The organism is Pseudomonas maioricensis, from assembly GCF_022790535.1.
GTDB classification, from domain to species: Bacteria; Pseudomonadota; Gammaproteobacteria; order Pseudomonadales; family Pseudomonadaceae; genus Aquipseudomonas; species Aquipseudomonas maioricensis.
Genome location: NZ_LOHG01000001.1, coordinates 437,067 through 494,737, shown reverse-complemented (window position 1 = coordinate 494,737; position 57,671 = coordinate 437,067). Strand labels below are relative to the sequence as shown.

The 57,671-nt window shown below is 57.6% G+C and carries 45 protein-coding genes and 3 pseudogenes (1 of these 48 only partly in view); 25 read left to right on the top strand and 23 right to left on the bottom strand.

The features are described 5' to 3' along the window. The 3 genes and pseudogenes from AUC61_RS26840 to AUC61_RS02250 form a co-directional block, all read right to left on the bottom strand. Nucleotides 1-179, bottom strand: partial view of a methyl-accepting chemotaxis protein gene (locus AUC61_RS26840; protein WP_479692264.1) — the 5' end (the start) only. The gene continues 610 nt to the left of window position 1, outside the view; only the first 179 of its 789 coding nucleotides appear in the window; the start codon lies at nucleotides 177-179; its stop codon lies beyond the left edge, outside the window. 72 nt (nucleotides 180-251) lie between these two features. After that, a pseudogene (locus tag AUC61_RS26835) lies at nucleotides 252-1,013 on the bottom strand (MCP four helix bundle domain-containing protein); the annotation flags it as partial. 82 nt (nucleotides 1,014-1,095) lie between these two features. Beyond that, complete coding sequence (locus AUC61_RS02250; RefSeq protein ID WP_243244260.1) at nucleotides 1,096-1,992, bottom strand: LysR family transcriptional regulator; 897 nt, start codon at nucleotides 1,990-1,992, stop codon at nucleotides 1,096-1,098. 117 nt (nucleotides 1,993-2,109) lie between these two features. On the opposite strand from AUC61_RS02250, the gene AUC61_RS02245 reads away from it, so the two are divergent. Beyond that, complete coding sequence (locus AUC61_RS02245; protein WP_422764871.1) at nucleotides 2,110-3,384, top strand: MFS transporter; 1,275 nt, start codon at nucleotides 2,110-2,112, stop codon at nucleotides 3,382-3,384. A gap of 91 nt (nucleotides 3,385-3,475) precedes the next feature. On the opposite strand, the gene hemE is transcribed toward AUC61_RS02245, so the two are convergent. From hemE to AUC61_RS02185, 12 genes are all read right to left on the bottom strand, one after another. Continuing rightward, a complete protein-coding gene (gene hemE / locus AUC61_RS02240) occupies nucleotides 3,476-4,543 on the bottom strand; it encodes a uroporphyrinogen decarboxylase (RefSeq protein WP_243244258.1) in 1,068 nt (355 codons plus the stop codon). Between the two features lie 199 nt (nucleotides 4,544-4,742). Then, complete coding sequence (locus AUC61_RS02235) at nucleotides 4,743-7,979, bottom strand: dermonecrotic toxin domain-containing protein (protein ID WP_243244257.1); 3,237 nt, start codon at nucleotides 7,977-7,979, stop codon at nucleotides 4,743-4,745. A 581-nt stretch (nucleotides 7,980-8,560) separates the two neighbouring features. Then, complete coding sequence (locus tag AUC61_RS02230) at nucleotides 8,561-9,979, bottom strand: FAD-dependent oxidoreductase (RefSeq protein ID WP_243244256.1); 1,419 nt, start codon at nucleotides 9,977-9,979, stop codon at nucleotides 8,561-8,563. 121 nt (nucleotides 9,980-10,100) lie between these two features. Beyond that, nucleotides 10,101-14,549 carry a glutamate synthase large subunit gene (gene gltB, locus AUC61_RS02225; RefSeq protein ID WP_243244255.1) on the bottom strand — a complete coding sequence of 1,483 codons (4,449 nt, stop codon included), beginning with the start codon at nucleotides 14,547-14,549 and terminating at the stop codon, nucleotides 10,101-10,103. A 356-nt stretch (nucleotides 14,550-14,905) separates the two neighbouring features. Continuing rightward, nucleotides 14,906-16,525: an AAA family ATPase gene (locus tag AUC61_RS02220; protein ID WP_243244254.1), complete on the bottom strand. Its 1,620-nt coding sequence runs from the start codon at nucleotides 16,523-16,525 to the stop codon at nucleotides 14,906-14,908. A 9-nt stretch (nucleotides 16,526-16,534) separates the two neighbouring features. After that, nucleotides 16,535-17,638 carry a 3-dehydroquinate synthase gene (aroB, locus tag AUC61_RS02215; protein WP_243244253.1) on the bottom strand — a complete coding sequence of 368 codons (1,104 nt, stop codon included), beginning with the start codon at nucleotides 17,636-17,638 and terminating at the stop codon, nucleotides 16,535-16,537. A 128-nt stretch (nucleotides 17,639-17,766) separates the two neighbouring features. After that, nucleotides 17,767-18,285 (bottom strand): shikimate kinase AroK, encoded by a 519-nt coding sequence (gene aroK / locus AUC61_RS02210; RefSeq protein ID WP_087271137.1) that lies wholly within the window; start codon nucleotides 18,283-18,285, stop codon nucleotides 17,767-17,769. Nucleotides 18,286-18,289: 4 nt separating this feature from the next. Continuing rightward, entirely contained in the window at nucleotides 18,290-20,392 is a 2,103-nt protein-coding gene (locus AUC61_RS02205) for a type IV pilus secretin PilQ (protein ID WP_243244252.1), read from the bottom strand. A 56-nt stretch (nucleotides 20,393-20,448) separates the two neighbouring features. Further along, nucleotides 20,449-20,976, bottom strand: a complete 528-nt coding sequence (pilP, locus tag AUC61_RS02200) for a type 4a pilus biogenesis lipoprotein PilP (RefSeq protein ID WP_243244251.1) — start codon at nucleotides 20,974-20,976, stop codon at nucleotides 20,449-20,451. Next, the gene (gene pilO, locus AUC61_RS02195; protein WP_122664152.1) at nucleotides 20,973-21,596 is read right to left on the bottom strand and encodes a type 4a pilus biogenesis protein PilO; all 624 of its coding nucleotides are present in this window, start codon (nucleotides 21,594-21,596) and stop codon (nucleotides 20,973-20,975) included. Before pilO ends, pilP begins: the two co-directional genes overlap by 4 nt. Continuing rightward, a complete protein-coding gene (locus tag AUC61_RS02190) occupies nucleotides 21,593-22,159 on the bottom strand; it encodes a PilN domain-containing protein (protein WP_243244250.1) in 567 nt (188 codons plus the stop codon). The genes pilO and AUC61_RS02190 overlap by 4 nt, the downstream gene beginning before the upstream one ends. Beyond that, nucleotides 22,159-23,223, bottom strand: coding sequence for a pilus assembly protein PilM (locus AUC61_RS02185; protein ID WP_243244249.1), 1,065 nt, complete (start codon nucleotides 23,221-23,223; stop codon nucleotides 22,159-22,161). Before AUC61_RS02185 ends, AUC61_RS02190 begins: the two co-directional genes overlap by 1 nt. Nucleotides 23,224-23,444: 221 nt before the next feature. Here AUC61_RS02185 and AUC61_RS02180 point away from each other — a divergent pair, with 221 nt between their 5' ends. Next, entirely contained in the window at nucleotides 23,445-25,901 is a 2,457-nt protein-coding gene (locus AUC61_RS02180) for a penicillin-binding protein 1A (RefSeq protein ID WP_422764891.1), read from the top strand. 175 nt (nucleotides 25,902-26,076) lie between these two features. Here AUC61_RS02180 and AUC61_RS02175 read toward each other — a convergent pair whose 3' ends face one another. From AUC61_RS02175 to rpmE, 3 genes are all read right to left on the bottom strand, one after another. After that, complete coding sequence (locus AUC61_RS02175) at nucleotides 26,077-27,345, bottom strand: malic enzyme-like NAD(P)-binding protein (protein WP_122664148.1); 1,269 nt, start codon at nucleotides 27,343-27,345, stop codon at nucleotides 26,077-26,079. A 266-nt stretch (nucleotides 27,346-27,611) separates the two neighbouring features. Then, complete coding sequence (locus tag AUC61_RS02170; protein ID WP_243244247.1) at nucleotides 27,612-28,415, bottom strand: thermonuclease family protein; 804 nt, start codon at nucleotides 28,413-28,415, stop codon at nucleotides 27,612-27,614. 23 nt (nucleotides 28,416-28,438) lie between these two features. Next, complete coding sequence (gene rpmE / locus AUC61_RS02165) at nucleotides 28,439-28,672, bottom strand: 50S ribosomal protein L31 (protein WP_020293533.1); 234 nt, start codon at nucleotides 28,670-28,672, stop codon at nucleotides 28,439-28,441. Nucleotides 28,673-28,848: 176 nt separating this feature from the next. Here rpmE and AUC61_RS02160 point away from each other — a divergent pair, with 176 nt between their 5' ends. From AUC61_RS02160 to AUC61_RS02115, 10 genes are all read left to right on the top strand, one after another. Further along, entirely contained in the window at nucleotides 28,849-31,068 is a 2,220-nt protein-coding gene (locus tag AUC61_RS02160) for a primosomal protein N' (RefSeq protein WP_243244246.1), read from the top strand. 146 nt (nucleotides 31,069-31,214) lie between these two features. Further along, nucleotides 31,215-32,951 carry an arginine--tRNA ligase gene (argS, locus tag AUC61_RS02155; RefSeq protein ID WP_243244245.1) on the top strand — a complete coding sequence of 579 codons (1,737 nt, stop codon included), beginning with the start codon at nucleotides 31,215-31,217 and terminating at the stop codon, nucleotides 32,949-32,951. A 1-nt stretch (nucleotide 32,952) separates the two neighbouring features. Beyond that, nucleotides 32,953-33,633, top strand: coding sequence for an SPOR domain-containing protein (locus AUC61_RS02150; RefSeq protein WP_122664142.1), 681 nt, complete (start codon nucleotides 32,953-32,955; stop codon nucleotides 33,631-33,633). A gap of 388 nt (nucleotides 33,634-34,021) precedes the next feature. After that, nucleotides 34,022-34,552 carry an ATP-dependent protease subunit HslV gene (gene hslV, locus AUC61_RS02145; RefSeq protein ID WP_027901992.1) on the top strand — a complete coding sequence of 177 codons (531 nt, stop codon included), beginning with the start codon at nucleotides 34,022-34,024 and terminating at the stop codon, nucleotides 34,550-34,552. Between the two features lie 68 nt (nucleotides 34,553-34,620). Next, the gene (gene hslU / locus AUC61_RS02140; protein ID WP_122664141.1) at nucleotides 34,621-35,958 is read left to right on the top strand and encodes an HslU--HslV peptidase ATPase subunit; all 1,338 of its coding nucleotides are present in this window, start codon (nucleotides 34,621-34,623) and stop codon (nucleotides 35,956-35,958) included. 153 nt (nucleotides 35,959-36,111) lie between these two features. Continuing rightward, entirely contained in the window at nucleotides 36,112-36,489 is a 378-nt protein-coding gene (locus AUC61_RS02135) for a gamma-butyrobetaine hydroxylase family protein (RefSeq protein WP_122398295.1), read from the top strand. A gap of 340 nt (nucleotides 36,490-36,829) precedes the next feature. Continuing rightward, entirely contained in the window at nucleotides 36,830-38,509 is a 1,680-nt protein-coding gene (phaC, locus tag AUC61_RS02130; RefSeq protein WP_243244244.1) for a class II poly(R)-hydroxyalkanoic acid synthase, read from the top strand. 243 nt (nucleotides 38,510-38,752) lie between these two features. Continuing rightward, a complete protein-coding gene (gene phaZ / locus AUC61_RS02125; protein WP_243244243.1) occupies nucleotides 38,753-39,607 on the top strand; it encodes a poly(3-hydroxyalkanoate) depolymerase in 855 nt (284 codons plus the stop codon). A gap of 156 nt (nucleotides 39,608-39,763) precedes the next feature. Then, nucleotides 39,764-41,449: a class II poly(R)-hydroxyalkanoic acid synthase gene (gene phaC, locus AUC61_RS02120; protein ID WP_243244242.1), complete on the top strand. Its 1,686-nt coding sequence runs from the start codon at nucleotides 39,764-39,766 to the stop codon at nucleotides 41,447-41,449. A gap of 139 nt (nucleotides 41,450-41,588) precedes the next feature. Further along, entirely contained in the window at nucleotides 41,589-42,203 is a 615-nt protein-coding gene (locus AUC61_RS02115) for a TetR/AcrR family transcriptional regulator (RefSeq protein ID WP_243244241.1), read from the top strand. Between the two features lie 244 nt (nucleotides 42,204-42,447). On the opposite strand, the gene AUC61_RS02110 is transcribed toward AUC61_RS02115, so the two are convergent. The 3 genes from AUC61_RS02110 to AUC61_RS02100 all read right to left on the bottom strand — a co-directional run bounded on the left by AUC61_RS02110 (nucleotide 42,448) and on the right by AUC61_RS02100 (nucleotide 44,277). Beyond that, entirely contained in the window at nucleotides 42,448-43,290 is an 843-nt protein-coding gene (locus AUC61_RS02110; RefSeq protein WP_243244240.1) for a phasin family protein, read from the bottom strand. A gap of 10 nt (nucleotides 43,291-43,300) precedes the next feature. Beyond that, nucleotides 43,301-43,726, bottom strand: coding sequence for a phasin family protein (locus tag AUC61_RS02105; protein ID WP_243244239.1), 426 nt, complete (start codon nucleotides 43,724-43,726; stop codon nucleotides 43,301-43,303). A 272-nt stretch (nucleotides 43,727-43,998) separates the two neighbouring features. Next, on the bottom strand, nucleotides 43,999-44,277 hold the full coding sequence (locus tag AUC61_RS02100; protein ID WP_243244238.1) for a polyhydroxyalkanoic acid system family protein: 279 nt from the start codon (nucleotides 44,275-44,277) through the stop codon (nucleotides 43,999-44,001). A gap of 143 nt (nucleotides 44,278-44,420) precedes the next feature. Between AUC61_RS02100 and ubiE the strand changes: the two genes are divergently transcribed. The 13 genes and pseudogenes from ubiE to AUC61_RS26545 all read left to right on the top strand — a co-directional run bounded on the left by ubiE (nucleotide 44,421) and on the right by AUC61_RS26545 (nucleotide 54,966). Further along, a complete protein-coding gene (ubiE, locus tag AUC61_RS02095) occupies nucleotides 44,421-45,191 on the top strand; it encodes a bifunctional demethylmenaquinone methyltransferase/2-methoxy-6-polyprenyl-1,4-benzoquinol methylase UbiE (RefSeq protein WP_243244346.1) in 771 nt (256 codons plus the stop codon). Next, nucleotides 45,191-45,814 (top strand): ubiquinone biosynthesis accessory factor UbiJ, encoded by a 624-nt coding sequence (locus AUC61_RS02090; protein ID WP_243244237.1) that lies wholly within the window; start codon nucleotides 45,191-45,193, stop codon nucleotides 45,812-45,814. Before ubiE ends, AUC61_RS02090 begins: the two co-directional genes overlap by 1 nt. Continuing rightward, a complete protein-coding gene (ubiB, locus tag AUC61_RS02085; RefSeq protein ID WP_243244236.1) occupies nucleotides 45,811-47,430 on the top strand; it encodes a ubiquinone biosynthesis regulatory protein kinase UbiB in 1,620 nt (539 codons plus the stop codon). Before AUC61_RS02090 ends, ubiB begins: the two co-directional genes overlap by 4 nt. A 68-nt stretch (nucleotides 47,431-47,498) precedes the next feature. Beyond that, the gene (gene hisI / locus AUC61_RS02080; RefSeq protein ID WP_243244235.1) at nucleotides 47,499-47,891 is read left to right on the top strand and encodes a phosphoribosyl-AMP cyclohydrolase; all 393 of its coding nucleotides are present in this window, start codon (nucleotides 47,499-47,501) and stop codon (nucleotides 47,889-47,891) included. Between the two features lie 3 nt (nucleotides 47,892-47,894). Then, nucleotides 47,895-48,227, top strand: coding sequence for a phosphoribosyl-ATP diphosphatase (locus AUC61_RS02075; RefSeq protein ID WP_122664128.1), 333 nt, complete (start codon nucleotides 47,895-47,897; stop codon nucleotides 48,225-48,227). A 41-nt stretch (nucleotides 48,228-48,268) separates the two neighbouring features. Beyond that, nucleotides 48,269-48,541 (top strand): twin-arginine translocase TatA/TatE family subunit, encoded by a 273-nt coding sequence (locus tag AUC61_RS02070; protein ID WP_243244234.1) that lies wholly within the window; start codon nucleotides 48,269-48,271, stop codon nucleotides 48,539-48,541. Nucleotides 48,542-48,551: 10 nt separating this feature from the next. Continuing rightward, nucleotides 48,552-49,043, top strand: coding sequence for a Sec-independent protein translocase protein TatB (tatB, locus tag AUC61_RS02065; RefSeq protein ID WP_243244233.1), 492 nt, complete (start codon nucleotides 48,552-48,554; stop codon nucleotides 49,041-49,043). Further along, nucleotides 49,040-49,834 (top strand): twin-arginine translocase subunit TatC, encoded by a 795-nt coding sequence (tatC, locus tag AUC61_RS02060; RefSeq protein WP_243244232.1) that lies wholly within the window; start codon nucleotides 49,040-49,042, stop codon nucleotides 49,832-49,834. The genes tatB and tatC overlap by 4 nt, the downstream gene beginning before the upstream one ends. After that, the gene (locus AUC61_RS02055; protein ID WP_243244231.1) at nucleotides 49,831-50,538 is read left to right on the top strand and encodes a 16S rRNA (uracil(1498)-N(3))-methyltransferase; all 708 of its coding nucleotides are present in this window, start codon (nucleotides 49,831-49,833) and stop codon (nucleotides 50,536-50,538) included. Before tatC ends, AUC61_RS02055 begins: the two co-directional genes overlap by 4 nt. Before the next feature lie 285 nt (nucleotides 50,539-50,823). Further along, nucleotides 50,824-51,882: pseudogene (locus tag AUC61_RS26830) on the top strand (methyl-accepting chemotaxis protein); the annotation flags it as partial. Further along, complete coding sequence (locus tag AUC61_RS26825) at nucleotides 51,874-52,737, top strand: methyl-accepting chemotaxis protein (protein WP_479692263.1); 864 nt, start codon at nucleotides 51,874-51,876, stop codon at nucleotides 52,735-52,737. The pseudogene AUC61_RS26830 and the gene AUC61_RS26825, both read left to right, overlap by 9 nt. Before the next feature lie 285 nt (nucleotides 52,738-53,022). After that, nucleotides 53,023-54,216, top strand: a pseudogene (locus AUC61_RS26550) (methyl-accepting chemotaxis protein); the annotation flags it as partial. A 33-nt stretch (nucleotides 54,217-54,249) separates the two neighbouring features. After that, complete coding sequence (locus AUC61_RS26545; protein WP_422764888.1) at nucleotides 54,250-54,966, top strand: methyl-accepting chemotaxis protein; 717 nt, start codon at nucleotides 54,250-54,252, stop codon at nucleotides 54,964-54,966. 111 nt (nucleotides 54,967-55,077) lie between these two features. Here the strand turns inward: AUC61_RS26545 and AUC61_RS02040 are convergent, their stop codons facing one another. Both AUC61_RS02040 and AUC61_RS02035 read right to left on the bottom strand, forming a co-directional pair. After that, nucleotides 55,078-55,239, bottom strand: a complete 162-nt coding sequence (locus AUC61_RS02040) for a YqaE/Pmp3 family membrane protein (protein WP_049826708.1) — start codon at nucleotides 55,237-55,239, stop codon at nucleotides 55,078-55,080. A 378-nt stretch (nucleotides 55,240-55,617) separates the two neighbouring features. Next, nucleotides 55,618-57,396: an acyl-CoA dehydrogenase C-terminal domain-containing protein gene (locus AUC61_RS02035; RefSeq protein WP_243244228.1), complete on the bottom strand. Its 1,779-nt coding sequence runs from the start codon at nucleotides 57,394-57,396 to the stop codon at nucleotides 55,618-55,620. Nucleotides 57,397-57,671: the final 275 nt, after the last annotated feature.

Sequence of the window (57,671 nt, the reverse complement as noted above, 5' to 3'; positions counted from 1 at the left end):
CGCTGGCGACCCATTTGTGCGGTGGTCGTCGACGCACTGGAAGCATCCGCCGTGGAGACCGCATTGCGGGCCACTTCCTCAACAGCCACGGTCATCTCGTTGACCGCTGTGGCAGCCTGCTGGATTTCGTCGTTCTGGTTATGCAGATCACCCGATGTCTGGGTAGTGATCGCAGTCATTTCTTCAGCGGCGGTAGCCAGTTGATCGGAGGAGTTACCGATCAAACGCAGCGTATCCATCAACGCTTGCTGCATGCCACCCAGGGATTTCTGCAGATCGGCGGCCTCGTCCTTGCCGTCGACCTCGATAGTTCCGGTCAGGTCACCCCGGGCAATACGCTGAGCAGCACCGATGGCCCCGTTGAGTGGCTGCACAATGCTGCGCGTCAGCAACCAGGCCAGCCCGACGGTCAGCGCAAATACCAGCACGAGAACGCCCACGGTGGTCTGCATGGCGGTGTCATAGCGTTGCTCGGCCTGCTGAGTGTAAAGACCGCCTTGCTCCAAGTTGATCTTGACCAGCTCATTGAACAGATCACCGGTCTGGTTCGACAGATCCTGAATGGTGCCGTTGAGCAGCGCGGTCATCCCCGGAATGTCACCTTTCTCGGAAAGCCCCTGATAACGATCCAGTGCCTGTTGATACTGGGCCACGACGCTTTGCATCTTTGAAAAGGACGTGCGAGCAACCTCGGGAACGATTGGGGTATATCCGTCCAGCGCTTTGCTCAATTCGCCGCGCAGAAATACCAGCCGTTGGGTGGATGGCACTAATACAGCGAGATCACGGTTAATCATCAACCGGAACGTAAGCACCCGAATACCCAGCGAGTTATCACGAATGCTGCCCAGCCATCGGGTGCCGGCGTGGGACACTTGCTCGGTGTGCACAACGGCCTCGCGCATCTGCGTGATCTGGTGCATGGAGAAAATACCGAACCCAAGCATCAATACACTGATGACGCCAAAACTCAGAAATGCACGTGTCGATATACGTATCTGCCGAAGAGCCATGGATCACCAAAAAAGGGAAAGGTCTTTAAACTGTCTCGACCTCTAGCAACAGAACTTGACCCTAAAGCCCTTAGTTAACGAGTTATTCATCCTCCGTCCGGCGCGTCACCAACTCCACAAACGCTTTAGCCATCGGCGATTGCTGATCCTTGCGCTGCACCAGCCACACCGCGCTGGTCGCGTCCGGGTCGAGTAGCGTGCGATAGACCACGCCCTCGATTCGCATACGTCGATAGGAAGCAGGCAACACGGTTACGCCAAGCCCGGCAGCGACCAGACCGATGATGGTCATGACCTCGCCCGCCTCTTGGGTAATCAGTGGGCTGAAACCCGCGGCTCTGGCCAGATCGACAAGCTGTGCATACAAACCGCTGCCATAGGTGCGCGGGAAGAACACAAAGGGCTCATTGGCCAGCTCTGATAAATGGATGCCTTGGTCGCTGCTCTGCGCCAAGGGGTGGTCGGCGTTGATGATTGCCACAAGCGATTCGCGGAGCAGTTCATGAACGACCAGTGAATCCGGTAAAGCCAAGGGGCGCATGATGCCCACCTGAATCGACTCGTCCTCCAGTCCGGCAGCCACTTCCTTGCTGTTCATTTCTTGTAACGACAGGTGCACCGCTGGAAAAGCCTGGCGAAACGCGAGGATTGCCTGCGGGATACTCGACGTGAACGGTGCCGAGGTCGTAAAGCCGATCTTCAGCTCCCCCAGCTCCCCCAATTGCGCTCGCCGGGCGACATCCGCAGCTTTATCGACCTGAGCCAACACCAGTCGGGCTTCATCCAGAAACAGCCGCCCGGCCTCACTCAGTTCCACACGCCGGTTGGTGCGTTCAAAAAGACGCGCGCCCAGTTCCTGTTCCAGCGCCTGGATCTGCTGACTCAACGGGGGTTGAGAGATCCCCAGAACCAGCGCGGCGCGACCGAAATGCAACTCCTCGGCGACCGCAATGAAGTAGCGCAGATGACGTAATTCCATGGCCTTCCCAATGAGTCGTTTTACCTATCAAACAGGTCGAACAATATATTGGAAAGAATGATTAGCCAGCTATATTCTTTTTTCTCATTGCCCGCCAGACGCTCTTTGAGGCCCACCGTGAACACTGCCGTCAGCCCTTCTACTCCGCAAACCCAATCGACAACGATTGAAGCGGCCATCCCCCTGGGTGACGTTTACATCGAGAAAGACACACCGCTATTCATGCGCACGGTGCTCGCACTTTTCGCCGGCGGGTTCGCGACGTTTGCGCTGTTGTACTGCGTGCAGCCGATGATGCCGGTGCTGTCCAGGGAGTTTTCGATCAATGCGGCACAGAGCAGCCTGATTCTGTCGGTCTCAACGGGCATGCTGGCAATCGGCTTGTTGATCACCGGGCCAATTTCCGACCGGCTCGGGCGCAAGCCTGTGATGGTGCTGGCGCTGTTCTGCGCCGCGATCTTCACCCTTGCCAGCGCGTTTATGCCCAGTTGGGAAGGCGTGCTGATTACCCGAGCGTTCGTGGGCCTGTCTCTCAGCGGGCTGGCGGCGGTGGCGATGACTTACCTGAGTGAAGAAATTCACCCCAACCACATTGGCCTGGCCATGGGTCTGTATATCGGTGGCAACGCGATTGGCGGCATGAGCGGCCGGGTGATCACGGGCGTATTGATCGACTACGTCAGTTGGCACATAGCGTTGATGGTGGTGGGTATTTTGGCGCTGATCGCCGCAGCGGTGTTCTGGAAAATCCTCCCTGAATCGCGCAACTTCCGCGCACGCTCGTTGCAGCCGCGCAGCCTGATTGATGGTTTCGTCATGCAGTTTCGTGATGCGGGCCTGCCATTGCTGTTTCTCGAAGCGTTCCTGCTGATGGGCAGCTTCGTGACCCTGTTCAACTACATTGGCTATCGCTTGCTGGCCGAGCCCTATCACCTGAGCCAGGCAGTGGTCGGACTGTTTTCGGTGGTTTACCTGTCGGGCATCTACAGCTCGGCGAAGATCGGCTCCCTGGCTGACAAACTGGGCCGCCGCCAAGTGCTGTGGGCGGTGATCGTGTTGATGCTGGCCGGCATGGCGCTGACCATGTTCGAGCCATTGGCCTTGGTGATCATTGGCGTGTTGATGTTCACCTTTGGCTTCTTCGGTGCACATTCGGTCGCCAGCAGCTGGATTGGCAGACGGGCAATCAAAGCCAAAGGTCAGGCGTCGTCGCTTTATCTGTTCAGTTACTACGCAGGTTCAAGCGTGGCCGGAACGGCGGGCGGAGTGTGCTGGCATTACGGCGGGTGGTACGGCATCGGTTTGTTTATTGGTGTGCTGCTGTTGATTGCGCTGGGTGTGGCACTGAGGTTGGCGAAGTTGCCGCCGTTGCAGGTAAAGACACAAATATAAGCGCTATCTGTAGGAGCTGCCGAAGGCTGCGAACGCGGTGTGTCAGGCATCCACTTTCGCAGCCTTCGGCAGCTCCTACAGGCTCAGTGCATCAACCGTGATACTTCGCCGACAGCTCGCGCACAGCGTCGATGAAAGCACCCGCATGAGCCGGATCGACTTCAGGGGTGATGCCGTGGCCGAGGTTGAAGACGTGGCCGTTGCCACTGCCGTAGCTGGCGAGGATTCGCGAGACTTCGGCGCGGATGGCTTGCGGGCTTGCGTACAGCACGGATGGGTCCATGTTGCCTTGCAGAGCGACTTTGTCACCTACGCGGCGACGGGCGTCACCGATGTTGGTGGTCCAGTCCAGGCCCAGTGCGTCAGCGCCGGTTTCAGCCATGCTTTCCAGCCACAGACCGCCGCCTTTGGTAAACAGAATCACCGGAACCTTGCGACCGTCGTGCTCGCGGATCAGGCCGTTGACGATTTTCTGCATGTAGGCCAGCGAGAACTCCTGATACGCCGCATCGGAAAGGCTACCGCCCCAGCTGTCGAATACCTGCACCGCTTGTGCGCCCGCCAGAATCTGGCCGTTCAGATAGGCGATAACCGAGTCAGCCAGCTTGTCCAGCAGCAGGTGCATGGCTTGCGGGTTTTCGTAGAGCATCGCTTTGGACTTGCGATGGTCTTTGGACGAACCGCCTTCCACCATGTAAGTCGCGAGGGTCCAAGGGCTCCCGGAGAAACCGATCAGCGGCACACGACCGTTCAGCTCGCGGCGGATGGTACTTACTGCATCCATCACATAACCGAGGTCCTTTTGCGGATCAGGGATCGGCAGGGCTTCGATATCGGCCAGGGTGTTGACGGTTTTCTTGAAGCGCGGACCTTCGCCCGTTTCAAAGTACAAGCCCAGCCCCATGGCATCGGGAATGGTCAGGATGTCGGAGAACAGGATCGCAGCGTCCAGATGTGGATAACGATCAAGCGGCTGCAGGGTGACTTCGCAAGCGAACTCCGGGTTCATGCACAGGCTCATGAAGTCCCCGGCTTTGGCGCGGCTGGCACGGTACTCCGGCAGGTAGCGGCCGGCCTGACGCATCATCCAGACGGGGGTGACGTCCACGGGTTGCTTGAGCAGGGCACGAAGGAAACGGTCGTTCTTCAAGGCAGTCATGTCGGCATCCGCAAAAAAAGTGCGGGCATTTTCTCAGACGTGGACGCAAAAGGCACGGCTGGAGCCGTGCCTTTTATCTATCGGGTCGATTTGTCGCAGTCGTGGAACCGGCTTCAGCCGGGAATACTTCACTCCTGAAGCAACACCTGTCTCGGCTGAGCCCGGTCCTGAAGCAGATAGCCTTCGGACCTCCAGCGAATCAATGACTGGGCAGGAGCTTATCGAATTCAAGTACCCCCGGTTGCCCCGGGACCTTTACCACCTGACCGTTTTCATCAAGTACCACGCGCTCGATCACTTGCAAGCGCCACGGCCCTCTGCCCTTGCCACCCGGAATACCGGTTAAATCGAACGTGGAAATATACCTGCCCGTTCCCTTCTCCTCGTAACCATGAAATTTGCCGCCGCCTCTCTCAATGTATTTTTCGGTGACTCTTTCCACCGACTGCCGCAAAGCGTCCTGAATATGCGGATCCGCTTTTTTAAACGGCTTGGAGTTTTCGAATCCGGCTACGTCCAGGGTATAGCGCTTGGGTGCGCCACTCGCACCAGAGGGCCCAGGCGTCGGTGCTTTTACAGCCTTGCGCCCGCCGCCCAACAGTCCGACTTTTGCGTGCGTCCAGACACCGCCTTCGAAGCTGATCGGCGCCTGGTAATAAGCATCCGGACGGCGGGGATCAATCAACCGCCACGTCGCGTAATCACGGTCGTAGCGAACCGGGTAGGTTTTACCGGCGTCTTTCACATAGAAACTCGTAGGTACGCCTGATTTTTTGACTTCATACACACCGCTGTAAACACCGTCAGTGCGCAATTTCAGGCCCTCGGGGGAATGGGCGAGGGCTTTTGAAGAACGCAAGCTGGAAAAGCCCGAACTTCTAACTTTCGACGGTTTTATCTTTGGGTTAGGGCCTAGCGCATCCAGCAAAAACAATGCGGCTTCAACAAAATAAAGGGAGCCCTCTTGCTCGCCGTTCTGGGTGCTCTGCACACCTTGCGTTATGGCATACAGACTGCGAAGCGCAGCAATGGGGAAGGCGACTTTAAAGGGTGTGAATGCCAAGACAGTCTCGCCAACAAACCTGATGATTTCCCAAGCGCTTTCCCAGTTTTTTTCGCTGGTCGTGGAGGTTTGTTGGTTAACCGCTGCAACGACCCTGTTGACTTGGGTTTTATAGCTTGCTTCCAGGAAGCTCCGGCTGAAAGGTGTGGTTTCAATACCGAGCATGTGCCAGTGATTGACTAACATGTCTCTGATTTTGTCCCGATATTCGGGCGCAGCCAGATCTATCACATGCTCGAGATTGACAGGGTCCTGCAGTATCGATCGAAGGTCGATAAGGCGGTTGAGCGCCCAGAAGCACCTTCCATCAGGCATCTGCGGAATGTAGACAACAATAGGCGAGCCGAAATAACTGGAGGCCTGCCTGATAATTAACAGCCCATCCAGTGGCACCCTATTGATCTGTATTTTTTCAACCGCTACACGATGGCCGTCCACTAACGCACGGGCGTCATCATCCACAGGATGATCCAGAACAGCCTGTACCCATTTGTACCCGCGATCGTCATGGCCTGCGGGCCAATCGACGCCTTCGCGAAAATCTCCAGCCATCTTCGCTTCAAGAGCATCAATACGCATTTGAGCCTGCATAACAAGCGCATAGTGCTCCTTGCACCACTGGCCTTCTGGTGATGTGAGCAGTCGGGTGCTCAGAAACTCTAAATAGCTTTCGCCTACGTTCAGGTCACGAACCAGGTTGAATAGATAAGTGGGAGTAAGTTGACTGATAGGTCTGCGCGCGCTGTCGAAGGCCTGACCTGTGAGTAGAAAATTCAGGTCCGTAATGGAGAGATTTTCCAGGCACAACTCAATCAGATCACGAGCTTGCGCTGTAGGGATCACGTCAACAGGCTCTGAGGAATCCGCAAAGCCGTATTCTGTATCCACTGCAAAACTGAATTCCGTCGATACATGGCGAGTCACGATAAATATCTCGTCAGGGCTCAACGCCAACCCGTGATCGAAGCTGAGCCGGGCACTCAGCTTCTCCCTCACATAGTTACGCAGCTCTCGAGGTTCACCGTAGGCAGACACGTCAATAAACCCCGGTGCTTGTGCTTCAAGCACCGCCTGACTGTAGGCCTGCATGGCAGCCTTCCACGCAAGCATATCCTCTGAGGACGCCTGCTGAATCCAGTCTGGTAGCAACTGTTCACTCGTATTTGACACACCTTCAAGGTAAAGCATGCCCCTGTCACCTTCAGAGGCGAGACCAGCAATGACCGCTCGCAAGTCATTGACGTCCTGATCGGACTCAAGCCCCAGCGCATGCAGCTCGTAAGCCCGCAACTGAGCAAGGATTGCCAGGTAAAAACTGTCGGTGCCCCTTTCGACAGGCCTTATCACTCCACCCTCTTCGTCTTCCCGACCGTAAACACCTTTACCGGCTTGCACCAGTATCACGGGATTATCGTTCGGGCCGAGAGGTTGATACCGACTTTCTTCATACTCGGTAATCACTAGGTCCCGAGCAAGTCGATCTTTCAAAAGCCCCCCTGCCAGCGTGCGAGCCAGATCATCGGTTTGCGCGTCATAGACGCGGGTATGCCTTAATCCATCAATCGCTCGGTAGTGCGACCATTCGTGCAGCGACTCTTGCAAAGCCTCGAAAAACGTTTCGGGCAATGTGGCGTTATTCAGCAAATCAGCTTGTTGATCATCGGTGAGTGGCAGGCTGAGCAGCAAGTCTTCGAGACGTGCGACCGGCAACTGCGGATTCACTTCGTGCAATGACCACAACGCCAGAGGCCAGTCTTGTGGGGAAGATGTCCAAAATGGCAGGTAGGGATTGAGCTTGATGTCCGTCGATCCGGACTTCGAGATATGTGCATCCGCCATCAATGCCTCGAACAGTAGCGCACGCTCCATTCGTGACGCTCTTGAGATTTGCCCACGTAACGTCGCGATTCGGCTCTCGACACTAATATCATCGCCATAGCGACCGATCTCGGATGTTGAAGGAATCTGGCTGCACAACACCCAGAACAGCGACTCAGTGAGGTAAGTCAAGGCACTGCCCGGTGCAGAGTAAGAACCATCATCACGCTGCACGAAGGTGATCGTTTGCTCAACAACCGTCCAATCGTTGCCTTTGAGGTAGGAGACCAACGTGCCACCTTCGCTATCCACAACGACGATGCCCATGTTCACCGACCACTGAGGCAGCAAGGTCAGCATGGCGAACAGCAAACCGTCGCCACCTTCCGGGAAATAGTTATCTTCAGTAAATCGCTCGGCAAACTGATCAAGGATTCGATCAGCATCCTGGCGGGCGACGTGTTCACGGATTGCGCTAATGCTTGGCCTGAAGACCCTCGGTTCTTCGGTGCCTGAAGAGGTGGCAGAGGCAGGTAAGGCTATATCTCGAAACATGGCTATTTCCTTATAGCGACATGTATGAAATGGGAGTCTGTACGACAGTGTTCCCGTTAAGTCAGGCAAAGATCCTAGCCTGCCCGTAGAGCAGAAATACTTCGGGGAAATAAACCGCAACGCAGTTGGCCAGCCAGCATCTGATGGCGCCGATGGGGTAAAAGAGGAGGATGAAGCTGGAGGGCTATTAGCGCAGGGGTTTGGTTGGGAGTGGCTTCTGCCCGGGGGAACGATCCCGATTTGTTGCCGGGTTTGAAGCGGGAGCGAGGATTATGCAAGAGCGGAGCTTGCCCGCGATCTGGATCCCGCAGTTCTTCAGACCCATTGCGTTATCGTTTATCGCGAGCAAGCTCACTCCTACAGACGATCAAGAACCTGTGGGAGTCGCCCCGGCGTTCCTGACACCACGTTGTCGCGGAGCAAGCAATGGACTGTAGGAGCTCACCGAGGTTACGAGGCCAGCGATGGCGGTGTGTCAGATAAACCGCTATCGCTGGCCTCGTAAACTCGGTGAGCTCCTACAGGATTTGAGTCAACTCTGAAAAAATTGCATCTTATTTGATAGGAGGCGAGCTGCTACATCAAACGCCCAGGTAATCCAGAATCCCTTCAGCCGCATTACGGCCTTCGAAGATTGCGGTCACCACCAGGTCAGAACCGCGCACCATGTCGCCACCGGCGAAGATTTTCGGGTTGCTGGTCTGGTGTTTGTACTGCGCCTGTTCCGGGGCGATAACGCGGCCCTGGCTGTCGGTCTGAATAGTGAACTGCTCAAACCACGGGGCCGGGCTTGGGCGGAAACCGAATGCGATGACTACGGCATCAGCGGGGATGATCTCTTCGGAACCCGGAATCGGCTCAGGGCTGCGACGGCCACGGGCATCAGGCTCGCCAAGACGGGTCTCGACCACCTTCACACCTTCAACCTTGTCTTCGCCAACAATAGCGATCGGCTGACGGTTGTAGAGGAACTTCACGCCTTCTTCCTTGGCGTTCTTCACTTCCTTGCGCGAACCCGGCATGTTTTCTTCGTCGCGACGATAAGCGCAGGTCACCGACTTGGCACCCTGGCGGATCGAAGTCCGATTGCAGTCCATCGCAGTATCACCGCCGCCAAGCACGACAATTTTCTTGCCTTTCATGTCGACGAAATCTTCCGGCGACTTTTCGAAGCCCAGATTGCGATTGACGTTGGCGATCAGGAAATCCAGTGCATCGTGAACGCCTGGCAGGTCCTCACCGGCAAAGCCACCCTTCATGTAGGTGTAGGTGCCCATGCCCATGAACACGGCATCGTATTCTTCGAGCAGTTGCTCCATGGTCACGTCCTTGCCGACTTCGGTATTGAGACGGAACTCGATACCCATGCCGGTGAAGACTTCGCGACGATGGCTCAGGACGGTTTTTTCCAGCTTGAACTCGGGGATACCGAACGTCAGCAAGCCGCCGATTTCCGGGTTCTTGTCGAACACCACCGGAGTCACGCCGCCACGCACCAGCACGTCAGCACAGCCTAGCCCCGCAGGACCAGCACCGATGATCGCGACGCGTTTGCCGGTCGGCACGACTTTGGACATGTCCGGACGCCAGCCCATGGCAAACGCTGTATCGGTGATGTACTTCTCCACCGAACCAATGGTCACCGCACCGAAGCCGTCGTTCAGGGTGCAGGCACCTTCGCAAAGGCGATCCTGCGGACACACACGACCGCAGACTTCCGGCAGGGTGTTGGTCTGATGCGACAGCTCGGCAGCCGCCAGGATGTTGCCTTCGGCGACCAGCTTCAGCCAGTTAGGGATGAAGTTGTGAACCGGGCATTTCCATTCGCAATACGGGTTACCACAACCCAGGCAACGGTGAGCCTGATCGGCTGACTGTTGCGGTTTGAAAGGCTCGTAGATTTCCACGAACTCTTTCTTGCGCTGACGCAGCAGCTTCTTCTTCGGATCTTTACGCCCGACATCGATGAACTGGAAGTCGTTACTTAGACGTTCGGCCATTCTCTTGAACCTCTACATGGCAGCTTCAGGCGACAAACCTGAAGCTGCCAGAATCATATTCGCAGGCAAATCACGCACTGCTGTTAACTTGCGGCTTGAAGCTTGCCGCTTAAAGCTGCAGTTACTGCGGATTCGCGCGGGTGCTGGAGAGCAAGGACTTCAACGAAGCTGCCTTCGGCTTGACCATCCAGAAGCGGCGCAGGTAGTCGTCCAGGTTTTCCCAGACGTTACGGCCCCACTCACTGTCTGTTTCCTCGACATACTCGGCCAGTACACGCTCCAGATGGCTGCGATAAGCTTCCATCGCTTCGCCGCTGATCCGCTGGATTTCAACCAGTTCGTGGTTAACCCGGTCAACGAAAGTGTTGTCCAGGTCCAGCACGTAGGCGAAACCACCGGTCATGCCGGAACCGAAGTTATAACCGGTCTTGCCCAATACGCAGACAAACCCGCCGGTCATGTATTCGCAGCAGTGGTCGCCCGTGCCTTCCACGATGGTGTGAGCACCGGAGTTACGCACCGCGAAACGCTCGCCTGCGGTACCGGCTGCGAACAGCTTGCCGCCGGTTGCGCCGTACAGACAGGTGTTGCCGATGATGGCGCTTTCCTGGGTCTTGAACGGACTGCCTTTAGGAGGAACGATCACCAGCTTGCCCGCAGTCATGCCTTTACCGACGTAGTCGTTGGCATCACCTTCCAGATACATGTTCAAACCACCGGCGTTCCAAACACCGAAGCTCTGACCCGCCGTCCCTTTGAAGCGGAAGGTGATCGGTGCCTTGTTCATGCCCTGGTTGCCGTGCAACTTGGCGATCTCGCCGGAAATCCTTGCGCCAATGGAACGGTCGCAGTTGCAGATTTCCAGCTCGAACTCACCGCCGCTCAGGCTTTCAATGGCCGGTTTGGCCATTTCAACCATACGTTCAGCCAGCAGGCCTTTGTCGAACGGCGGGTTACGATCTACCAGGCTGAACTGAGGTTTGTCAGCCGGAATGTGATCGCTGCCCAACAATGGCGTCAGGTCCAGATGCTGCTGCTTGGCAGTTTCGCCCGGCAGGATGTCGAGCAGATCAGTACGACCGATCAGCTCTTCCAGCGAACGAACGCCCAGCTTGGCCAGCCACTCGCGGGTTTCTTCAGCCACGTAGGTGAAGAAGTTGATCACCATGTCGACGGTGCCGATGTAGTGATCCTTGCGCAGCTTGTCGTTCTGAGTCGCAACGCCGGTAGCGCAGTTGTTCAGGTGGCAGATACGCAGGTATTTGCAGCCCAGCGCGATCATTGGCGCGGTACCGAAACCGAAGCTTTCGGCGCCGAGGATTGCAGCCTTGATCACGTCCAGACCGGTTTTCAGACCACCATCGGTCTGTACCCGAACCTTGCCGCGCAAATCGTTGCCGCGCAGGGTCTGGTGAGTTTCGGCCAGGCCGAGTTCCCAAGGAGCGCCCGCGTATTTGATCGACGACAGTGGCGATGCACCGGTGCCGCCGTCGTACCCGGAAATAGTGATCAGGTCGGCATACGCCTTGGCCACACCGGCAGCAATCGTACCCACGCCCGCTTCAGCTACCAGTTTCACCGAAACCAGCGCATCCGGATTGACTTGTTTAAGGTCGAAAATCAGCTGCGACAAGTCTTCGATGGAATAGATGTCGTGGTGCGGCGGTGGCGAAATCAGGGTCACGCCCGGCACTGCATAACGCAGCTTGGCGATCAGGCCATTCACTTTACCACCAGGCAGTTGCCCGCCCTCGCCCGGCTTGGCGCCTTGAGCGACCTTGATCTGCAACACGTCAGCGTTGACCAGATACTCAGGGGTCACACCAAAACGGCCGGTGGCGATCTGTTTGATTTTCGAGCTGCGGATGGTGCCGTAGCGCGCAGGGTCTTCACCGCCCTCACCGGAGTTGGAGCGTGCGCCCAGACGGTTCATGGCCTCGGCCAGTGCTTCGTGAGCTTCCGGCGACAGTGCGCCCAGGGAGATCCCGGCTGAGTCGAAACGCTTGAGGATTTCCGCCAGCGGCTCGACTTCGTCGATGGACATCGGAGTGTCGAGGGTCTTGACCTGAAACAGGTCGCGAATCATCGATACCGGACGCTTGTCCACCAGCGAGGTGTATTCCTTGAACTTGCTGTAGTCGCCCTGCTGCACAGCGGCTTGCAGCATGCTGACCACGTCCGGGTTGTAGGCGTGGTATTCGCCGCCGAACACGAACTTGAGCAGGCCACCTTGCTGGATCGGCTTGCGCGGGCTCCAGGCTTCGTTGGACAGCAATTTCTGCTCAGCTTCGATATCAACGAAGCGCGCACCTTTGATGCGGCTTGGCACACCACGGAAGCTCAGGTCGCAGACCGCTTCGGACAAACCGATGGCTTCGAACAACTGCGCGCCACGGTACGACGCGATGGTCGAGATCCCCATCTTCGACAGGATCTTGAGCAGGCCCTTGGTGATGCCTTTGCGGTAGTTCTTGAACACCTCGTAGAGGTCGCCCAGTACTTCGCCCGTGCGGATCAGGTCGCCCAGCACTTCGTAAGCCAGGAACGGATAAACCGCCGACGCACCGAAGCCGATCAATACCGCGAAGTGATGCGGATCACGGGCTGTCGCGGTTTCAACCAGAATGTTGCTGTCGCAGCGCAGGCCTTTTTCGGTCAGGCGGTGGTGCACAGCGCCTACAGCCAAAGAGGCGTGAGCAGGCAATTTGCCTGGAGCGATATGACGGTCGGTCAGGACGATCTGGGTACGACCGGCACGCACGGCTTCTTCAGCCTGATCAGCGATGTTACGCACAGCCGCTTCAAGGCCCATGCTCTCATCGTAGTTCAGGTCGATGATCTGCCGCTCGAAGCCCGGACGCTCCAGAGTCATCAGCGAGCGCCACTTGGCCGGAGAAATAACCGGCGAGCTGAGGATCACGCGGGAAGCGTGCTCAGGCGACTCCTGGAAAATGTTGCGCTCGGCACCGAGGCAGATTTCCAGCGACATGACGATGGCTTCACGCAGCGGGTCGATCGGCGGGTTGGTCACCTGCGCGAACTGCTGGCGGAAGTAGTCGTAAGGCGAACGCACGCGCTGCGACAGAATCGCCATCGGCGTGTCGTCACCCATGGAGCCGACCGCTTCCTGGCCCTGCTCACCGAGCGGACGCAATACCTGATCACGCTCTTCGAAGGTGACCTGATACATCTTCATGTATTGCTTGAGCTGGTCGGCATTGTAGAAAGCCGAACCGTGGTCATTGTCTTCGATGGTCGCCTGGATGCGCAGGGCGTTCTTGCGCAGCCATTGCTTGTACGGGTGACGCGACTTCAAGCGGTTGTCGATGGCGTCGGTGTCGAGGATCTGGCCGGTTTCAGTGTCCACGGCAAAGATCTGACCCGGGCCGACACGGCCCTTGGCGATCACGTCTTCCGGCTTGTAGTCCCACACGCCGATTTCCGACGCCAGGGTGATGTAGCCATTCTTGGTGGTGACCCAGCGCGCCGGACGCAGACCGTTACGGTCAAGCAGGCACACCGCATGACGGCCTTCGGTCATCACGACACCGGCCGGACCATCCCAAGGCTCCATGTGCATGGAGTTGTACTCATAGAACGCCCGCAGATCGGGGTCCATGGTCTCAACGTTCTGCCACGCAGGCGGAATAATCATGCGCACGCCACGGAACAGGTCGATACCGCCGGTGACCATCAGTTCCAGCATGTTGTCCATGCTTGAGGAGTCGGAACCCACGCGGTTGACCAGCGGGCCCAACTCATCCAGATCCGGAATCAGTTCGTTGGCGAACTTGGTGCGACGGGCCTGCGCCCAGTTGCGGTTGCCAGTAATGGTGTTGATCTCGCCATTGTGAGCGAGAAAGCGGAATGGCTGCGCAAGCGGCCATTTCGGCAGGGTGTTGGTCGAGAAGCGCTGGTGAAATACGCAAATCGCGGTCTGCAGACGCTCGTCGCTCAGGTCCGGGAAGAATGCCGTCAGGTCGCGCGGCATCATCAGACCTTTGTAGATGATGGTCTTGTGAGAAAAGCTGCAGATGTAGTGATCAGTGTCTTCAGCGTTGGCGACCGACGAACGGCGGCGTGCGCTGAACAGCTTGATCGCGAACTCCTGATCGCTCAGGCCTTCACCGCCGATGAACACCTGCTCGATTTTCGGCAGACGCTCCAGCGCCAGACGACCCAGCACGCTGGTGTCGATAGGCACTTGGCGCCAGCCGACGAGGGTCAGGCCAGCGGCAAGGATTTCGCGATTCATGTTCTCGCGGGCGACATCGGCTTTAGCGTCGTCCTGATTGAGGAACACCATGCCCACGGCGTATTGACGCGGCAGCTCGTTGCCAAAGGTTTCCTTGGCAACGGCGCGCAGGAACGCGTCCGGTTTTTGAATCAACAGCCCGCAACCGTCACCGGTCTTGCCGTCGGCGTTGATCCCACCACGGTGGGTCATGCAGGTCAGGGCTTGGATAGCCGTCTGCAACAGGTGATGACTGGGCTCGCCCTGCATGTGGGCAATCAGGCCGAAACCACAGTTATCCTTGAATTCATCTGGATGGTACAGACCTGCTTTCATAGACACTTTCTCACCAGGCTGCCTCTAAAAGAGACAAATTTCTTTTCAATTCAACCAGTTACCTCTCGCGCTGAACGTACGCCAGCTTAGCGGGAGCAAAAGGGAGGTCATTGTACACAGCGACACAAAGCCTCACAAATTTAACGACGAACAGTCGTAAATTCGTGTCGCATTTATGAACGTTTATAGCTGGATGCTGTGCTAGCCGAAAGACTTTTTTATCGTTCTGACCAGAAGCGTTCTGAATACCTAAGGTGCCTGTGATACAGACACCACAAGGCGCGCTGCCAGTGGCAGCACGCTCAAGAGGTCAAACAGGTTGCTGGGTGAGCGGCCAGGGTAAGGCCGCTGCGACTTCAGCGAGCTGCGCCGAGTTCCTGTTGGATACTGGCGACAGTACGAGGCCAAGGTTTACCAGCCTGAACCTTCGCTGGCAATCCCTTGATAGCTGCAAGGGCAGCTGCGCGATCAGAGAAGTTGCCGTAAGTGATCACATACAGCGGCTTGCCCTGAAGCGTTTTCTTGAAATAACGGTACTCGCCACCTTGCTCTGCAACGAAAGCCTGAGCAGTGGTCTCTGAGCTGGTGCCCAGAATCTGCACAACGTAACGACCCGGTTGCTGACTGCCGTACCAACTGCTACCGGCCGCAGGTTTCGCAGCGGCGGCAGGTGCTGACTTGGCGGTTGCGACCTGCGCAGGAGCCTGAGCTGGCGCTGCTGGCTTCGGAGCGGTCGCCGCAGGTGCGGCAGGCTTCGGAGCAGTAGCAGCCGCTGGCGGCGCGATAGACGAGCGAGGCGTGGAAGGTGCAGCGCCGGCCGGCACACCGGCAGGCGGCGCGGTGGTGGTCACGGTCGGCGGCTGCTCAACCGAACCGACCGGCACGCCATCATCGTCGCCATCACTTGCGCCAGCCGCTTCAGCAAGCGGGCCACGCATAACAGGCTGAGAGTTGCCCACCAGTGGCAACGGCATCGGCTGCGAGTTACCTGCGAACTCGATAGCAGGGCCACCATTGTTGGACTGCTGGGCGCTTGGCGTGCCCTGCCCCAAAGGCAATTGCGCCTGAGAGTTGGCAGGTTGCGTCGCTGGAGCACCGGAATTGCCGCCACGGCCCGGGATCAGCACTGCTGCCAATACCCCGACTGCAACCACAGCACCCAGTGCCATTACATATTTCTTCGGCATTTTGAATCCCACACTTGGGCGTTTGACCGCCGAACGGCTGGCGATCATCGCCTCGATCATTGAGTCCCGGGCAACCTGATTGATAGCGCCAGGCCATCCACCGGAATGCTCGTGAATATCGGTTATCTGCTCGGCCGTGAACAATTCGATGCCTTGTCCGGCACCTTCCAGTCGCTGCTCCAGATATTCCCGTGTTTCGTCTTCCGTGTAAGGTGCCAGCTCGATGACGTGATAGCGCTCGCCCTCGGTTTCTGCCTCTGCACACAGCTGATCGAGTCGATCGATCAGCGAGGCTTCACCGAACAAAAACACATGCGGACGGCCTTCAGGACTTCCATCAGCCAGACCGAGCAGTGCTTCGAGTGCAGATTCGCCCAGTTGTTCGGCATCATCGACCAACAAATAGACTTCTTGCCCGGTCAGCGCCAACTGCACGATCTGAGCAAGAATGGCATGCATCTCTGGCTGGGCGACATTCAGCGCCTGAGCAACCTGACGCAGCAGGCCGGACGCATCGGTGGCGCCGCGCGCCGAAATCACTACGCTCTGAACCGATTGCTTGTTGGTGCTGGCGACCAGCGCCTGACGCAACAAGGTCTTGCCGCTGCCGTTTGGCCCGGTCACAACCAGCAACAGCTGGCTGTAACGCGCCAGATGATGCAGCTGCCCCAGTACCGGCTTGCGCTGGGCAGGGAAAAATTTGAAGCCAGGTACCCGCGCCGCGAAGGGGTCATGACTCAACTGGTAATGGCCGAGGAAGGCCTCGTCGGCGTGCAAGCTACTCGTCATGGATTTTCATTAACCTCTGAGCTGATCCACGAGGGCGCGGTAATCCGCCGCCAGCGTGGCCTGTAATACTTCTTTTGGATATTCGTCGGTGATCACGGCTTCGCCCATACGGCTAAGCAGGACCAGACGCATACGACCATCCAGGACTTTTTTGTCGACCGCCATGTGCTCAAGGAAATGCTCCGGGGTCATTTCCTGCGGCGGCACCACCGGCAAACCGGCACGCTGCAGCAGGCGGATACCGCGATCACGTTCCTGTTCGCTGATCCAGCCCAACCGGGAAGACATTTCCAACGCCATGGCAGTGCCTGCACCTACCGCCTCACCATGCAGCCAGACGCCGTAACCCATATGAGTTTCGATGGCATGCCCGAAAGTGTGGCCGAGGTTAAGCGTGGCACGCACGCCGGTTTCTCGCTCATCAGCGCCGACGATCAAGGCTTTGGCAGCACAGGAGCGCTCGATAGCAACAGTCAATGCGGCTTGATCCAGCCCGCGCAACCGGTCAATGCTTTCTTCAAGCCAGGTCAGGAACGGTTCATCGCTGATCAGGCCGTACTTGATGACCTCGGCAAGACCTGCAGACAGCTCACGCTCAGGCAAGGTGTTGAGACTGGTGGTATCGATCAGCACAACGCTCGGCTGATAGAAAGCGCCGACCATGTTCTTGCCCAGCGGATGGTTGATACCGGTCTTGCCGCCCACCGACGAATCGACCTGTGACAGCAAGGTAGTAGGGATCTGAATAAAATTCACCCCCCGCTGATAGCAGGCAGCAGCAAAGCCGGCCATGTCACCAATGACACCGCCACCGAGAGCAATCACGGTGGTACGACGATCATGACGAGCACCCAGCAGGCCATCAAAAATGGTTTGCAGGGTTTCCCAGTTCTTGAAAGCTTCACCGTCCGGAAGAATGACGGGCAGGACCTTATAATCGGCCAGCGTACGGGTCAGTCGCTCAAGGTAAAGCGGTGCGACGGTGGTGTTGGAAACAATCGCCACTTGCCGCCCGACGATATGCGGAGCGAGTAAATCCAAACGATCCAGCAAGCCTTCGCCGATGTGAATCGGGTAGCTGCGCTCGCCAAGCTCGACCTTAAGTGTCTGCATGTGTCCCCACGTTGATTACCGGATACGTCGCTGTGAGCGCTTTTGGCACTCACGCAAAATGTGGCTCAAGGCAGTGCCTCGTCCTGTTTTTTATTGGTCGCCGAGGATAGCGCATTTCTGCCTGGGCTTTAACGGGGAGGAAGCTCCGCCAAACGCGCAAGGATATCAAGAACCACCATTCGTGGCGGCCGCTCATCGGTTTCAACCACCAGATCGGCAATCTCCCGATAAAGCGGGTCGCGCATCTCCAGCAGATCGCGCAAAACCTTCGCAGGATCAGCAGTGCGCAACAACGGACGGTTACGGTCACGGGCAGTACGCCCGACTTGCTGCTCTACCGACGCATGCAGATAAACCACGCGCCCTCCCTGGTGCAGGGCCTGACGGTTTTCGCTGCGCATGACTGCGCCGCCGCCGGTCGCGAGGACAATGCCGTCCACGCTACACAGCTCAGCGATCATCGCTTGCTCACGGTCACGGAAGCCCGGCTCGCCTTCCTTGTCGAAAATCCACGGGATATTGGCACCCGTGCGCAGTTCAATTTCCTTGTCGGAATCCTTGAACGGCAGGCGCAGCTCTTTGGCCAGCAAACGGCCGATGGTGCTTTTGCCAGCCCCCATCGGCCCTACAAGTATTAAATTTCGCACAGAATCAACGACTCACAGCAATCGCCTGGTTGTTCATGATACGCGGAGTGAGGAACACCAGCAGCTCGGATTTTGCTTCCGAGACCACATCGCGCCGGAAAAGGCGGCCAACATACGGCACATCGCCAAGAAATGGCACCTTATCGACAACTTTACTTTGCGTATTGGAGAACACACCACCAATTACGATGGTTTCGCCGTCGGCGACCAGCACCTTGGCGTTGACTTCATTTTTGCGAATAGGCGGCACACCCAGCACGGTATTGAGGTAATCCGGCTCATCCTTGGTGACCTTGACCTCCATGATGATTCGGTTGTCCGGGGTGATCTGCGGAGTCACTTCCAGCGACAGCGAGGCCTCCTTGAAAGAAACGGTGGTAGCGCCGCTGGAGCTGGATTCCTGATAAGGAATCTCGGTGCCTTTCAGAATCTTCGCGGTTTCCTTGTCCGAGGTCACGACCTTGGGTTGCGAGACGATCTCCCCGTTACCGGTTCTCTCCATGGCGCTGAGCTCAAGGTCGAGCAAAACGTTGTCGGTCATGAACGCGATACCGATGCCGGAGGTTGCGTTGGCTGCACCCAGATCGACGAACGGCACATTGGATGTCAGCGCATCGCCCGTGTTACCGGCTTCGTCCCCATTGTCATCCAGACCGTAGCCGCTCCATTTATGGTTGTTGTTGCGATTGGTGTCGCCCGCCCAGCGGACCCCGAGTGCCTTGTCGTAACCGACGTTGGCCTCGACAATTCGCGCTTCGATCATCACCTGACGCACCGGAATGTCCAGTTGGGAGACGATACGGCGCAGTTCGTCCAGGCGGTCCTGAGTCTGGTAGGCAATGATGTTATTGGTGCGGTCATCCACGGTAATCGAGCCGCGCTCATCGATTTTCGACTCGGCGCTGGTCACCGACTGGAACAGCTTGGCGATATCCGCAGCCTTGGCGTAGTTGACCTGCAACAGTTCACGACGCAGCGGTGCCAACTCGGCAATCTGCTTGAGCGACTCCAGTTCCTGACGCTCGCGAGCCGCGATTTCGTCGGCTGGCGCCACCAACAGCACGTTGCCGATCTTGCGCTTGTCCAGACCTTTGGTTTTCAGCACCAGGTCCAGCGCCTGATCCCATGGCACATTCTGCAGACGCAGCGTGATGCCGCCTTGCACCGTGTCACTGGCCACCAGATTGAGGCTGGTGAAGTCGGCGATTAGCTGCAGCACCGAACGCACATCGATGTCCTGAAAGTTCAGCGACAGCTTTTCACCGGTGTAGACCAGCTTTTCAGCATTGCGACGGTCCAGATCCTCGTTGGTCAACGGACGCACACTGATAGTCAGTTTGCCTTCCGTCTGGTAAGCCGAATAATCGAAAGGCCCTGAAGGCTCGATGGTGATACTGGCCTTGTCGCCAGTAGCACTGGCATTGACGAACTGCACCGGCGTGGCGAAGTCCTTGACGTCCAGGCGCACACGCAGCTTTTCAGGCAATTGGGTTTTGGCGAAATCAACACGAATTCTGCCGCCCTGCTCCTGAATATCAGGGGCGACGCTGGAGTCGGTCAGATCAATGATCACATTGCCTTCACCTAGCTCGCCACGCTGGAAATCGACATTTCTGATTGCCTTGCCGACGGGCGCATAGGCCTTGGGCTTCGCCGGGGCTGGTGGCGGCACGGCAACACGTGCGGCGCCCTGAGCTGTAGTCGGCTGCGAGGCCTGTGCCGCTGCGGCGCCCTGGCCAATCACGACAAACAGGTTATTGCCATCAACCCGCGAGCTGTAGGGCGCAAGCGCGGTCATGTTGATGATGACCCGCGTGCGATCCTGGGCCTGAACCACCACCACGCTACGGGCGTTACCACTGCCCAACTCACGGCTCTTGGTCGCCAGCTGGCTGGTAACTCCGGGCAGATCCAGTGCAATACGCGCGGGTTGCTCGGTGGTGTAGCCTTTGGGTGCAGGCACAGGGGAGTCGAAACTCAGTTTGAGTTCGATCCTGTCTCCGGGCAATGCAGCCACATCCAGCGTTTTGAGAGTGGCGGCCTGGAGCACCGGCGAAATCATCGCAATCCATAGCGATACACCGATAGCCGAAAGAATCCTGGTCATGATCATTTTCCGTCCTGCAAACCCGAGGGTGTTTTGCGTGCTTGGCTGTGCTCGTTTCATGAGCGTTCTTTCAGGGAAATACTGCGCGGCCTTTCCAACCATGCCCCCTCTCCGTCAGGAACTATTTCTACGACATCAACCCGAGATTCATCGACTGAGACAATCCGGCCATTATTACGCCCCAGATAATCGCCCACCTTCACCCGGTATACGCCGCCAGCGCCTTTAAGCAAGGCAAAGGTGCCGGTGTCATTGGCCATAGTACCGACCATCTCAAACGTCTCGATATTGAAACCCTCCAGAAACTGCCTCGGTCGGGTTTCATCAGGTGCTACCAATCGAGAGCCTTTCAAGCGATTGACCAGATCAGCCTTTATCGGTGGCTGAAACGGGCTGCGCATATTCGCCGCGTTATAGGTAAACGCCTCGTAAGGACGAAACTTGGGCAGCGGCTCGATGGTGCCCGTCGGCCGGGCCCGCGCCTCATCCATGAAGGTCGTCAGGTCGGCGAACGACGAGTCATCGTTGCAACCGGCCAGACTGATCAACGCCACACTGGCGCACAACAATCGCGCCAGCCTCATTTCTTGAGCCCTTCATCGTTATAGCGATAGGTCTTGGCAAGAATGTTCATGCGCAACCTGGAGGGATTGGAAGCGTCCACAGGTTTGATCTCAAAGTCGTGCAGGGTAACGATCCGCGGCAAGCTCGCAACGCCACTGACAAAAGTTGCCAGGTCGTGATAGGCGCCGACTACGGTGATCTGTATCGGCAATTCGATGTAAAACTGCTGAGCAGCTTCAGGCAGCAATTTGATTTCTTCGAACTCCAGTCCGCTGCCTAACCCTGTACGGGTGATGTCTTCAAGCAAGCCTGGTACCTCGGTATCGCTGGGCAGCTGCCTCAGCAAAGCACCGAAGGTGTTTTCCATTTCAGTCATCTGCACCTTGTAAGGCTGCAGGTTAGCGGCCTGGAAAGCCTTGTTGGTGAACTGCTCTTTGAGCGTGCCTTCATTGGCGCGTGCAGCATCGAGCTGACTCTCAAGATCCTGAATGTAGAAAAAGTAACCGAGGGCAAGCACCAGCACCATCAACAACATGCCCGCCACGACTTTGACCGCCGCAGGCCATGAGCCAAGGTTGTTGACGTCAAGGTCGCCAAGGTCGATCCGGCGCAGCCCTTCCAGCGACTCAGAAAGATTCATGGCTTGACTCCATCAATGCCCGGCTGGGTCTGGCGCACTGTCAGCTGAAATACGTTGGCCTGGTCCAGCGCGCCAGCGGTTGTTGCCTTGACTTCGGTCAGACTTGGCGCTTCAAGCCAGTCGGAGGCGTCCAGATTACGCATCAGGTCCGAGACACGATTATTCGACTCTGCCGCGCCGGTGATACTGATGAGGTTGTCAGCCATCTTCACGTTCGAGAAGTACACCCCGTCCGGAAGAGTGCGCGCCATCTGGTCAAACACCCGGCCAATGATCGGACGGTTGCCCTGCAGGTCCTGGATGATCTTCATACGTTCCAGCAGTTGCTTGCGTCGAGCTCGCAAATCACTGATCTCTTTGATGCGCTCGTCGAGCTGTACGACTTCGTTCTGAATGAAAGCATTACGCGCCGCCTGATGGGTAATCGCGCTGCTCAAATACTGATTGACCAAGAACAACGCTCCGATCGAGGCGACAAATACGCCCGCCAGAGCAATGAGGAAGCGCTTCTTGCGTTCTTCGCGAAGCTGTTCACGCCAGGGGAGAAGGTTAATCCGGGCCATCAGTCGAAGCTCCTCAGGGCCAGACCGCAAGCGATCATCAAAGCAGGCGCGTCACTGGCCAGGGCGCCAGCATTGACCTTGGGCCCCAACGCCATATCGGCAAACGGGTTGGCAACCAGGGTCGGGGTGCCGATGCGCTGCTGAACCAGGTGATCCAGGCCGGAAACCGATGCCGTGCCACCGGCCAACATGATGTAGTCGACCGAATTGTATTGCCCGGCAGCAAAGAAAAACTGCAGCGACCGGGCCACTTGTTGCACCACGGCGTCCTTGAACGGCTGCAAGACTTCGGAGACATAATCATCCGGCAGACCGCCCTGCTTCTTCGCAAGCCCGGCCTCTTCCACCGACAGGCCATAACGGCGCTGAATCTCTTCAGTGAGCTGACGCCCACCGAACAACTGCTCGCGGGTATAAATGATGCGACCTTTGTGCAGCACGCTCAGCGTGGTCATGGTTGCGCCGATGTCGACGATCGCCACGGTCAGTTGATCGTGACCATTGCCCAATTGCGCCGACAACAATCCAAAAGCACGCTCCAGCGCGTAGGCCTCCACATCGACAACCCGCGCGCTCAGGCCTGCGAGTGCCAGAGCCGCTTCGCGCACCTCGACATTTTCTTTCCGGCAGGCAGCAAGCAGGACTTCGACCCGCTCAGGATTGCGCACCGAATAGCCCTGAACCTCGAAATCGATTGCGACTTCTTCCAGCGGATAAGGAATGTATTGATCGGCTTCGATTTTAAGCTGGTTTTCCATGTCGTCGTCGGACAGGCCAGCATCCATTTCGATGGTCTTGGTGATCACTGCCGACCCGGCGACAGCAACCGCCACAGATTTGACGCCTGTACGGGCCTTGATCAATACACGCGACAGCGCATTGCCGACACCTTCAAGCTCGGCAATATTCTTTTCGACCACGGCGTTCGCCGGAAGCGGCTCAACCGCGTAAGACTCGACCTTGTAACGTGTGCCGGAACGACTCAATTCAAGGAGCTTCACCGATGTAGAGCTAATATCGATCCCTAGAAGGGTGTTGGCCTTCTTACCGAAGAGTTCGAACACAACCTGTTTCCTATGAGTTTCCGTCACTTACGGATTATTTGTTGTCCAACGCCGCTGTCGGCAGTCTTGACAGTAGCGCAAATAACGCTCGGAGACGAAAAATGCTTATAATGCCCAGCGTTTTTTTCGTTTAACCAAGCTTCAAGGCGTGTCTGTTTGTTAGTGTCCGCGCTTAACTCATTCTTTTTTCTGTTCTTTATTCTGGAAACCTAAAAGCCTTGATACGCCTGCTGAAGTTTTTGTGGTGGTCTCTCGTTGCCGTATTCTGTGCGCTGTTACTCGGCCTCAGCGGTGCCTTCCTTTACCTGAGTCCGAACCTTCCGTCTGTTGAAGCGTTGCGCAGCATTCAGCTGCAAATTCCTCTGCGCGTGTACAGCAGCGATGGCAAGTTGATCGCGGAGTTTGGCGAAATGCGCCGTACCCCGATCCGCTTTGCCGAAATCCCGCCGAACTTCATTAACGCCTTGCTCTCGGCCGAAGACGACAACTTCGCCAATCACTACGGCGTCGACCCCGGCAGCTTGATGCGCGCAGCTTCGCAACTTGTGAAAAGCGGCCATATCCAGTCCGGTGGCAGCACCATCACCATGCAGGTCGCAAAGAACTATTTTCTGACGAGTGAGCGCAGTTTTTCGCGCAAAACCACCGAGATTCTTCTTGCACTGCAAATTGAGCGCCAACTGACCAAAGATGAAATTCTTGAGCTGTACGTCAACAAGATCTACCTGGGCAACCGGGCCTACGGGATCGAAGCGGCGGCCCAAGTGTATTACGGCAAATCGATTCGCGACGTAACGCTTGCGCAAATGGCGATGATTGCAGGCCTGCCTAAAGCGCCTTCGCGCTTCAATCCGCTGGCCAATCCAACTCGTGCCAAAGAGCGTCGGGACTGGATTCTGGGCCGCATGTACAAGCTGGGCAAAATCGACCAGAACGCCTATCAGACGGCTCTCAACGAACCGCTGAATGCCAGCTACCACGTACCGACGCCTGAAGTTAATGCGCCTTACATTGCCGAGATGGCCCGTGCAGAAATGGTTGGTCGCTACGGCAGCGACGCCTATACAGAAGGCTTCCGCGTCACTACCACCGTACCGAGCGATCTTCAGGAACACGCCAACACGGCTGTTCAGGAAGGCTTGATCGACTATGACCAGCGCCACGGTTATCGCGGCCCTGAAAGCCGCTTCCCGGGCATGACCCGCGAAGGCTGGGTGCAAGAGCTGACCAAGCAACGTCCTATCAGTGGCCTGGAGCCTGCCATCGTCACCCAGGTCGACAAGACCGGCCTGCGCGTCCTCACGCGTACGGGTGAAAAGGAAGAGACTGTTGATTGGGCAAGCATGAAATGGGCACGTCCGTATCTGAATACCAACAGTCTGGGCGCAAACCCAAAACAACCTGCTGACGTAGCGCATGTCGGCGATCTGGTTCGCCTGCAACGTCAGGAAAATGGCTCTCTCAAGTTCAGTCAGATTCCTGCCGCACAAAGCGCACTGGTTTCCCTTGATCCGCAGAATGGTGCGATTCGCGCGCTGGTCGGTGGCTTCGCCTTCGAGCAGAGCAACTACAACCGCGCCCTGCAAGCCAAGCGTCAGCCAGGTTCGAGCTTCAAGCCGTTCCTGTACAGCGCCGCACTGGACAACGGCTACACCGCGTCGAGCCTGGTGAACGACGCGCCAATCGTGTTCGTTGACGAATATCTCGATAAGGTGTGGCGTCCGAAGAACGACACCAATACCTTCCTTGGTCCGATCCGCCTGCGTGAAGCGCTGTACAAGTCGCGTAACCTAGTGTCGATCCGCCTGCTGCAGCAGTTGGGTATCGACACTTCGATTGACTACATCACGCGCTTTGGCTTCAACAAAAGCGACCTGCCGCGCAACCTTTCGCTTGCGCTCGGCACCGCAACCCTGACTCCGATGGAAATCGTGACAGGCTGGTCAGCGTTCGCCAACGGCGGCTACAAGGTTAATTCTTACCTGATCCAGAACATTGAAAGCCGCGACGGTGTGACCTTGTTTGAGGCCAACCCGCCAAGCGTGCCAGCGGTCGACAGTCAGCCTGCGCCCCATGCCAACACGGTAGCGGTACCGAATGGCCCAGCGTTGATCACATCGTCGACCGAGGGCCCGGCACAGCCTGCCCCACCGGTTGATCCTCAAGCGCCAGCCATTGCACCGCGCATTGTGGATGGCCGTACCACGTACATCCTCAACAGCATGCTGCAGGACGTCATCAAACGCGGTACAGGTCGCCGTGCCTTGGCAATGAACCGTCCGGACATCGCAGGCAAGACCGGTACAACCAACGAATCCAAGGACGCCTGGTTCACTGGCTACAACGCCGATTACGTGACCACTGTCTGGACAGGCTTCGACCAACCCGAAAGCCTGGGCCGTCATGAATTTGGCGGTACCGTTGCCCTGCCGATCTGGATGAACTACATGAGCGCCGCGCTCAAGGACAAGCCACTGCATCAGCAGGCTGAACCAGATGGCATCCTGAGCTTGCGTGTAGACCCGATCAGTGGCCGCGCAGCGACTCCGAGTACGCCTAACGCATTCTTCGAGCTGTTCAAAAGCGAAGACACGCCGCCGAGCGTCAATGAACTGGGCGGCCAGGCACCGGGCAGCCCGCTGCCAGCGGATGAGTCAGCGCCGATCGATTTGTTCTGACGGACCGCGTCATCGTTTATCGCTGCCTCGCGTTGCTCGTGAGCTCCTACAGGATTTTGTAGGAGCTCACGAGCAACGCGAGGCAGCGATTGGGTCCAACGCCAGATCAAGACCAATCATTACCCAAAAAAAACCCTGCATCGCTGCAGGGTTTTTTGTGTTTCTGAATCAGCGATTAGCCGTTAAAAACGTCATCAACGCTGGTCAGCGGGTAGTGCTTTGGATACGGCAGGGTTGCAACGCCGCTCTCGATGGCTGCCTTGGCAACAGCATCAGCGATCAGGCCCAGCAGACGGGAGTCCATTGGTTTCGGGATGATGTACTCACGACCGAATTCCAGCTTGATACCACCGTAGGCATCGCACACTTCCTGAGGCACTGGCAGCTTGGCCAGTTCACGCAGGGCATTGGCCGCTGCGATCTTCATTTCTTCATTGATGCGCTTGGCGCGAACGTCCAGAGCACCACGGAAGATGAACGGGAAGCCCAGTACGTTGTTGACCTGGTTCGGGTAGTCGGAACGACCGGTCGCCATGATCACATCGCTACGGGTAGCGTGAGCCAGCTCTGGAGCTATTTCTGGATCAGGGTTCGAGCAAGCGAACACGATCGGATCCTTGGCCATCGACTTCAGACCTTCAGCGCTCAGCAGGTTCGGGCCGGACAAGCCAACGAACACGTCTGCGCCGTCAAGGGCGTCAGCCAGAGTGCGCTTCTCAGTCGCGTGAGCGAACACAGCCTTGTACTGGTTCAGATCGGTACGACCGGAGTGGATCACGCCGGAACGGTCGATCATGAAGATGTTTTCGATGCGAGCGCCCATGCTCACCAGCAACTTCATGCAGGAGATGGCCGCAGCACCAGCGCCCAGGCAGACGATTTTGGCGTCAGCGAGGTTCTTGCCGACGATTTCCAGGGCGTTGATCATGCCGGCTGCGGTAACGATCGCGGTGCCGTGCTGGTCATCGTGGAAAACCGGGATGTCGCATTGCTCGATCAGCGCTTTCTCGATCTCAAAGCACTCAGGCGCCTTGATGTCTTCGAGGTTGATACCGCCGAAAGTGATGGAGATGCGTTTTACGGTGTCGATGAAAGCCTGTGGGCTTTCCGAATCAACTTCGATATCGAATACGTCGATACCGGCGAAACGCTTGAACAGAACGCCCTTGCCTTCCATCACTGGCTTGGAAGCCAATGGACCCAGATCACCCAGGCCAAGGATTGCGGTGCCATCGGAAATAACTGCTACCAGGTTACCTTTGCCGGTGTACTTGTAGGCCAGCTCAGGGTCACGGGCGATTTCACGCACAGGCTCGGCAACACCAGGGCTGTATGCCAGGGCCAGGTCGCGAGCGGTTGCGGTGGGCTTGGTGAGTTCTACGCTCAGTTTCCCCGGACGAGGATTGGCGTGATATTCAAGCGCGGCAGTTTTCAAATCAGACATGTGGGCATTCCGCTTTTTTTACTGTGGGACAGACGGACCGCCGAGGATACGCAAGATGCAAAGTCCTAACAAGACTGGCCAGTCACAACTGTCAATAGGCGAGGACTAAGACTTTACGCTTAGAGGCGAGGAGGTTGAAGCGCTAGCACGTCGCGCGCGCCCTGTAGGAGTGAGCTTGCTCGCGATAGCGTTCAACCAAAAAATTTTTTTCACTGACACACCGCTATCGCGAGCAAGCTCACTCCTACAGGGGGTTCAGCAACTAATCAGAGGGCTGACAGATCAAGCATCGCCGGATGGGTAATCGGCATCATCCAGCGTGCCTGGCCCTCTTTGAGACCACCGCGACGAGAGCGATCAACGACCCAGCCACGCGCCTCGATACGCTGGCCCTTCAGACGGCTCAGTGTTTTGGAGTCGAACTGGCTGACCAGATCAGGGGCGATACGCAGCACCAGCGAACCTTGCAATTCAATCCACATGCCGCCGCCATTACGCTGCACATCGACGATCTGCCCGGAGACCAGCGCAAAACCGCCTTTGTCGATCTGGCTGGCTGGTTGCACCGGCGATTTACGCCAAAGACCAAGACCTGCCTGACGAGCAGATCGCTCGGCAGCCTGCTGGCAATCCACTAGCGCTACGTTAGGCGATACGGCGACCAGATAACCCAGCCCTTCGCTCAACAGTTGCGCTTCGAGATTGGCGCCATTGCGATCATAGACATTGGCAAGCACACGGCCGTAATGATCCTTGGCCTGCTGACCGATCAGTAAACTGACGCTGCCGTTGCTTTCGGCCACCAGCGTTTGCAAGCGACGTTGGGCAGCCTCGGCAAACGGCTCGGCAGAGCGGCCTTTCTTGCCCGTCTCGGGCGTATTGAGACCGACCATGCGTACGTTGCGGCCATCCTTCAGGCGCAGGGTATCGCCATCAACCACCCGCTCGACCTGCGCAACAGGGAGCGAAGATGGCGCCGGACACAGAGCCTGAGCAACGGGCAGCCAAATCGTGGCCACAAAAAAGGCGCCCGCTAGGGACGCCTTTTTAAGCAGCCTGGAGAAACCCATTGGATTTTCCAGATCGGCCAACCTTACTCTGCAGCAGCAGGAGCTTTGGTAGCGCCGAACGCACCGAAGCGCGACTTGAACTTGTCAACACGGCCGCCAACGTCAAGAGTCTTCTGCTTGCCGGTGTAGAACGGGTGGCACTCGTTGCAAACGTCCAGGCTCAGAGGCTTGGCGAGAGTCGAACGGGTTTTGATGACATTGCCGCAGCTGCAAGTAGCGTCAATGGCTTCGTAAACTGGATGGATATCAGCTTTCATCGGTACTTCCTCGGGCTAGCGTGCCGCCATCCAACACTATTGTCGAATACCGCACGTAAATAGGCCGCGAATCTTACCAGACAATGCAAATCGCGCAAGTAAACCTTTAAGCCGGTCGTCCGCTTGCGTCTGCTAAGATCGCGCATCCGTCACATACCGTAACAGGGAAACCCCGCGTGCCCGACGCTATTCTGCGCCTTGCCTTGCCTTCGCCACTGCGGCGTCTGTTCGACTACCGAGCCCCCGCCGGAGTGCTGCGCAGCGCCTTGCAACCAGGCATGCGCCTGCGAGTGCCGTTCGGCCGCCGGGAAATGATCGGCATCCTGATCGAGATCGCCGACCACAGCGAAGTACCTGCCGACAAGCTCAGGCCCGCCATTGCGCTGCTGGACGAGCAAGCACCTCTGCCGCCTTCACTGTTCAAACTGTGTCTCTGGACCTCTCAGTATTATCAACACAGCCTCGGCGACACCTTGAGCTGGGCGTTGCCGGTCCTGCTGCGCCAGGGTGAACCGGCGGAATCGCGCCAGGAACGCTTCTGGCAGGTCGCGCCAAACGCCAGCGTGGACGACCCGCGCATCGCCCGGGCGCCCAAACAGCGTGAAGCCCTGATGACGCTGGCCCAGCATCCTCACGGCGTTGCCCATCAGTTGCTCAGTAAACTGATGCTTAATAAAGAGAGCCTGAACCTGTTGCTGGCCAAAGAGCTGGTTCAGGTCGAGGTGCGTAGCCATGCACCGTCGGCACGGCACGAGCACTGGCTCGCGCAGCCGGAGCTACCGCTTAACACCGAACAACGCGCTGCCTGCGAGGCCATTCGCGCCGGGTTCGACAGCTTTCACGCGTTTCTGCTTGCAGGCGTTACCGGCAGCGGAAAGACCGAAGTCTATTTACAGCTGATCCGCGAGACACTGGAAGCCGGTAAACAGGCGCTGGTACTGATCCCGGAAATCAACCTCGGCCCACAAACCCTCGCGCGCTTCGAGCAACGCTTCAACGCACGCATCGCCTTGCTGCACTCAGCAGTCAATGACCGCGACCGGCTGGACGCCTGGCTGGCGGCGCGGGACGGCGAGGCCGACATCATTATCGGTACCCGTTCGGCGCTGTTCACACCGATGAAGAACCCCGGCCTGATCATCATCGACGAAGAGCACGACGGCTCCTATAAACAGCAGGAAGGCTTGCGTTATCACGCCCGGGACCTGGCACTGGTGCGCGCCCGCCAGGAAAACATTCCCATCGTGCTCGGCTCGGCCACTCCATCACTGGAAAGCCTGCACAACGCCTACACCGGACGGTACGGCTTGCTGCGCCTCAACCAACGAGCTGGAGGCGCACAACAACCGAAGTTCATGCGTCTGGACGTGAAAAGCCGGCCGCTGGACAGTGGTATTTCCGGGCCGATGCAACAAGCTATCGGCCAGACCCTCGAAGCTGGCCAGCAAGTATTGGTCTTCCTCAATCGACGCGGCTTTGCGCCGACACTGCTGTGTCACGACTGCGGCTGGCTGTCGGGCTGCCCACGCTGCGATGCGCGAATGACGGTCCACCAACGCTCCGGCGAACTGCGCTGCCACCATTGCGGCCATGTCGAACGCGTGCCGCGCCAATGCCCGTCATGCGGCAAAGTGGATCTACGTCCGGTTGGCGCAGGCACCGAGCGCGCCGAAGAGCGTCTGGCCATTCTGTTTCCGGATTACCCGGTGTTGCGGGTCGACCGTGACAGCACCTCGCGCAAGGACGCAATGAATCAACTGTTCGCAACCATCCAGCGTGGGCAGCCGTGCATTCTGGTCGGTACGCAGATGCTCGCCAAAGGGCACCACTTTCCGCGCGTGACCTTAGTGTCGATTCTGGACGCCGATGGAGGCCTGTTTTCCGGGGATTTCCGCGCCAGCGAGCGCATGGCGCAGTTGATAGTCCAGGTCGCAGGCCGTGCCGGACGGGCTGAAGAGCCTGGCCGGGTCATCATCCAGACGCATCTGGCAGACCATCCGCTGCTGATTCAGCTCACTGAACAGGGTTATTTCGCCTTCGCGGAGCAAGCTCTGAGCGAACGTCGCGCGGCCGGCTTGCCGCCTTTTGCGCACCTGGCTCTGTTACGGGCAGAAGCGCACAAACCCGGTCAGGCCGAAGGTTTTCTCGATGAGGCCTGCGCCGAAGCCGAGCAATTGCTGGTCGACATGAGTCTGGGCGGTATTGAACTGCTGGGCCCGGTCCCGGCGCCGATGGAACGTCGCGCCGGTCGATATCGAGCCCAATTGCTGCTGCAGTCCAATGCTCGCGCGCCCCTGCACAAACTGCTCAGCGCCTGGCTGCTGGCCCTTGAGCAAATGCCGAGTGGCAGGCAGGTCAGGTGGTCGCTGGATGTGGATCCGGTGGATTTGTATTAAATGCATGCCCTGCGCAAAACACCCACAGGGAAATTTCAGACCGCACATCCAACGCGGTTGGCAAGGTGGCTCCGGCAACGGATAATGCCCAGTTTTTCCACCCGCGCATCCAGGCGCTGCCGCGCTTGCGGTCGAAAGAGAGCATCATGAAAGACATCATTCGCCAGCTGATCCAACAAGCCCTGAGCCAACTCGTCACCGAAGGCGTCTTGCCAGAAGGCCTGTCGCCAGTGATTCAGGTGGAGAATGCCAAGGACAAGACCCACGGCGACTTCGCCAGCAACATCGCCATGATGCTGGCCAAGCCAGCCGGTATGAAGCCCCGTGATCTGGCTGAAAAGCTGATCGCCGCGCTGCCTGCCGATGAGCAGATCAGCAAGGTTGAAATCGCCGGTCCCGGCTTCCTGAACTTCTTCCAGAACACTCAGGCTCTGGCCGCACGCCTTGACGCCGCGCTGGCCGACGCCCAGCTGTCAGTGCGCAAAGCCGGTCCGGCGCAGCGCACGGTTGTCGATCTGTCCGCACCAAACCTCGCCAAGGAAATGCACGTAGGTCACCTGCGCTCGACGATCATCGGCGACGGTGTTGCCAGCGTCCTGGAGTTTCTCGGTGACACTGTTATCCGTCAGAACCACGTGGGCGACTGGGGTACGCAGTTCGGCATGCTGCTGGCTTATCTGCAAGAGCAGCCAGCCACCAGTGACGAGTTGTCGGACCTGGAAGACTTCTACCGCGCCGCGAAAAAACGCTTTGATGAGTCCGAAGAGTTCGCCGACCGCGCCCGTGGGCTGGTGGTAAAACTGCAGGCCGGTGACGCTGAATGCCTGAGCCTGTGGACCAAATTCAAAGACATCTCGCTGTCCCACTGCCAGAAAGTCTACGACCTGCTGAACGTCAAACTGACCCCGGCAGACGTCATGGGCGAAAGCGCTTACAACGATGATCTGGCCAACGTAGTTGCCGATCTGAAAGCAACCGGCCTGCTGGTTGAAAGCAACGGCGCACAGTGCGTCTTCCTCGAAGAATTCAGAACAGCCGACGACACCCCGCTGCCAGTGATTGTGCAAAAGGCCGGTGGCGGATATCTGTACGCGACCACCGACCTGGCTGCGATCCGTTATCGCAGCAACGTATTGAAGGCTGATCGCGCCCTGTATTTCGTCGATCAGCGTCAGGCGCTGCACTTCCAGCAGGTCTTCGAAGTGGCACGTCGTGCCGGTTTCGTCCACGAAGGCATGCAACTGGAACACATGGGCTTCGGCACCATGAACGGCGCCGACGGCCGCCCGTTCAAGACTCGCGATGGCGGCACGGTCAAACTGATCGACCTGCTTGAAGAAGCCAAGGAGCGTGCCTACACACTGGTCAAGGAAAAGAACCCCGAGCTGCCTGAAGACGAACTGCGCACCATCGCCAAGGCCGTTGGCATCAGCGCGGTGAAGTACGCAGACCTGTCAAAGCATCGGGCCAGCGACTACAGCTTCAATTTCGATCAGATGCTCAGCTTCGAAGGCAATACCGCGCCTTATCTTCTCTATGCGTACACACGGGTTGCGGGTGTGTTCCGTAAACTCGGTACGCCGTTTGATGCCAGCAAGGGCCAGATCGTCCTTGAGGCATCACAGGAGCAAGAGCTGGCTGCACGCCTGGCGCAGTTTGGGGAAATCCTCAACAACGTCGCCGACAAAGGCACGCCGCACGTTCTGTGCGCTTACATCTATGACCTCGCCGGGTTGTTCTCCAGCTTCTACGAGAACTGCCCGATCCTGGGAGCTGATAATGCCGAACAACAGCAGAGCCGTTTGCGCCTTGCTGCATTGACCGGCCGCACCCTCAAGCAAGGCCTGCAACTGCTGGGTCTGGAAACTCTGGAGCGTATGTAAGTTGGCTGCTGCGAAAAAGAAACCTGCTCCCAAGCGCGGCGCCAGCCGTTATCAGGCACCCGCGAAGAAGCCGATTCCTGGATGGCTGTGGCTGGCAATCGGTCTCAGCGTCGGTGCCTTCGTCGTTTTTCTGATGAAGCTCGAACCGGGCGGCGATGACATCAAGCGAGTCAGGGCTGATGCCAAGGCGGCAAAAATCGCCGAAGCGAACAAGACGCCGCCGAGCCCGACAGCACCGGTCAAGCCCAAGTACGACTTCTACACGCTGCTGCCGGAATCGGAAGTCATCGTGCCTAACGAAGCCGTGCCTGAGAAAACCCCGCCTCCAGTGGTTGCGCCGGTCACGCCTGAGCAAGCCGCGAAGATCGACACCGCACGCGCTCAGGCAGCGCTCAGCGGCCTGACTCCGCCACCGGCACCGCCTGTGGCCAAACCGGCAGCGGTGACACAATTCTTCCTGCAAGCGGGCTCGTTCCGCAAGAAAGAAGACGCCGACAAGGTGCGCGCGCAGATCATCCTGCTCGGCCAGAGCGCCGCCGTGGAATCAGGCACGGTCAAGGACGAAACCTGGTACCGCGTGCTGGTCGGACCGTTCAGCAACCGCGAGCAACTGACCGTGGCCCAGAAGCAGTTGGCGAGCGGTGGCTTTAGTAACTTGTTGTTGCAGCAACGTAGTAAATAACTCTCACACCCGGATCCCTGTGGGACCGAATTCATTCGGGAAGAGGCCGCAACGTCTTGAGTCATCGGTGCCTGACAAGACGCCTTCGCGAATGAATTCGCTCCCACATATCACTGCCGAAATGCTGGCCTGTAGGAGCGCCCCAGTCGTCCAGACCCCGCAATGCCGTGCAGCAAACGCGGACCCTGTAGGAGTGAGCTTGCTCGCGATCGGATTTCATGGTCGACGAATTTATCGCATGAACTGACGCCATCGCGAGCAAGCTCACTCCTACAGTTGTTATGCTCGCCCCTCACCACCACTCATCCCCCACGGTTGAAATCCTTTCCTACACCCCCATATGAGTTTTCACCAGGGCATTTTCGCCCCGCTGTGTGGAGACTCTCCCTTGACCACCATCGTTTCAGTGCGCCGCCACGGCAAAGTCGTCATGGCTGGCGACGGCCAGGTTTCTCTGGGCAACACCGTCATGAAAGGCAACGCCAAGAAAGTGCGTCGTCTGTACCACGGTGAAGTAATTGCCGGTTTCGCCGGCGCCACGGCCGATGCGTTCACTCTTTTCGAACGCTTTGAAGGGCAACTTGAAAAGCACCAAGGTCATCTGGTGCGTGCCGCCGTAGAACTCGCCAAAGACTGGCGAACCGACCGTTCCCTGAGCCGCCTGGAAGCCATGCTGGCGGTTGCCAATAAAGACGCTTCGCTGATCATCACCGGTAACGGCGACGTAGTTGAGCCCGAAGACGGCCTTATTGCCATGGGTTCTGGTGGCGCTTTCGCTCAAGCTGCGGCTCGCGCCCTGCTGCAAAAGACCGACCTGTCGGCGCGTGAAATTGCCGAAACCGCATTGCATATCGCTGGCGATATCTGCGTGTTCACCAACCACAACATCACCATTGAGGAGCAGGACCTCGCTGAGTAAGCCTCGCCCTGGCCGCTGCAACCAGCGGCCATGCCGAACCTGAATCAGCTGGAGGACCGCCAAATACCATGTCAATGACTCCCCGTGAAATTGTCCACGAACTGAACCGCCATATCATCGGCCAGGACGATGCCAAGCGCGCCGTTGCCATCGCCCTGCGTAATCGCTGGCGCCGGATGCAACTGCCTGAAGAGCTGCGCGTTGAAGTAACGCCCAAGAACATCCTGATGATCGGCCCGACTGGTGTCGGTAAAACCGAAATCGCCCGTCGTCTGGCCAAGCTGGCCAACGCGCCGTTCATCAAGGTCGAAGCGACCAAGTTCACCGAGGTCGGCTATGTCGGCCGCGACGTTGAGTCGATCATTCGTGATCTGGCCGACGCGGCGATCAAGCTGCTGCGCGAACAGGAAATCATCAAGGTTCGCCACCGCGCCGAAGACGCGGCTGAAGACCGCATCCTCGACGCCCTGCTGCCGCCTGCCCGCACTGGTTTCCAGGAAGAAGCCGCGCCGAGCAACGATTCCAACACCCGTCAGTTGTTCCGCAAGCGCCTGCGTGAAGGTCAGTTGGACGACAAGGAAATCGAGATCGAAGTCAGCGAAGCCGTTGGCGTCGACATTTCCGCGCCACCGGGCATGGAAGAGATGACCAACCAGCTGCAAAGCCTGTTTGCCAACATGGGCAAGGGCAAGAAGAAGAGCCGCAAGCTCAAGGTCAAGGAAGCACTCAAGCTGGTACGTGAGGAGGAAGCAGGTCGCCTCGTCAACGAAGAAGAGCTTAAAGCCAAGGCGCTGGAAGCCGTCGAACAGCACGGCATCGTGTTCATCGACGAAATCGACAAAGTTGCCAAGCGCGGCAATGTCGGCGGTGCCGATGTGTCTCGTGAAGGCGTACAACGCGACTTGCTGCCACTGATCGAAGGCTGCACGGTCAACACCAAGCTGGGCATGGTCAAGACTGACCACATCCTGTTCATCGCTTCCGGTGCATTCCACTTGAGCAAGCCGAGTGACCTGGTGCCAGAGCTGCAAGGCCGTCTGCCGATCCGTGTAGAACTCAAGGCGCTGTCGCCGCAGGATTTCGAACGTATTCTCAGCGAGCCGCACGCGTCCCTGACCGAGCAATACTGCGCGCTGCTGAAAACTGAAGGTTTGAACATCGCGTTCGAAGCAGACGGCATCAAGCGTCTCGCCGAAATTGCCTGGCAGGTCAACGAGAAGACCGAGAACATCGGTGCGCGTCGTCTGCACACACTGCTTGAGCGCTTGCTGGAAGAAGTGTCGTTCAGCGCCGGTGACCTGGCGACTGATCCGGATGCAGCGCCGATCCGCATTGATGCCGAGTACGTGAACAGTCACCTTGGCGAACTGGCCAAGGATGAGGATCTGTCGCGGTATATTCTTTAACGAAAATTACTGTAGGAGTGACCGGGGTGGCGCTCCACCTTGCTCGCGATAAGGTCGGCACGACCTTTTTAGCAATGGTGAATTCACTAATTCACGACTGCTTCGCAGCCGATCGCGAGCAAGCTCACTCCTACAGATATCATCCGGTGTGACATGCCCAAACTTCCTACAGCCATCCAGCTCCACAAAGCCTCGAAAACCCTGACTCTCAAGTACGGGCCAAGCGAGGAATATCACCTGCCTGCAGAGTTTCTGAGGGTGCATTCGCCATCGGCCGAGGTTCAGGGCCATGGCAAGCCGATCCTGCAATTCGGCAAACTCGGCGTAGGGCTTACCAAGGTAGAACCTGCCGGGCAATACGCACTGAAATTGACCTTCGACGACGGTCATGACAGCGGACTGTTCACATGGGAGTATCTTTACGAACTGGCGCAACGCCAGGAAGACCTGTGGAATGATTATCTGCTTGAGCTGAAAAACGCTGGCAAGTCCCGCGACCCTTCCGAGCAAGTCATCCGGCTGATGCTCTAACCCGCACCCCAGAGCCGCCCGGCGTTTTAGGACGCACTTTCTAATTCCTTTTGCTTGAATGTGCCGCGCAGCGGCCAATGATTGGTGCTGCTTGCGATTTTTCGCAATCTCGCGTAACCAATGGTTTTGGCAAGTTCCCTGCATCCTCAAATGCAGTTGAAAGGTTTGCAAAGAAGTCGTCGCAAGGAGCGCAATTGTTCACGCGTCCACCGCGACGGCCACCTCTTCAGGGATAAGCGGTTTAGCCATCATCGGTCACCCGAGCAGTAGTACCGGCATCTGCCTGTGTCACTGATTCACAGGGAAGCGGTACTCACCACAGGACAATGGAGCGTCGTGAATGAGTAGCAGAAACAACGATGACCTGCAGCAACAAGCCTCGGAACACACGCTGGGTTTGAATCCGGTGGTTGGCCTGCGGCGCAAGGACTTGCTGACCACTGCCCGCATGGTCCTGCGCCAGGCGTTGAAACAACCCTTTCATAGCGCCAAACACATCGCGCACTTGAGCGTCGAACTCAAGAACGTGCTTCTGGGTAAATCAGCCCTGCAGCCTGCTCCGGAAGACCGGCGTTTCAATGACCCGGCCTGGAGTCAGAACCCGGTTTACCGCCGTTACTTGCAGACCTATCTGGCCTGGCGCAAGGAACTGCATGACTGGATCGGCGACAGCAATCTTTCCCCTCAGGAAATCAGTCGCGGGCACTTCGTCATCAATCTGATGACCGAAGCCATGTCGCCCACCAACACCGCCGCTAATCCAGCAGCAATCAAACGCTTCTTCGAAACCGGCGGCAAAAGCGTTCTCGACGGCCTGTCTCACCTGGCCAAGGATCTGGTGCACAACGGCGGCATGCCCAGCCAGGTCAACATGGACGCTTTCGAAGTCGGCAAGAGCCTGGGCACCAGCGAAGGCTCGGTGGTGTTTCGCAACGATGTGCTTGAGTTGATTCAGTACAAGCCAATCACCGAGCAAGTGCATGAAAGGCCGCTGCTGGTAGTACCGCCGCAAATCAACAAATTCTACGTGTTCGACCTGAGCCCGGAAAAAAGCCTGGCGCGTTTTTGTCTGCGCAGTAACGTGCAGACGTTCATTATCAGCTGGCGTAACCCGACCAAGGCTCAGCGCGAATGGGGCTTGTCGACGTACATCGATGCGCTCAAGGAAGCCGTCGATGTGGTCACCGCCATCACCGGCAGTAAAGACGTCAACATGCTCGGCGCTTGTTCAGGTGGCATTACCTGCACTGCGCTGCTCGGCCATTACGCCGCACTGGGCGATCAGAAGGTCAATGCCCTGACGTTGCTGGTCAGCGTGCTCGATACCACGCTGGACACCGACGTCGCGTTGTTCGTCGACGAGCAAACGCTGGAATCGGCCAAGCGCCACTCGTATCAGGCGGGAGTACTCGAAGGCAGCGACATGGCCAAAGTGTTCGCCTGGATGCGCCCCAACGACCTGATCTGGAACTACTGGGTCAACAACTACCTGCTCGGCAACGAGCCGCCAGTGTTCGACATCCTGTTCTGGAACAACGACACCACCCGCCTGCCCGCCGCCTTCCACGGCGACCTGATCGAGATGTTCAAGAACAACCCGCTTATCCGCCCCAATGCGCTTGAAGTGTGCGGTACGCCTATCGACCTTAAACAGGTCACCAGCGATGTGTTTTGTCTGGCCGGGACCAACGATCACATCACGCCATGGGGCTCCTGCTACAAATCAGCACGGCTGTTCGGTGGGAAGACAGAATTTGTACTGTCCAGCAGTGGCCATATCCAGAGCATTCTCAACCCGCCCGGCAATCCAAAGGCACGCTATATGACCAACAGCGAGTTGCCGGTCGATCCGAAGGTCTGGCAGGAAAACGGCACCAAGCACACCGACTCCTGGTGGCTGCACTGGCAGAACTGGCTAAGCGAACGATCCGGCAAACTCAGAAAATCCCCGGCGATTCTGGGCAGCAAGGCTTTCCCGGCTGGTGAGGCTTCACCGGGGACCTACGTGCATGAACGCTAGGGGCTGATGCGACGGGTGGAGTCAGGAACGGCTGCCGATGGCCGTTACAAAGGTAGGAGCTATCTCGCGGCAGACAGAAAACTGTAGGAGCTGCCGAAGGCTGCGAAGCATTTTCAGCCCCTTTCGCAGCCTTTGGCAGCTCCTACAGTAACCACTGACATTCCACATCGGCGCCCGGCCTCGGGCGATCTGGTCAAAGCGCAGGACGGCTTTTCCAGCGGTTTAACCCACAGGGCTTCGCGCATGCCGCAACCGTTTATTTTTCGCACCATTGATCTGGATGGCCACAGCATCCGGACTGCTGTACGCCCAGGCAAGAGTCATCTGACTCCACTGCTGATTTTCAATGGTATTGGCGCCAACCTCGAGTTGGTGTTCCCTTTCGTTGACGCGCTGGACCCAGAGCTGGAAATCATCGCCTTCGATGTGCCCGGCGTCGGCGGCTCTTCGACGCCCAGTCGCCCGTACCGGTTTCCCGGTCTGGCTAAACTGGCGGCACGCATGCTCGACTATCTGGACTATGGCCAAGTCAACGCTATCGGCGTTTCATGGGGCGGCGCGCTGGCCCAACAGTTCGCTTACGACTACCCGGAGCGCTGCAAAAAGCTGGTGCTGGCGGCGACAGCAGCGGGGGCAGTGATGGTACCCGGCAAACCGCGAGTGCTCTGGTTGATGGCCAGCCCGCGGCGCTACATACAACCGTCTCACGTCATTCGTATTGCACCGGAAATCTACGGTGGTGCGTTCCGGCGTGATCCCCATCTGGCCGCCAACCATGCCGCGAAGGTCCGTTCGTCCGGCAAGCTGGGCTATTACTGGCAACTGTTTGCAGGCATGGGCTGGACCAGTATCCACTGGCTGCACAAGATTCATCAGCCAACATTGGTGCTGGCAGGCGACGATGATCCACTGATCCCGTTAATAAATATGCGCCTTCTGGCTTGGCGGATCCCCAACGCCCAGCTACACATAATCGATGACGGTCATTTGTTCCTGATCACCCGCGCTGAAGCAGTTGCCCCCATCATCATGAAATTTCTCCAGCAGGAACGTCAGCGCGCCGTGATGCATCCGCATCCGACACCGAGCGCACACTGACCATCACAGACACACAAGGATTCCCGACACAGCACCAACGCTTCACCGACTGCGCCGTTTGAATGGAAGTTATACGGCGCAGAACGACGCACGCCCTCAAGGGGCGCGTCTGCACAGATGTATCGGTCGATGGCACAACGAAGGAGTGTTGCCCCCATGCGAGAACGATCAACCAAAGGCGCCGAGACCACTCCGGCGACTTACATCAATGCACAAAGCGCGATTACTGGTCTGCGCGGCCAGGATTTGTTTTCGACGTTGCGCAAGGTTGCAGCCCAAGGCTTGCAGCATCCATTGCGCAGCGCCCGGCACGCGCTGGCTCTGGGCAAGCAAGTCGGCCGTGTCATGCTGCTGGGCGAGACGCCCTATCAACTGCCTGCCCGCGACACCCGCTTCGCCGACCCGACCTGGAGCCTGAACCCGCTGTATCGTCGCGGGCTACAGACTTATCTGGCATGGCAGCATCAGGTCAGGCACTGGATCGATGAGACTGACCTGTCCAAGGATGATCGCGAACGGGCACACTTCATTTTCTCGCTACTCAACGATGCTCTCTCACCCTCCAATACCTTGCTAAACCCGATGGCGGTTAAAGAGCTGTTCAATAGCGGCGGCAACAGCGTGGTCAAAGGCCTTGGTCACATGTTCGATGACCTGCTGCACAACAACGGCCTGCCCCGACAAACCACCAAAGACGCTTTCGAAGTAGGCCGCACAGTGGCGGCGACTCAAGGCTCGGTGGTGTTTCGTAACGAACTGCTGGAGCTGATCCAGTACAAGCCCATGAGCGAAAAACAGTACGCCAGGCCACTGTTGATCGTGCCTCCGCAAATCAACAAGTACTATATTTTTGATCTGAGCCCAGCCAACAGCTTCGTCCAGTACTGCCTCAAGAACGGTTTGCAGACGTTCATGATCAGTTGGCGTAACCCGGATGTGCGGCACCGTGAATGGGGGTTGTCCACCTACGTTCAAGCCACCGAAGAAGCGATGGCTGTATGCCGGTCCATCACCGGAGCCAAAGAAGTAAACCTGGTTGGTGCGTGCGCTGGAGGACTGACCATCGCCGCGCTGCAAGGGCATTTGCAGGCTAAGCGGCAACTGCGCAAAGTCGCCAGCGCGACTTACATGGTTAGCCTGCTGGACAGTCAGATCGAAAGCGCCGCGACGTTATTCATCGACGAAACGACACTAGAGGCCGCCAAGCGTCGCTCCTATCAGCAAGGCGTGCTGGACGGTCGGGACATGGCGAAGATCTTCGCCTGGATGCGGCCGAATGATTTGATCTGGAGTTACTGGATCAACAACTACCTGCTGGGCAAGGCACCCCCCGCTTTCGACATTCTGTACTGGAACAACGACAGCACCCGGCTGCCCGCCGCATTGCACGGCGATCTGCTGGACTTCTTCAAGCACAACCCGCTGACTCACCCAGGGGGACTGGAAGTTTGTGGCACACCCATTGACCTGCAGAAGGTGACCGTGGACAGCTTCAACGTCGCGGGCATCAACGACCACATCACGCCATGGGACGCGGTTTATCGTTCGACACTTCTGCTGGGTGGCGACCGTCGTTTCCTGCTAGCCAACAGTGGCCACGTGCAGAGTATTCTCAACCCGCCGGGTAACCCCAAAGCCAATTACGTCGAGAGCGGCAAACTCAGCAGTGATCCACGCGCATGGATTTACGACGCAAAAAACCATGAGGGCAGTTGGTGGCCAGCCTGGCTGGAATGGATACAAGCCCGGTCGGGCACTCAGCGCGAGACCCGGATGGCGTTGGGCAACGCTACTTACACGCCCATGGAGGCTGCACCGGGGACTTATGTTCATGTTCGGTAAAACGCTTGGCACTAATCCCTTGTAGGAGCTGCCGAAGGCTGCGAAAGCGGTGTGCCATAAGGCCCCGATTCGTAGCCTTCGGCAGCTCCTACAAGTGCACACATTTCCATTCGAAATTATCTGCCAACAAGAAGACCGGATGAAAACCCGCGACCGAATCCTTGAATGCGCCCTGACGTTGTTTAACCAACAGGGTGAACCCAATGTCTCGACTCTGGAAATTGCTAACGAACTGGGTATCAGCCCTGGCAATCTTTACTACCACTTCCACGGCAAGGAGCCTTTGGTGCTCGGCCTGTTCGAGCGTTTCCAGGCAGAGCTTTCGCCACTGCTAAACCCACCCGAAGATGCACAACTGGCCGCCGAGGATTACTGGTTGTTCCTGCATTTGATCGTCGAGCGACTGGCGGCTTACCGCTTCCTGTTTCAGGACTTGTCAAACCTGGCAGGACGGTTGCCCAAACTGGCTCGCGGTATTCGCAACCTGCTCAATAGCCTCAAGCGCACGCTGGCGTCGTTACTGGCACGCCTGAAAGCGGAAGGCCAGGTCATTAGTGATACCCAGGCATTGGGGCAACTGGTGGAGCAAATCACCATGACCTTGCTGTTCTCGCTGGACTACCAACGAATTCTGGGGCGTGAAGCTGAAGTGAGGGTCGTGGTTTACCAGATCATGATGCTTGTCGCGCCGCATCTGACGCCGGGTTCACGGTATGCGGCGCAGCAACTGGCGAGACATTATCTGGAGGAATGAATTCTCGCAGTACTGACAGTTCTTCAGGCAGTGGCTCTGCCTCTGACACTCTGCGTTGGCGCAACAAACACATATCCCTGTGGGAGCTGGGCTTGCCCGCGATAGGGTCAACCTTTTTTACGGGCATGCACCGAGTTATCGTTTATCGCGGGCAAGCCCAGCTCCCACAGGGATTGCATTTGAGCCCCAATAAAAAAGCCCGGCCTGCTTTCGCAGGTCGGGCTTTTGCATTACAGCCCTTGAATCAGGACTGGCTGGCCGGTGTCGACGGCGTAGTCGATGCCGGTGCTGCTGCGGTATTGGTCGCCGCGGGCGTTGGCGTTGCGGTTGGTGCGGCTGCGGGTTTCGGTGCAGGTTTAGCCGCAGCCTTCGGTGCCGCCTTTGGCGCAGCAGGTTTCCTGGCAGCGGCCGGTTTTTTCGCCGCAGCCGGTTTGCTGGCCGCTACGGACTTGGCTTTGGTCGCTGTTTTAGTGGCGGCCTTGTTCGCCGCAGCAACGGGTTTGGCTGCTGCTGCCTTGACTGCCGGTTTGGCCGCTGCGGTTTTTGTCGCAACTTTATCGGCGGCCTTGGCAACCGGTTTCGCGGCGGCCTTAACCAGTGGTTTGGCGGTGGTTTTGGTCGCTGGTTTAGACGCCGCGGCCTTGGAAACAGGCGCTTTTGAAACAGGAGTTACCGACGCACCTGTCAGCTTCTCGATTTGCTTGGTCAGCAGATCAACCTTGCTGTGCAATGCCTTTACTTCATTGCGGCTCGGTACGCCCAGACGCGAAATGGCGCTGTTCAGACGCTTGTCGAAAGCCCCTTCCAGCTCACTCCATTTACCCAGCGCGAGGTCTTTGACATCACCCACACGAGACTTCGCAGCCTTGGCAGAGTCCTTGGCCGAATCGACTTGTTTATCGACTTCGGCCTTGGTCTGTTTTTCGGCCTTTTCGCCATCTTTTACCAGGGTTTCAAAAAGCTTACTGCCGTCATTGCTGATCTTGGAGTAAGCGCCTAAACCAGCCAGCCAGATTTGGCGGGAGTACTTCTCGACCTCGCCAATCCAGGAGCTGCCTTCTTTCTCGATTTTTTTCTTGCCAGCCATCCTGCTCTCCTTATTGTTTACGCGCGACACGTTCAAGCAATGCCGTCAGCTCATCGAGCTTAGCAGAGAGTGTCTCCACATCATGTTTAGACGGTATACCTATGCGATTCAAGGCGCTGGCGACCCGCCGATCGAATGCGCTTTCGATTTTGTCGAGTTGCAACTCGACTCGCCCCTTGACCGATGTCAGCTCGCTTTTAGCGGAATCGATCTCGCTGTTGGCTGCATCAACCTTATCGTCGATCACCTGTTTGGCTTTCTTCTCGGTCTGCTCGCCAACTTTGACCAGCTCCTTGAAGTACTCAGCGCCTTCCTGACCCGCCCAGGAGTAGGCACCCAGCCCCGCCAGCCAGACCTTGCGGGCATACAGGCGGACGTCGGAGACCGACTTGGTTTCTACGTCTTTGACTTTTTTCTTCAACGTAACTTTGGCCATGATGAACCTCACGCTCGAATATTTGAGGATCGCCCCCAGGGACAACGGGGCATGGACACGAAATTAGCCGGAAAAATTAGAATGCTCACCCTAGGTTTGGGTGATGTTGAAGGGGTGTAGGAAATCGCGACGCCGCTGCAAAAATTAATTCTGTAGGAGTGAGCTTGCTCGCGATTCGATAGATCATTCAAATCTTATTCGGCGGACCTGGCGCCATCGCGAGCAAGCTCACTCCTACAGAGAAATTTGCCAGCCACCGGCATGTTGTCGCATCAGGCCAATAACGCTTTATCCAGCTGCCGCTCGACTTCTGCCTGAATCTGCCCGCTCATGGCCGACAGGAAAAAATTCAGCTCCAGGTTAACGCGCACCAGCGCGTCCTCGACATCAACAGTCCCTTTGGCGCCCTTGCCTTCCAGTTTGACGACGTCGCCTTTCCATTCGTGCTCGATACCGTACTTGTCGGCAAGCTTCTCGACCAGCAACTCAGCCTTCTCGCGGGCCTTTTCCTTACCCAGCGTGTGCGGGCGTTCAACAGTAATTTTGGCCATCCAGGGGCTCCTCCAGCGCAAGGTAAATCGTGGGGCAACTATAACAGCCACCCCGGATGAAGAAACTGTTGGCGGTGAGCCTTGTCAAGACAAAGCCAGCCACGGCGATTAGAATGGCAACACTTTATTCCGGTGAACGCGATATGAATGATCCGCGCAAAGGCAGCGATGCCGAACCTACTACTCACTTCGGCTACAAAAAAGTGCCGGAAAGCCAGAAGGCCGAGAAAGTTGCGGAGGTGTTCCACTCCGTCGCAGCCAAGTACGACCTGATGAACGACCTGCTCTCCGGCGGCATGCATCGCCTCTGGAAGCGCTTCGCAATCGAACTCTCCGGCGTTCGCACCGGCAACCGTGTGCTGGATATCGCGGGCGGTACAGGCGACCTGACCAGGAAGTTTTCCCACCTTGTTGGCCCTACCGGCGAAGTGGTGCTGGCTGACATCAACGCGTCCATGCTCAAGGTCGGTCGTGACCGTCTGCTGGACCTGGGCGTGGCAGGCAACGTCAAATTCGTTCAGGCCGACGCTGAAAAGCTGCCGTTCCCTGACAACCATTTCGACTGCGTGACCATCGCTTTCGGCCTGCGTAACGTCACTCACAAGGAAGATGCGCTGCGCTCAATGCTGCGTGTACTCAAGCCGGGCGGTCGCCTGCTGGTGCTGGAGTTCTCCAAGCCGACCAACAAGCTGATGTCCAAGGCTTATGACGCTTACTCCTTCGCGTTCATGCCGCTGATGGGCAAGCTGGTCACCAATGACTCGGAAAGCTATCGCTATCTGGCCGAGTCGATCCGCATGCACCCGAATCAGGAGACCCTGAAGTCGATGATGGTCGAAGCCGGTTTTGACCGTGTGACCTACCACAACATGACCGCAGGCGTCGTGGCACTGCATCGCGGCATCAAACCCTGATGTTGCTTAGCGGCTTGCTCGCCAGCGTCGAGCACGGCATCAACCGCGTGTTGCGTCTGGACAGCACCGCACTGCCACGCCTTGAGCGTCTGTCGGGCAAAGTGATTGTGGTGGATTGCCGTAACCCGTCGCTGAAGCTGTTCATCATGCCCAGCGATGAAGGCCTGCTGCTGGCCTCCCACTGGGAGGTCGAGGCCGATTGCACACTGCGCGCGCCTGCGGCCAGCCTGATGAGGCTGGCTGTGAGCCAGGACAAGAGCGCGGTGCTGCATGGTCCCGATGTCGAACTGGACGGTGACAGTGGCGTGTTACTGGAACTGGTCGGCATCCTTCAGGATCTCGAACTGGACTGGGAATACGAGCTGTCCCGCTGGCTCGGCCCGGTAGCCACTACCTTGCTGGGTGATCACCTGCGCAGCCGCGCACGCTGGAGCAAAGACAGCTTCACCAACCTCAGCCAGAGCCTTGCGGACTATTTGAACGAAGAGTCGCGCACGCTGGTGGGGAAACATGAAGCCGAAGCACGTTTTGCCGAACTAGACCGGATCAAACTTGATCTGGAACGCCTTGAGGCGCGCTTTGAGCGTCTCGCCCAATCCTCTGACTCCAGCGATAACGCATGAAGCTGCTTGCCGTCCGCCGTTTGTTTCGTATCCAGCGTGTCGTGATCCGCTACCGTCTCGATGACTTGCTGTTCGCTCTGCCGCTGCCCTGGTGGATGAAAGCCACGCGTTTCGTCATGCCGTGGCGCTTGCTGCCGCGCAATAACGCCGAGTTGCCTAGAGGGGCGCGCCTGCGTCTGGCGCTGCAGGACCTTGGTCCCATCTTCATCAAGTTCGGGCAAATACTGTCTACCCGCCGCGACCTGCTGCCCGAGGACATCGCCGACGAACTGATGCTGTTGCAGGATCGCGTTCCGCCGTTCGACCCACAAGTGGCGATCAAACTGATCGAGGAACAACTGGGTGCGAAAATCAGTGAGGTGTTCAGTCGTTTCGACGTAACACCGCTGGCCTCGGCTTCGGTGGCGCAGGTCCACGCGGCGCGCCTGAAGACGGGCGAAGAAGTCGTTGTCAAAGTCGTGCGGCCGGGCCTCAAGCCGGTCATTGGCCAGGATCTGGCCTGGCTATTCATTCTGGCCCGTACCGCTGAGCGAATGTCCGCTGACGCCCGTCTGCTGCACCCGGTCGACGTGGTTGCCGACTACGAGAAGACTATCTACGACGAACTGGACTTGCTCCGCGAGGCGGCCAATTCAAGCCAGTTGCGACGCAATTTCGAAGGCTCGGAACTGCTTTACGTGCCTCAGGTGTACTGGGACTGGTGCCGCCCGAAAGTCCTGGTCATGGAGCGCATCTACGGGATTCAGGTCAACGACCTGGCCACCCTGGCGGATCAACGCACCGACATGAAGTTGCTGGCCGAACGCGGCGTGGAGATTTTTTTCACCCAGGTATTCCGCGACAGCTTCTTCCATGCCGACATGCACCCCGGAAATATCTTCGTCAGCACGGTCAACCCGTGGAGTCCGCAATACATCGCTATCGATTGCGGGATCGTCGGCAGCCTGACGCCGGAAGATCAGGATTATCTGGCCCGTAACCTGTTTGCCTTCTTCAAACGCGATTATCGTCGCGTTGCCCAGTTGCACATCGATTCGGGTTGGGTGCCAGCAGAAACCAAACTCAACGAGTTTGAAGCCGCGATTCGTACCGTATGCGAGCCGATCTTCGAGAAGCCACTCAAGGATATTTCCTTCGGTCAGGTGCTGATGCGTCTGTTCCAGACGGCCCGACGCTTCAACATGGAAGTCCAGCCGCAGCTCGTTCTGCTGCAGAAAACCCTGTTGAACATCGAAGGCCTGGGCCGTCAGTTGTATCCGGATCTGGATCTGTGGAGCACCGCGCAGCCGTTTCTGGAGCGCTGGATGCGTGAACGCGTCAGCCCGAAAACATTGTTCGGCAATCTGCAATCTCAGGTCGAGCAAATACCTCACCTGGCCAACATGACACGCGACCTGCTGGAGCGCATGTCGCAACCGCACAAGGCCGATCCGCCGCCGCCCTGGCGCGAGCGCGGTGATGGCTGGGCGTTACGCTTGCTGGGTTCGGCGCTGCTGGGCGGCGGTGCGGTAATGGCCTCGTCGCTGTTCGCTGAAGGCACTGCACTGGTGGCGCCGATCGCCTGGCCCGCCTGGATCATGCTGGTGGCGGGCCTGTATCTGGTCATCCGCCGATAGCCAGCAGCGCTGGCCGCTGGCACACTGTTGAATCCGCCGAGGCCTGAAGCCCGGCTGCCGGAGTAGATATGAAAGACTGGCTGGACGAAATCAAGTGGGACAGCGACGGTCTGGTGCCTGCCATTGCTCAGGATCACAGGACCGGCCGCGTTCTGATGATGGCCTGGATGAACCGTGAGGCCCTCAGCCTTACCGCCGCAGAGAATCGTGCAATCTATTGGTCGCGTTCGCGTGGCAAACTCTGGCGTAAAGGCGAAGAATCGGGACATGTGCAGAAGCTTCACGAGCTGCGTCTGGACTGCGATGCCGATGTGATCATCCTGATGGTCGAGCAGATTGGCGGCATTGCATGCCATACCGGGCGCGAAAGCTGCTTCTACCGCGTCTATGAAGACGCCACCTGGAAGACCGTTGAACCGGTTCTGAAAGATCCTGAAGCTATTTATCACGCAGGACACTGAAACATGACTGATACCTTGACCCGCCTGGCCGAAGTGCTGGAGTCGCGCAAAGGTGCCGCTGCCGACAGCTCTTACGTCGCCAGCCTGTATCACAAGGGACTGAACAAGATTCTGGAAAAGGTCGGCGAAGAGTCGGTCGAAACCATCATTGCCGCCAAGGATGCCGCTGTAAGCGGCGATTGCAGCGATGTCATCTACGAAACCGCTGACCTCTGGTTCCACAGCATGGTGATGCTTGCATCACTCGGTCAGCATCCACAGGCAGTGCTCGATGAACTGGACCGTCGTTTCGGATTGTCCGGGCATGCGGAAAAAGCCGCACGCACCGCTGACTGACTTTCACTTTTCGAGCTTGAAATTTCTACGAGGATTGCTTCATGGGTATTTTTGACTGGAAACACTGGATCGTCATTCTGGTTGTCGTGGTACTGGTGTTCGGCACCAAGAAGCTCAAGGGTCTGGGCAGCGATGTCGGTGAGTCGATCAAGGGCTTTCGTAAAGCCATGAACGATGATGAGAAGCCTGCCGAGCAACCGCCGGTGCAACCTCAGCAACCGCCGCAAGCTGCGCCACAGGGCTCGCCCCTGAACCAGCCGCACACCATCGACGCGCAAGCGCATAAAATCGAAGAGCCAATCCGCAAAGACTAGGTCGTATTGAATGTTTGGTATCAGCTTCTCTGAACTGCTGCTGGTCGGTCTCGTCGCCCTGTTGGTGCTTGGCCCCGAGCGTCTGCCGGGCGCTGCGCGTACCGCCGGCCTGTGGATCGGTCGGCTCAAGCGCAGTTTCAATGCGATCAAACAGGAAGTTGAACGCGAAATAGGCGCCGATGAAATCCGTCGGCAACTGCATAACGAGCACATCCTGTCGCTGGAAGAAGAAGCGCGCAAGATCATGTCACCCCAGCAGCCACCCGCCAATCCGGCTCCGGCAGCTGAGCAGGCGCCCGCTGAACCGGTGGTTTCGACCATCCCGAACACGCCGTCTGTGACACCCGCGTCCGACTTGGGTCCGGCTGCTCCGGCGGGCACTTCGCCCGCTGCTGAACCGACGTCCCATGTCGAGACTGAACCTGCGCACGTGTCGCCAGCAGCGCCATTACCCAACGCATCTTCCGCCAACGATTCGTCACTGCCACCGCGAGCCCCATGAGCGATATTCCGGAAAACGACCAGCAAATGCCGCTGGTCTCGCACCTCACAGAACTACGTTCGCGCCTGCTGAAATGCGTCCTGGCGATTTTCGTGATCTTCGCCTGCCTGTTTTACTTCACCCAGAAGATCTACACCTTCGTTTCGGCACCGCTTCGGGTTTTCCTGCCCGAAGGCGCTACGATGATTGCCACCGACGTGGCGTCACCGTTCATCACGCCGTTCAAGCTGACCATGATGGTGGCGCTTTTCCTGGCAATGCCGGTGATCCTGCACCAGATCTGGGGCTTCATCGCACCGGGCCTGTACAAGCATGAAAAGCGCGTTGCTGTGCCATTGCTGGTGTCGAGCATCATCCTGTTCTATTCGGGCATGGCGTTCGCTTACTACCTGGTCTTCCCGCTGATTTTCCACTTCTTCGCCAGCGTGACGCCTGAAGGCGTTTCGATGATGACGGACATCGCCAGCTATCTGGACTTCGTCATGACCCTGTTCTTCGCCTTTGGCGTGGCGTTCGAGATTCCCGTAGCCGTCGTGCTGCTGGTCTGGATCGGCATCGTCGATGTGAAGTACCTGAAGAAGATTCGCCCTTACGTCATCATTGGCTGCTTCGTGGTCGGCATGATCCTGACCCCGCCGGACATCTTCTCCCAGACACTGCTGGCGGTACCGATGTGGCTGTTGTTCGAAGTTGGGGTGCTGTGCAGTTCGCTGATCACCAAGCGCGGTGATCATGCCGATGACCAGCCCGAAGACGACAGGCAAGACCAGCCGCCCGCGACTCAGCCGTGAATCTGCTGCTTCTCGAAGATGCTGATTTCGTAGAGGCTGACCGGGTCGTACTGCGCGACCGGCGCCTCAAGCACATGCAAGAGGTGCATCGCGCAGAAGTCGGCGACACCTTGCGCGTAGGCCGTATTGACGGCCTGTTGGGCAGCGCAGAACTGCTGCGATTCGAAGCACATGAAGCCGAGTTGCTCGTTACCCTCGACAGCGCCCCGCCCGCCAAACTCCCGCTAACCCTGTTATTGGCACTGCCCCGCCCGAAAATGCTGCGTCGGGTGTTTCAGACAGTGGCGACCATGGGGGTGCCCAAGGTCATTCTGCTCAACAGTTATCGCGTCGAGAAAAGCTTCTGGCAGACGCCATTCCTTGAACCTCAAGCTATTCGCGAGCAACTGATTCTCGGCCTTGAACAAGCACGCGACAGTGTGTTGCCCGAGATCATTATCGAAAAGCGCTTCAAACCGTTTGTCGAGGATCGCCTGCCACAACTGGCCCAAGGCACGTTGGGTCTGGTCGGACATCCCGGCAACTTCCCCACCTGCCCACGCGCTGTAACCGGGCAAGTCACCCTGGCCATTGGCCCCGAGGGCGGCTGGATTCCCTATGAAGTCGACCTGCTCAGCAAAGCAGGCCTGCAACCGGTGCAACTCGGCGACCGCATCCTGCGGGTTGAAACGGCGGTGACTGCGTTGTTGGCCCGGTTGTTCTGATAGACGAAACAAGCAAAGCGCTGTGGCTGGGGCACAGGGCGACCTCCGACCAAAAAAATACAATTTTCTGAGTTAGCCCAAATCCTGTAGGAGCTCACCGAGGTTACGAGGCCAGCGATAACGGTTTATCTGACGCACCGCCATCGCTGGCCTCGTAACCTCGGTGAGCTCCTACGGGGGAATGTATGCCTATCTAGAGCGCATCCTTCCCTTCAGTTCGACTCCTCCCTGCCGATGCATGTTGTAGGAAAATACCTATAACAAGTTCATCCCAAGGAGTTCCGCATGGGTTTGCTCGGCAAAAGTCTCGGCAATATGAGCGTCCGTCTAAAACTCGGGCTTGGTTTCGGCCTGGTTTTACTGTTGACCGCATTGATCACAGTGACCGGCTGGCTCAGCGTCGGAGCGCTGATCGAACGTGGCGACAAGCTAGGAGCGATCGCGGATGTCGCCAACCAAACCATGGAGCTGCGTATCCGCCGCCTGGTCTATGAGCGTCAGTACGATGCTGAAGCTGCTGCAGCCATGAATGCCACCCTCGATAAAGTCGACGCCAGCATCAAGAAAGCGCGCGGCATGGTCGTCAGCCTCGATAGCCAGCAGTGGCTGGAAGAACAGCAACAATCGGCCAATGACTATCGCAAAACATTCAACGAAATGATCAAGGCCATCACCGCCCGTGAAGCCAGCCGGAGCTTGATGGGGGATGCCGCCGACAGAGCTGTTGCCGAAATCGACAAAATCGAAGCAGCTTTGCTGCAGGGCGACAGCATTGTGCAGTTCAACGATGCCGTCGGCGTCAGCAAACTGATCCAGCAAGCCCGCTTTCAGGTCCGGGGCTACACCTACAGCGGTAAACCGGAGTTCGAAAAGAACGCCAGAGCCGCCATTGATGAAGCGCTGGTCGGTATCAATACGCTGGCAGGCAGCATCCCGTCGACCTACTTGTCGGGCCTGCAGGGCGCAACAGCCGGTTTGAAAGCCTATCAGTCAGCGGTGGACCAATACCGCGACGCACAGGCCGCCAGTAAAGAAGCGCTGGCAACGATGACCAAAGAAGGTACGGACCTGCTCGACCTGAGCGCAAAACTTAACGGTGACCAGTACAAGAAGCGCGAAGCGGAGAGTTCAAAAGCCAAATCGACCCTGACGCTGGTCACCGTGTTGGCCCTGCTGTTCGGCGCAATCGCGGCCTGGATCATCACCCGTCAGATCGTCGTTCCATTGCTGCAGACCCTGAACATTGTCGAACGCGTTGCCGGCGGCGACTTGAGTCATGACCTGATCGTTGATCGCAGCGACGAGATGGGTCAGTTGCAAACCAGCATTCAACGCATGACCGTCAACCTGCGCCAGTTGATCAGCGGGATTCGTGACGGGGTGACCCAGATTGCCAGCGCGGCAGAAGAGCTATCTGCAGTGACGGAGCAAACCAGCGCCGGGGTGAACAGCCAGAAAGTCGAGACCGATCAAGTGGCCACCGCGATGCACGAAATGACCGCCACTGTGCAGGAAGTCGCGCGTAACGCCGAGGAAGCATCTGAAGCGGCCGTCGCAGCCGATCAGCAGGCTCGTGAAGGTGATCGCGTGGTTAACGAAGCGATTACTCAAATCGAGCGTCTGGCCTCGGAAGTGGGCAACTCTACCGAAGCGATGAACGAGCTCAAGCGCGAAAGCGACAAGATTGGCAGCGTGCTGGACGTGATCAAGTCGGTGGCACAACAGACCAACCTGCTTGCCCTCAACGCCGCAATCGAAGCCGCGCGTGCCGGTGAAGCCGGACGTGGTTTCGCAGTGGTCGCTGACGAAGTGCGCAGCCTCGCCCAGCGCACTCAGAAGTCCACTGAAGAGATCGAGCAACTCATTGCAGGCCTGCAGAGTGGCACCCAACAAGTGGCCACGATCATGGATAACAGCCGGGAACTGACCGTCAGCAGCGTCGAGCTGACTCGCCGGGCCGGTAGCTCGCTGGAAAACATCACCAAGACCGTCTCGGCGATACAGGCAATGAACCAGCAAATTGCCGCTGCCGCAGAAGAGCAAAGCGCTACCGCCGAAGAGATCAATCGCAGCATTCTCAACGTGCGAGACGTCTCTGAACAAACCTCCGCTGCCAGTGAAGAAACCGCAGCGTCCAGCGTTGAGCTGGCGCGGCTGGGTAATCATTTGCAGGTGATGGTGAGCAAGTTCAAGGTTTAACGCCTGAATTGGAATGAGATTCCTTGTGGGAGTTGAGCTTGCTCGCGATAAGGCTGAACGCGATTCACTTTAGATCGCGTCCGGCCTTATCGTGAGCAAGCTCAACTCCCACAAACAGACCGCGCCGTGTCCGGAAATGGGGTGTAACCCCATTCACACACTTCACTCAGAATCCCCCTACGACCTGCTCAGGTCGCGCTCTTCTTTCTCCAGCCGATGCGCTGACAACGTAGGCCCTGGCTATTCAGGTGCCTACCTGTTTCGCACATTTGCAGGAGCTTCCCGATGTTTCGATGGATCAATCACACACTTGGCAATGCCAGCGTGAGACTCAAGTTATCGCTGGGTTTCGGCCTGGTACTGATGCTCACGATGGCTATCACCCTGACGGGCTGGCATGGCCTGGACACCATGATCGAGCGCTCGGAGTCCCTGACTTCCATCGGGCTGCTGAGCAACATGACCAAAGACTTGCGGACTGACCGCATCATCTATCGCCAGAAAAACAGCTCTGAAAATGCGAACAAGGTGGTCAATCAGCTCAATGGGCTAGAGAGCCATCTGGCCACCTTGCGTAAAGAAACCGACGACAGTACCAGCGTTAACTTACTGACCGGGCAAAGCAAAATCGTATCCGACATGGAGCACACCTTCACGACACTCAGTGAAGAGAACCAACGACGAGACTTGTCCCGAACCCAGCTTGAGCAACAATCGGAACAAGCGGTGCAGGCCGTTGCGCTGGTTGAGAGTGAAGTGCTTAAAGCAGTTAGCCAGGAACAGGACAATGGCGAACGGCTGGAAGAGTTCACCAACATCTCGCAACTCAAACAGCAGATTCAGAATGCTCGCTTTCAGGTGCAGGCCTACACCTTCACCGCGCACGAGGCCTACGAAACAGCAGCTATCGCGGCTATCGACGAATCATTGAAAGAGGTGCAGCAGATCGGCCAGGATCAGGCCGACGCCAGCCTGAAAGGCTTGCAACCAGCTAAAGAGGCGCTGGAGCGCTATCGTGCTCAGCTCACTCGTTTCAAGGACAGCCAGGTCAAAGTGGAAGCCGCTCAGGAAACGCTCGAAGACCTCGGTGACAAAATGCTGAGCAGTGTCGCCGAACTGCTTGCCCTGCAAAGCCAGCAACGCGATACAGAAGCAGGCGCCTCACGCACCACACTGAGCAGCGTTGCAGCGATGGCCATGCTGCTGGGTTTGCTTGCCGCGTGGGTCATGACGCAACAGATCATCGCGCCGCTGCGCGAAACCCTGGCGGCCGCAGAAAGAATCGCCAAGGGCGACTTGAGCAAAGACCTGCAGGTCCAGCGCAAAGACGAAATGGGACAACTGCAAGGCAGCATGCAGGCCATGACGCTGAGCTTGCGACAGTTAATCGGCGGGATCAGCCAGGGCGTCGCGCAGATTACCGATGCGGCGCAGCAACTGTCTGCCGTGACCGAACAGACCAGCATTGGGGTCAACAGTCAGAAAGACGAGACCGATCAGGTGGCCGCAGCCATGAACGAAATGACCGCTACCGTGCATGAAGTGGCGCGCAGTGCTCAAGATGCCTCTCAAGCAGCCGCGCAAGCCGACCAGCAGGCCCGGGAAGGTGATCAGGTCGTCGGTCAGGCTATCGGGCAAATCGAGCAGTTGGCAGAGGAGGTCAAGAAATCGACTCAGGCCATGAATCTGCTGAAGCTGGAAAGCGACAAAATTGGTGGTGTGCTTGATGTCATTAAATCAGTCTCGCAGCAAACCAACCTGCTGGCGCTTAACGCCGCCATCGAGGCCGCGCGAGCCGGGGAAGCGGGACGGGGCTTTGCCGTGGTTGCCGATGAAGTTCGCGGTCTGGCGCAACGCACCCAGCAGTCCACCGAGGAAATCGAAGACTTGATCGCAGCATTGCAGAGCGGCACTCAACAAGTGGCCACGACGCTGGACAACAGCCGCAGCCTGACCGACAACAGCGTGCAGTTGAGCCGCCGCGCGGGTAACGCGCTGGAGCAGATCACCCGCACTGTATCGACCATTCAGGATATGAACCAACAGATCGCCACCGCCAGCGAAGAACAAAGCGCGGTGGCCGAGCAGATCAACCGCAATATCATCAGCGTCAGGGATGTTTCAGAGCAGACGGCTGCGGCAAGCGATCAAACAGCCGCGTCCAGCGTCGAGCTGGCACGCTTGGGCACGCATTTGCAGGGAATGGTGGCGAAGTTTCGGGTGGGCTAGCGCGTTTATCTGTTGGAGCGAGGCTTGCCCGCGAAGAAAGATAACGCGGCGTTTCAGGCACACCGAGGCGATAGATTCGCGGGCAAGCCTCGCTCCAACATGTTCAGCGAATCACTTACGGCTGGCGATGATGTACACAGCGTGGATGATGCCGGGGAAGTAGCCAAGGATCGTCAGCAGGATGTTCAACCAAAACGCGCCAGCGAAACCAACTTGCATGAAGACGCCCACGGGCGGCAGCAGAATTGCGAAAATGATGCGAATAATGTCCATGGGTTAACTCCAGATTAAATGGCTCTCGTAAGCCACACAGCGAATGGACCCATGGGCGATGAAAGAGGTTCCATTTTGATCTGGCAACAAGCCATTACCTAACGTAACTGGGTGCCTCAATGGTATCGATCAAGCCCGCAGCTTGCCTGCAGTTAAATCGCCCCCAATAAGAAAACCCCGCCTAGGCGGGGTTTTGCAGACTGTTTCCCTGACATCCATTTCTCCCCACCATCCTGGCAGGCATCCTTACGTGTCCGTGTTATTTGTTGCGCTTCCTGCGCTACGTCCATGGAACAAAGATTAACTTTGGATCCATTACAGCGATAGAGGCCAAACAGCACCACGCACTGTAAGCAAATGCTTACAAAGCTTCTGTCGTCAAAATTGCGCCGCATCTAGCAGGAACAGCGACTCACTTCCCGCCTTGACCGACGCGCTCAACGAGTGGATACGCGGTAACAAGCGAGCAAAGTAGAAACGCGCAGTCCCCAGCTTGCTGGCGTAGAAATCTTCCTGAGCTTCCTTACCCAGCGCGGCTTTTGCCATCATCGCCCACAGGTAAGCGTAAGTGGTGTAGCCAAATACATGCAGGTACTCGACTGAAGCTGCGCCGATCTCCTGAGGATTATTGCGGGCGCGATCAAGAACCCAGTGAGTCAACTCGTCCAGCGTGTCGAGTGCCGCACCCAATGGCTTGGTGAACTCACTCAACGACGCATCAGAGCCAGCGATGAAGCCACGGACCTCATCAGCAAACAGCGTGTAATACGCCCCACCACTGCCCACGATCTTGCGACCGACCAGATCAAGAGCCTGAATGCCGTTAGTGCCTTCGTAAATCTGGGTGATGCGCACATCACGCACCAATTGCTCCTGGCCCCACTCACGAATATAGCCATGGCCGCCAAACACCTGTTGACCGTGAACGGTCGTTTCCAGCCCCATGTCGGTCAGAAATGCCTTGGCCACTGGCGTCAACAACGCCACCAGCTCATCAGCTCGCTGCTGCGCAATTTCGTCTTCGCTGAATTTGGCGATATCCAGCTGCATGGCCACGTAAGTGGAGAACGCACGGCCGCCTTCGTTGAGTGCCTTCATGGTCAGCAACATGCGCCGGACATCAGGGTGCACGATGATCGGGTCAGCCATTTTTTCGGGCTGTTGAGCGCCCGTCGGTGAACGGCTTTGCAGACGATCACGAGCATATTCAATAGCGTTCTGATAGGAGCGCTCGCCGGAGGCCAGGCCCTGGATACCGACACCAAGGCGCTCGTAGTTCATCATGGTGAACATCGCCGCCAGGCCTTTGTTCGGCTCACCGATCAGATAACCCGTCGCTTCATCGAAGTTCATCACGCAGGTTGCTGAAGCCTGGATACCCATCTTGTGCTCGATAGAGCCGCAGCTCACGGTATTACGCGCGCCCAGGCTGCCATCGGCATTGACCATGAACTTGGGCACCAGGAACAGCGAGATGCCTTTAGGACCTGCAGGAGCATCCGGCAGCTTGGCCAACACCAGATGGATGATGTTCTCGGTCAGGTCGTGCTCGCCGCCGGTGATGAAAATCTTCGTACCGCTAACTTTGTACGAACCATCGGCCTGAGGCTCGGCCTTCGTACGAATAATGCCCAGATCAGTACCGGCATGCGCTTCAGTCAGGCACATCGAGCCAGACCAGGCGCCGGAGTACATATTGGGCAGGTACGTCGCCTTGAGTTCTTCAGTGGCGTGGGTATTGATCGAAACACATGCCCCCGAAGTCAGCATCGGATACAGACCAAAGGCCAGGCTTGCCGAGTTGAGCATTTCCTCGACTTGAGCCGAAACCGCTTTGGGCATGCCCATGCCACCGAAATCAGGATTACCGCCAACGCCTACCCAGCCGCCTTCGGCATAGGTTTGATAGGCCTGTGGAAATCCACTGGGGGTGGTGACGGCAGTATCGTTCCAGCTGCAGCCTTGTTCATCACCATTGCGGCTCAGCGGCGCGATCCTCTTGCTGGTGACTTTGCCTGCTTCCTCCAGGATCGCTTCGACTGTCTCTGCATCAACCGTCTCAGCAAGTGCCGGTAACTGCGCCCAAAGCTTCGAGACCTCGAAGACCTCATTAAGTACGAAACGCATATCGCGCAACGGCGCTTTGTAGTCAGCCATGGCAAACCTCACTGGGACAGGAGCAGTACGTCTGAATGAAGGAATCGCGCGATGAATGCGCGAAGTCAGTGTCGATGGGACGAGTGTACTCCAACGCCGCTAGAGACACATAGGGTCGATATATGACCAAATCACATGCTTAAGTCACACTAATATCCAGCAACCGTCAGAGACCCACGACTGTCTGTGCTCATGCCATTTTCTGAAGGAGCCGCCCTGCTGTCCCTGACACCGCGCTGTCTCGCAGCAAGCATGGGATCTGTAGGAGCTGCTGA

Excerpts from the sequence above, each read along its gene's own strand:
- AUC61_RS02250 (WP_243244260.1), bottom strand. The coding sequence starts at position 1,992 with ATGGAATTACGTCATCTGCGCTACTTCATTGCGGTCGCCGAGGAGTTG.
- hemE (WP_243244258.1), bottom strand. The coding sequence starts at position 4,543 with ATGACTGCCTTGAAGAACGACCGTTTCCTTCGTGCCCTGCTCAAGCAA.
- AUC61_RS02235 (WP_243244257.1), bottom strand. The coding sequence starts at position 7,979 with ATGTTTCGAGATATAGCCTTACCTGCCTCTGCCACCTCTTCAGGCACC.
- AUC61_RS02230 (WP_243244256.1), bottom strand. The coding sequence starts at position 9,979 with ATGGCCGAACGTCTAAGTAACGACTTCCAGTTCATCGATGTCGGGCGT.
- gltB (WP_243244255.1), bottom strand. The coding sequence starts at position 14,549 with ATGAAAGCAGGTCTGTACCATCCAGATGAATTCAAGGATAACTGTGGT.
- AUC61_RS02220 (WP_243244254.1), bottom strand. The coding sequence starts at position 16,525 with ATGACGAGTAGCTTGCACGCCGACGAGGCCTTCCTCGGCCATTACCAG.
- aroB (WP_243244253.1), bottom strand. The coding sequence starts at position 17,638 with ATGCAGACACTTAAGGTCGAGCTTGGCGAGCGCAGCTACCCGATTCAC.
- AUC61_RS02205 (WP_243244252.1), bottom strand. The coding sequence starts at position 20,392 with ATGACCAGGATTCTTTCGGCTATCGGTGTATCGCTATGGATTGCGATG.
- pilP (WP_243244251.1), bottom strand. The coding sequence starts at position 20,976 with ATGAGGCTGGCGCGATTGTTGTGCGCCAGTGTGGCGTTGATCAGTCTG.
- pilO (WP_122664152.1), bottom strand. The coding sequence starts at position 21,596 with ATGAATCTTTCTGAGTCGCTGGAAGGGCTGCGCCGGATCGACCTTGGC.
- AUC61_RS02190 (WP_243244250.1), bottom strand. The coding sequence starts at position 22,159 with ATGGCCCGGATTAACCTTCTCCCCTGGCGTGAACAGCTTCGCGAAGAA.
- AUC61_RS02175 (WP_122664148.1), bottom strand. The coding sequence starts at position 27,345 with ATGTCTGATTTGAAAACTGCCGCGCTTGAATATCACGCCAATCCTCGT.
- AUC61_RS02170 (WP_243244247.1), bottom strand. The coding sequence starts at position 28,415 with ATGGGTTTCTCCAGGCTGCTTAAAAAGGCGTCCCTAGCGGGCGCCTTT.
- rpmE (WP_020293533.1), bottom strand. The coding sequence starts at position 28,672 with ATGAAAGCTGATATCCATCCAGTTTACGAAGCCATTGACGCTACTTGC.
- argS (WP_243244245.1), top strand. The coding sequence starts at position 31,215 with ATGAAAGACATCATTCGCCAGCTGATCCAACAAGCCCTGAGCCAACTC.
- hslU (WP_122664141.1), top strand. The coding sequence starts at position 34,621 with ATGTCAATGACTCCCCGTGAAATTGTCCACGAACTGAACCGCCATATC.
- AUC61_RS02135 (WP_122398295.1), top strand. The coding sequence starts at position 36,112 with ATGCCCAAACTTCCTACAGCCATCCAGCTCCACAAAGCCTCGAAAACC.
- phaC (WP_243244244.1), top strand. The coding sequence starts at position 36,830 with ATGAGTAGCAGAAACAACGATGACCTGCAGCAACAAGCCTCGGAACAC.
- phaZ (WP_243244243.1), top strand. The coding sequence starts at position 38,753 with ATGCCGCAACCGTTTATTTTTCGCACCATTGATCTGGATGGCCACAGC.
- phaC (WP_243244242.1), top strand. The coding sequence starts at position 39,764 with ATGCGAGAACGATCAACCAAAGGCGCCGAGACCACTCCGGCGACTTAC.
- AUC61_RS02115 (WP_243244241.1), top strand. The coding sequence starts at position 41,589 with ATGAAAACCCGCGACCGAATCCTTGAATGCGCCCTGACGTTGTTTAAC.
- AUC61_RS02110 (WP_243244240.1), bottom strand. The coding sequence starts at position 43,290 with ATGGCTGGCAAGAAAAAAATCGAGAAAGAAGGCAGCTCCTGGATTGGC.
- AUC61_RS02105 (WP_243244239.1), bottom strand. The coding sequence starts at position 43,726 with ATGGCCAAAGTTACGTTGAAGAAAAAAGTCAAAGACGTAGAAACCAAG.
- AUC61_RS02100 (WP_243244238.1), bottom strand. The coding sequence starts at position 44,277 with ATGGCCAAAATTACTGTTGAACGCCCGCACACGCTGGGTAAGGAAAAG.
- ubiE (WP_243244346.1), top strand. The coding sequence starts at position 44,421 with ATGAATGATCCGCGCAAAGGCAGCGATGCCGAACCTACTACTCACTTC.
- AUC61_RS02090 (WP_243244237.1), top strand. The coding sequence starts at position 45,191 with ATGTTGCTTAGCGGCTTGCTCGCCAGCGTCGAGCACGGCATCAACCGC.
- ubiB (WP_243244236.1), top strand. The coding sequence starts at position 45,811 with ATGAAGCTGCTTGCCGTCCGCCGTTTGTTTCGTATCCAGCGTGTCGTG.
- hisI (WP_243244235.1), top strand. The coding sequence starts at position 47,499 with ATGAAAGACTGGCTGGACGAAATCAAGTGGGACAGCGACGGTCTGGTG.
- AUC61_RS02075 (WP_122664128.1), top strand. The coding sequence starts at position 47,895 with ATGACTGATACCTTGACCCGCCTGGCCGAAGTGCTGGAGTCGCGCAAA.
- AUC61_RS02070 (WP_243244234.1), top strand. The coding sequence starts at position 48,269 with ATGGGTATTTTTGACTGGAAACACTGGATCGTCATTCTGGTTGTCGTG.
- tatB (WP_243244233.1), top strand. The coding sequence starts at position 48,552 with ATGTTTGGTATCAGCTTCTCTGAACTGCTGCTGGTCGGTCTCGTCGCC.
- tatC (WP_243244232.1), top strand. The coding sequence starts at position 49,040 with ATGAGCGATATTCCGGAAAACGACCAGCAAATGCCGCTGGTCTCGCAC.
- AUC61_RS26825 (WP_479692263.1), top strand. The coding sequence starts at position 51,874 with ATGACCGTCAACCTGCGCCAGTTGATCAGCGGGATTCGTGACGGGGTG.
- AUC61_RS26545 (WP_422764888.1), top strand. The coding sequence starts at position 54,250 with ATGAACGAAATGACCGCTACCGTGCATGAAGTGGCGCGCAGTGCTCAA.
- AUC61_RS02040 (WP_049826708.1), bottom strand. The coding sequence starts at position 55,239 with ATGGACATTATTCGCATCATTTTCGCAATTCTGCTGCCGCCCGTGGGC.
- AUC61_RS02035 (WP_243244228.1), bottom strand. The coding sequence starts at position 57,396 with ATGGCTGACTACAAAGCGCCGTTGCGCGATATGCGTTTCGTACTTAAT.